Annotated in this window: 49 protein-coding genes and 2 pseudogenes; 25 read left to right on the top strand and 26 right to left on the bottom strand. The window is 66.0% G+C overall.

Annotated features, from left to right (window positions below; genetic code table 11):
- On the bottom strand, positions 1-800 hold an 800-nt coding region (locus GOOTI_RS25655; protein WP_138985185.1), incomplete at its 3' end, for a TnsA-like heteromeric transposase endonuclease subunit.
- A gap of 379 nt (positions 801-1,179) precedes the next feature.
- Here GOOTI_RS25655 and GOOTI_RS05770 point away from each other — a divergent pair.
- A complete protein-coding gene (locus GOOTI_RS05770; RefSeq protein WP_005180290.1) occupies positions 1,180-1,524 on the top strand; it encodes a hypothetical protein in 345 nt (114 codons plus the stop codon).
- A gap of 109 nt (positions 1,525-1,633) precedes the next feature.
- Here GOOTI_RS05770 and GOOTI_RS27365 read toward each other — a convergent pair whose 3' ends face one another.
- Complete coding sequence (locus tag GOOTI_RS27365; protein ID WP_083835854.1) at positions 1,634-2,755, bottom strand: TniQ family protein; 1,122 nt, start codon at positions 2,753-2,755, stop codon at positions 1,634-1,636.
- 64 nt (positions 2,756-2,819) lie between these two features.
- On the opposite strand from GOOTI_RS27365, the gene GOOTI_RS25005 reads away from it, so the two are divergent.
- The 3 genes from GOOTI_RS25005 to GOOTI_RS05755 all read left to right on the top strand — a co-directional run bounded on the left by GOOTI_RS25005 (position 2,820) and on the right by GOOTI_RS05755 (position 4,527).
- Entirely contained in the window at positions 2,820-3,098 is a 279-nt protein-coding gene (locus tag GOOTI_RS25005; RefSeq protein WP_267879806.1) for a helix-turn-helix domain-containing protein, read from the top strand.
- Positions 3,099-3,160: 62 nt separating this feature from the next.
- Positions 3,161-3,406 (top strand): recombinase family protein, encoded by a 246-nt coding sequence (locus GOOTI_RS26685; RefSeq protein ID WP_083835853.1) that lies wholly within the window; start codon positions 3,161-3,163, stop codon positions 3,404-3,406.
- Positions 3,295-4,527, top strand: a complete 1,233-nt coding sequence (locus GOOTI_RS05755; protein ID WP_169315791.1) for a recombinase family protein — start codon at positions 3,295-3,297, stop codon at positions 4,525-4,527. Before GOOTI_RS26685 ends, GOOTI_RS05755 begins: the two co-directional genes overlap by 112 nt.
- A 365-nt stretch (positions 4,528-4,892) precedes the next feature.
- Here GOOTI_RS05755 and GOOTI_RS05750 read toward each other — a convergent pair whose 3' ends face one another.
- The 5 genes from GOOTI_RS05750 to GOOTI_RS05735 form a co-directional block, all read right to left on the bottom strand.
- Complete coding sequence (locus tag GOOTI_RS05750; RefSeq protein WP_007237630.1) at positions 4,893-5,756, bottom strand: hypothetical protein; 864 nt, start codon at positions 5,754-5,756, stop codon at positions 4,893-4,895.
- Between the two features lie 219 nt (positions 5,757-5,975).
- On the bottom strand, positions 5,976-7,352 hold the full coding sequence (locus tag GOOTI_RS05745) for an IS1380-like element ISGbr1 family transposase (protein ID WP_007237629.1): 1,377 nt from the start codon (positions 7,350-7,352) through the stop codon (positions 5,976-5,978).
- Positions 7,353-7,546: 194 nt separating this feature from the next.
- On the bottom strand, positions 7,547-8,524 hold the full coding sequence (locus GOOTI_RS05740) for an MFS transporter (RefSeq protein ID WP_007237628.1): 978 nt from the start codon (positions 8,522-8,524) through the stop codon (positions 7,547-7,549).
- A complete protein-coding gene (locus tag GOOTI_RS26680) occupies positions 8,488-8,739 on the bottom strand; it encodes a hypothetical protein (RefSeq protein ID WP_007237627.1) in 252 nt (83 codons plus the stop codon). Before GOOTI_RS26680 ends, GOOTI_RS05740 begins: the two co-directional genes overlap by 37 nt.
- A complete protein-coding gene (locus GOOTI_RS05735) occupies positions 8,739-9,491 on the bottom strand; it encodes an SDR family oxidoreductase (protein WP_007237626.1) in 753 nt (250 codons plus the stop codon). The genes GOOTI_RS26680 and GOOTI_RS05735 overlap by 1 nt, the downstream gene beginning before the upstream one ends.
- Positions 9,492-9,568: 77 nt before the next feature.
- Here GOOTI_RS05735 and GOOTI_RS05730 point away from each other — a divergent pair, with 77 nt between their 5' ends.
- The 4 genes from GOOTI_RS05730 (at position 9,569) to GOOTI_RS05715 (ending at position 14,160) form a co-directional block, all read left to right on the top strand.
- Positions 9,569-10,162, top strand: coding sequence for a TetR/AcrR family transcriptional regulator (locus GOOTI_RS05730; protein WP_007237625.1), 594 nt, complete (start codon positions 9,569-9,571; stop codon positions 10,160-10,162).
- Between the two features lie 232 nt (positions 10,163-10,394).
- Positions 10,395-11,852, top strand: a complete 1,458-nt coding sequence (gene mobF / locus GOOTI_RS05725) for a MobF family relaxase (protein ID WP_007237624.1) — start codon at positions 10,395-10,397, stop codon at positions 11,850-11,852.
- A 132-nt stretch (positions 11,853-11,984) separates the two neighbouring features.
- The gene (locus tag GOOTI_RS05720; RefSeq protein WP_007237623.1) at positions 11,985-13,037 is read left to right on the top strand and encodes a helix-turn-helix domain-containing protein; all 1,053 of its coding nucleotides are present in this window, start codon (positions 11,985-11,987) and stop codon (positions 13,035-13,037) included.
- Positions 13,024-14,160 carry a hypothetical protein gene (locus tag GOOTI_RS05715; RefSeq protein ID WP_007237622.1) on the top strand — a complete coding sequence of 379 codons (1,137 nt, stop codon included), beginning with the start codon at positions 13,024-13,026 and terminating at the stop codon, positions 14,158-14,160. The genes GOOTI_RS05720 and GOOTI_RS05715 overlap by 14 nt, the downstream gene beginning before the upstream one ends.
- Before the next feature lie 6 nt (positions 14,161-14,166).
- Here GOOTI_RS05715 and GOOTI_RS05710 read toward each other — a convergent pair whose 3' ends face one another.
- The 4 genes from GOOTI_RS05710 to GOOTI_RS24685 all read right to left on the bottom strand — a co-directional run bounded on the left by GOOTI_RS05710 (position 14,167) and on the right by GOOTI_RS24685 (position 18,044).
- Positions 14,167-14,790 carry a hypothetical protein gene (locus tag GOOTI_RS05710; protein ID WP_007237621.1) on the bottom strand — a complete coding sequence of 208 codons (624 nt, stop codon included), beginning with the start codon at positions 14,788-14,790 and terminating at the stop codon, positions 14,167-14,169.
- Complete coding sequence (locus GOOTI_RS05705; protein ID WP_007237620.1) at positions 14,787-15,122, bottom strand: helix-turn-helix domain-containing protein; 336 nt, start codon at positions 15,120-15,122, stop codon at positions 14,787-14,789. The genes GOOTI_RS05710 and GOOTI_RS05705 overlap by 4 nt, the downstream gene beginning before the upstream one ends.
- Positions 15,122-16,447 (bottom strand): recombinase family protein, encoded by a 1,326-nt coding sequence (locus GOOTI_RS05700; RefSeq protein ID WP_267879807.1) that lies wholly within the window; start codon positions 16,445-16,447, stop codon positions 15,122-15,124. Before GOOTI_RS05700 ends, GOOTI_RS05705 begins: the two co-directional genes overlap by 1 nt.
- Before the next feature lie 97 nt (positions 16,448-16,544).
- Positions 16,545-18,044 (bottom strand): recombinase family protein, encoded by a 1,500-nt coding sequence (locus tag GOOTI_RS24685; protein ID WP_007237618.1) that lies wholly within the window; start codon positions 18,042-18,044, stop codon positions 16,545-16,547.
- A gap of 86 nt (positions 18,045-18,130) precedes the next feature.
- Between GOOTI_RS24685 and GOOTI_RS05690 the strand changes: the two genes are divergently transcribed.
- The 4 genes from GOOTI_RS05690 (at position 18,131) to GOOTI_RS05675 (ending at position 22,331) form a co-directional block, all read left to right on the top strand.
- Positions 18,131-18,718: a hypothetical protein gene (locus tag GOOTI_RS05690; RefSeq protein ID WP_007237617.1), complete on the top strand. Its 588-nt coding sequence runs from the start codon at positions 18,131-18,133 to the stop codon at positions 18,716-18,718.
- 77 nt (positions 18,719-18,795) lie between these two features.
- Positions 18,796-20,166: a hypothetical protein gene (locus GOOTI_RS05685; protein ID WP_138985183.1), complete on the top strand. Its 1,371-nt coding sequence runs from the start codon at positions 18,796-18,798 to the stop codon at positions 20,164-20,166.
- Positions 20,132-21,124 carry a PIN domain-containing protein gene (locus tag GOOTI_RS05680; RefSeq protein ID WP_233425430.1) on the top strand — a complete coding sequence of 331 codons (993 nt, stop codon included), beginning with the start codon at positions 20,132-20,134 and terminating at the stop codon, positions 21,122-21,124. The genes GOOTI_RS05685 and GOOTI_RS05680 overlap by 35 nt, the downstream gene beginning before the upstream one ends.
- Positions 21,125-21,326: 202 nt before the next feature.
- The gene (locus GOOTI_RS05675) at positions 21,327-22,331 is read left to right on the top strand and encodes a hypothetical protein (RefSeq protein ID WP_039993544.1); all 1,005 of its coding nucleotides are present in this window, start codon (positions 21,327-21,329) and stop codon (positions 22,329-22,331) included.
- Between the two features lie 179 nt (positions 22,332-22,510).
- Here the strand turns inward: GOOTI_RS05675 and GOOTI_RS05670 are convergent, their stop codons facing one another.
- Both GOOTI_RS05670 and GOOTI_RS05665 read right to left on the bottom strand, forming a co-directional pair.
- Positions 22,511-23,572 carry a hypothetical protein gene (locus GOOTI_RS05670; RefSeq protein ID WP_007237613.1) on the bottom strand — a complete coding sequence of 354 codons (1,062 nt, stop codon included), beginning with the start codon at positions 23,570-23,572 and terminating at the stop codon, positions 22,511-22,513.
- Positions 23,573-23,702: 130 nt separating this feature from the next.
- Positions 23,703-26,285, bottom strand: coding sequence for a DEAD/DEAH box helicase (locus tag GOOTI_RS05665; RefSeq protein WP_007237612.1), 2,583 nt, complete (start codon positions 26,283-26,285; stop codon positions 23,703-23,705).
- A gap of 604 nt (positions 26,286-26,889) precedes the next feature.
- Here GOOTI_RS05665 and GOOTI_RS26075 point away from each other — a divergent pair.
- Together GOOTI_RS26075 and GOOTI_RS05655 are read left to right on the top strand one after the other, a co-directional pair.
- Positions 26,890-27,069, top strand: a pseudogene (locus GOOTI_RS26075) (IS5/IS1182 family transposase); the annotation flags it as partial.
- A gap of 63 nt (positions 27,070-27,132) precedes the next feature.
- Complete coding sequence (locus GOOTI_RS05655) at positions 27,133-27,807, top strand: hypothetical protein (protein WP_007237610.1); 675 nt, start codon at positions 27,133-27,135, stop codon at positions 27,805-27,807.
- A gap of 63 nt (positions 27,808-27,870) precedes the next feature.
- On the opposite strand, the gene GOOTI_RS05650 is transcribed toward GOOTI_RS05655, so the two are convergent.
- Positions 27,871-28,725 carry an RCC1 domain-containing protein gene (locus GOOTI_RS05650; RefSeq protein WP_039993543.1) on the bottom strand — a complete coding sequence of 285 codons (855 nt, stop codon included), beginning with the start codon at positions 28,723-28,725 and terminating at the stop codon, positions 27,871-27,873.
- A gap of 399 nt (positions 28,726-29,124) precedes the next feature.
- On the opposite strand from GOOTI_RS05650, the pseudogene mca reads away from it, so the two are divergent.
- Positions 29,125-29,961, top strand: a pseudogene (gene mca, locus GOOTI_RS26675) (mycothiol conjugate amidase Mca); the annotation flags it as partial.
- A gap of 21 nt (positions 29,962-29,982) precedes the next feature.
- Here mca and GOOTI_RS26670 read toward each other — a convergent pair.
- Entirely contained in the window at positions 29,983-30,291 is a 309-nt protein-coding gene (locus tag GOOTI_RS26670) for a hypothetical protein (protein WP_039993538.1), read from the bottom strand.
- Here GOOTI_RS26670 and GOOTI_RS27025 point away from each other — a divergent pair.
- A complete protein-coding gene (locus tag GOOTI_RS27025) occupies positions 30,290-30,412 on the top strand; it encodes a hypothetical protein (RefSeq protein ID WP_267879808.1) in 123 nt (40 codons plus the stop codon). The two genes, GOOTI_RS26670 and GOOTI_RS27025, sit on opposite strands and share 2 nt — an antisense overlap.
- Positions 30,413-30,538: 126 nt before the next feature.
- Here GOOTI_RS27025 and GOOTI_RS05630 read toward each other — a convergent pair whose 3' ends face one another.
- On the bottom strand, positions 30,539-30,826 hold the full coding sequence (locus GOOTI_RS05630) for a hypothetical protein (protein ID WP_039993536.1): 288 nt from the start codon (positions 30,824-30,826) through the stop codon (positions 30,539-30,541).
- A 389-nt stretch (positions 30,827-31,215) separates the two neighbouring features.
- Here GOOTI_RS05630 and GOOTI_RS26070 point away from each other — a divergent pair, with 389 nt between their 5' ends.
- Complete coding sequence (locus tag GOOTI_RS26070) at positions 31,216-31,365, top strand: hypothetical protein (protein ID WP_169315789.1); 150 nt, start codon at positions 31,216-31,218, stop codon at positions 31,363-31,365.
- A 17-nt stretch (positions 31,366-31,382) separates the two neighbouring features.
- Here the strand turns inward: GOOTI_RS26070 and GOOTI_RS24680 are convergent, their stop codons facing one another.
- Positions 31,383-32,942 carry a recombinase family protein gene (locus tag GOOTI_RS24680; protein ID WP_007237606.1) on the bottom strand — a complete coding sequence of 520 codons (1,560 nt, stop codon included), beginning with the start codon at positions 32,940-32,942 and terminating at the stop codon, positions 31,383-31,385.
- 32 nt (positions 32,943-32,974) lie between these two features.
- Here GOOTI_RS24680 and GOOTI_RS05620 point away from each other — a divergent pair, with 32 nt between their 5' ends.
- Positions 32,975-34,360, top strand: coding sequence for an ATP-dependent DNA helicase (locus GOOTI_RS05620; RefSeq protein WP_007237605.1), 1,386 nt, complete (start codon positions 32,975-32,977; stop codon positions 34,358-34,360).
- A 3-nt stretch (positions 34,361-34,363) separates the two neighbouring features.
- Positions 34,364-35,032: a hypothetical protein gene (locus tag GOOTI_RS26480; RefSeq protein WP_007237604.1), complete on the top strand. Its 669-nt coding sequence runs from the start codon at positions 34,364-34,366 to the stop codon at positions 35,030-35,032.
- A 100-nt stretch (positions 35,033-35,132) separates the two neighbouring features.
- Here the strand turns inward: GOOTI_RS26480 and GOOTI_RS05615 are convergent, their stop codons facing one another.
- Positions 35,133-36,035: an NADP-dependent oxidoreductase gene (locus tag GOOTI_RS05615; RefSeq protein WP_007237603.1), complete on the bottom strand. Its 903-nt coding sequence runs from the start codon at positions 36,033-36,035 to the stop codon at positions 35,133-35,135.
- A complete protein-coding gene (locus GOOTI_RS05610) occupies positions 36,032-37,261 on the bottom strand; it encodes an MFS transporter (protein ID WP_007237602.1) in 1,230 nt (409 codons plus the stop codon). The genes GOOTI_RS05615 and GOOTI_RS05610 overlap by 4 nt, the downstream gene beginning before the upstream one ends.
- Before the next feature lie 62 nt (positions 37,262-37,323).
- On the opposite strand from GOOTI_RS05610, the gene GOOTI_RS05605 reads away from it, so the two are divergent.
- On the top strand, positions 37,324-37,686 hold the full coding sequence (locus tag GOOTI_RS05605) for a MerR family transcriptional regulator (RefSeq protein WP_007237601.1): 363 nt from the start codon (positions 37,324-37,326) through the stop codon (positions 37,684-37,686).
- A gap of 60 nt (positions 37,687-37,746) precedes the next feature.
- On the opposite strand, the gene GOOTI_RS26475 is transcribed toward GOOTI_RS05605, so the two are convergent.
- Both GOOTI_RS26475 and mobF (GOOTI_RS26470) read right to left on the bottom strand, forming a co-directional pair.
- A complete protein-coding gene (locus tag GOOTI_RS26475; protein WP_007237600.1) occupies positions 37,747-38,445 on the bottom strand; it encodes a hypothetical protein in 699 nt (232 codons plus the stop codon).
- Between the two features lie 6 nt (positions 38,446-38,451).
- Positions 38,452-39,447: a MobF family relaxase gene (gene mobF / locus GOOTI_RS26470; protein ID WP_217997283.1), complete on the bottom strand. Its 996-nt coding sequence runs from the start codon at positions 39,445-39,447 to the stop codon at positions 38,452-38,454.
- Positions 39,448-39,759: 312 nt separating this feature from the next.
- Between mobF (GOOTI_RS26470) and GOOTI_RS05595 the strand changes: the two genes are divergently transcribed.
- From GOOTI_RS05595 to GOOTI_RS05585, 3 genes are all read left to right on the top strand, one after another.
- The gene (locus GOOTI_RS05595) at positions 39,760-40,878 is read left to right on the top strand and encodes a DNA cytosine methyltransferase (RefSeq protein WP_007237598.1); all 1,119 of its coding nucleotides are present in this window, start codon (positions 39,760-39,762) and stop codon (positions 40,876-40,878) included.
- Between the two features lie 165 nt (positions 40,879-41,043).
- Positions 41,044-41,646 (top strand): TetR/AcrR family transcriptional regulator, encoded by a 603-nt coding sequence (locus GOOTI_RS05590; protein WP_007237597.1) that lies wholly within the window; start codon positions 41,044-41,046, stop codon positions 41,644-41,646.
- A 71-nt stretch (positions 41,647-41,717) separates the two neighbouring features.
- Positions 41,718-42,920, top strand: a complete 1,203-nt coding sequence (locus tag GOOTI_RS05585) for an MFS transporter (RefSeq protein WP_007237596.1) — start codon at positions 41,718-41,720, stop codon at positions 42,918-42,920.
- A 68-nt stretch (positions 42,921-42,988) separates the two neighbouring features.
- Here GOOTI_RS05585 and GOOTI_RS05580 read toward each other — a convergent pair whose 3' ends face one another.
- From GOOTI_RS05580 to GOOTI_RS05570, 3 genes are read right to left on the bottom strand one after another with little or no spacing between them, the layout of a single operon-like run.
- Positions 42,989-43,669, bottom strand: coding sequence for an MBL fold metallo-hydrolase (locus GOOTI_RS05580; RefSeq protein ID WP_007237595.1), 681 nt, complete (start codon positions 43,667-43,669; stop codon positions 42,989-42,991).
- A 47-nt stretch (positions 43,670-43,716) separates the two neighbouring features.
- Positions 43,717-44,649, bottom strand: coding sequence for an NADP-dependent oxidoreductase (locus GOOTI_RS05575; RefSeq protein WP_007237594.1), 933 nt, complete (start codon positions 44,647-44,649; stop codon positions 43,717-43,719).
- Positions 44,650-44,697: 48 nt separating this feature from the next.
- Positions 44,698-45,063: a MerR family transcriptional regulator gene (locus GOOTI_RS05570; protein ID WP_007237593.1), complete on the bottom strand. Its 366-nt coding sequence runs from the start codon at positions 45,061-45,063 to the stop codon at positions 44,698-44,700.
- A gap of 56 nt (positions 45,064-45,119) precedes the next feature.
- Here GOOTI_RS05570 and GOOTI_RS05565 point away from each other — a divergent pair, with 56 nt between their 5' ends.
- A complete protein-coding gene (locus tag GOOTI_RS05565; protein ID WP_217997282.1) occupies positions 45,120-46,322 on the top strand; it encodes an MFS transporter in 1,203 nt (400 codons plus the stop codon).
- 136 nt (positions 46,323-46,458) lie between these two features.
- Here the strand turns inward: GOOTI_RS05565 and GOOTI_RS05560 are convergent, their stop codons facing one another.
- On the bottom strand, positions 46,459-46,812 hold the full coding sequence (locus tag GOOTI_RS05560) for a VOC family protein (RefSeq protein ID WP_007237591.1): 354 nt from the start codon (positions 46,810-46,812) through the stop codon (positions 46,459-46,461).
- A 186-nt stretch (positions 46,813-46,998) separates the two neighbouring features.
- On the opposite strand from GOOTI_RS05560, the gene GOOTI_RS05555 reads away from it, so the two are divergent.
- Positions 46,999-47,511: a MarR family winged helix-turn-helix transcriptional regulator gene (locus GOOTI_RS05555; RefSeq protein ID WP_233425429.1), complete on the top strand. Its 513-nt coding sequence runs from the start codon at positions 46,999-47,001 to the stop codon at positions 47,509-47,511.
- Between the two features lie 24 nt (positions 47,512-47,535).
- On the opposite strand, the gene GOOTI_RS05550 is transcribed toward GOOTI_RS05555, so the two are convergent.
- Positions 47,536-47,777, bottom strand: a 242-nt coding sequence (locus GOOTI_RS05550; RefSeq protein ID WP_007237589.1) for an isochorismatase family protein, incomplete at its 5' end; no start/stop codon positions are given.

The following is a 47,777-nucleotide window of genomic DNA, read 5'->3' as shown; positions in this document are numbered from 1 at the left end:
CGCACAGCGGGGGTGACTGGCCATTGTGGAAACTGTTCTTGAAGTTTCTCGACCAGCTCGTCGACGGTCAATGTGCCTGCTCGAACCGCCTCAAGGGCGGCAGTTGTGACATCGGAGTTGGTGAGTTCCGGGTCGCGAAACCCGTCGAGGTAACCCATGTTGAGTGACACCATCTCATCGGGTTCGGTCACGTGGACCTCGGTGTTCCAGCCCAGTGCTTGGATCCGTGGCATCGCCCACTGCAGGCACGAAGCTACTTTGGGATCGTTGAGTCCTGGAGCTGTTTTGACTTCCACTATGGTGACCTCTCCCGACCGCGAAACCGTGGCGTAGTCGGGTGTGTAGCGGCGGAGGCGGCGCTCGGCCCGTTCGACGAGCCGAAACGGCTGCGAATGGATCTCGATGATCTCCGGATCGGCATCTGCGAGCTGGAGTCGTCGTAGCTCTCGCAATGACTCGTATTGCACGTGAGCGCCCATCGTGAAGCAGTAGTGTTTACCCGAGTAGTACCACTGCCCCGAGAAATGACGAACAAGCCGTATGGGAAGTGTGTTCTTGAGCGCTTCGCGGCTTTGGACGCCGTCACAGGGGACAGTCGTCACGGTGTCATCAAGACCTCGTATCCTTATTACAGGACCCCCGGCGCTTGCTTTGATGTCTTCCTGTAAGCCATGTTTTTCCGGCACGGCACTATCCTCTCGGAGGGTCTGTGCATGGGACTTCGACATGATCTGACCGCACAACTGCGTGCTTGCACACATTGTTTCGACATCAATCACCGTCCTGGAAACAGGCATCATGCTCGGCCGACCTGGCGGACGAACTCGCTGAGTAATTGCTTCCAAGGGCGAGGTGTGCTCATCGCTCAAGCGATTCGGCAGGAAAGAGTGATCAGAGATCCGCGATCAGAGTATGAGCCAGTTCATTGGCATCACTTCGATTCAGAGTTAACGAGAGTGTCTGCTCGGCGGTCCTGATGCCGTTTCACCTCTGAGAGCCAATGGTAGCGCGAACTGGCGGACCAATCCATAGCCGTGAGCCCCTTTTATCAGACCACGAAAACTCTGCGCGTATCGTCGTCCCCATACATCGAAGCCACAACTAACTCTGGCGGACTGACTACACCGCGTGCGATCGAGTACGTGATAGTTCGGGTTGCCAGTTTGGGAGAGGGACCCTATGTCCATCTATGCGCTCGGCACGGCTCACACCGTAGAGCAACTACTCGAAAGCGGCCGCGACTATCCCTCCGAGTCGGTGTGCCTCAACCCGTTCTGCACCAAGCCTGTCTCGTACGCCGTCCACCACGCGGGTCGGCGGCAGCTGTTCTGCAGTCCGAGGTGCCGTCTTCAGTACCGCGACTATCGCAATCATCTCACCGCCGAGCGAACACAACTCGTCAGTCATATCAACTCGTGTGAGGTACCCCGTCGCACGAAAGTGATTCTCGGGCGCCAACTTAACCAGCTGGACTGGTCACTCGTGCTCTTCCCTCCCACCGACTGGGTTAAGCAGTTCGACTAGCCCCACCGATCCTGCCTTGGTGGAGGACACTGTTGCCACACTTGGTGCACATGACCCTCGTGCAGGAGGCGCCTCCGGCTGCGACAGCTCCGAGCAGACAGCGGATCAATCAGTTGCTCCTGCGGATCAGACGCTTGCTCGAGTCTGGCACGAATTCGGCGGTGCGCAGCCGGTTCCAAATCAGTTCAACTTGAACACTTCGACGCGCCCACGCATTCATCTCCAGGTGCAGATTTGTACAGTGTAGATGCTCTGCTGGTAGCGGAAGCAGCTCGTGCAAGCGCCGGGCAGCCTCATCGATGCCCGCACAGTCGAGCACTCCGAGAGCCAGCGCTATCGTTGGTGCGAGAACAAAGCTCGATACAAAGTTGCGCGTGCTGTTGCGCGCCATGTCACCGGTCTCCCGCAGTTCCAAGATCGCCGCGCCACTTCCCCTTACAAGACAGTCGATCTGCGTGATATCACCAGCCAGAATGATCTGGCGCGCCAGGTACGCCACATCATGCAGCAGTGGACTCGGCGCCCAGGTTGAAGGCGACGGATCACGTTCGGTGCGCAGAAGCGTGTCGATGCGTGCCTGTGCGCACAAGATGGGCGAATCGGCATCGAGAGCAGTCGCCTGAACTCCGCCGAGGACGAACTGGCAAACACCGCCGTAGCGACCATTCGCGCCATCACACGAACCTCCGCGAAGCCGCAGTTGCGTGATGCGACGACGTCGTGGGTGCGATCCGCACTGGGGGCATGTATCCACGAGCAAGCAGTGGTGGCGGCGACACGCGAAAGCCCACCGAGACCGCCAGCCCAACTGCCATCGGCCACCATCTTCGGTTAGGCACTGCGGGCAGAACCGTGAGCTCCTTGTCACGAGCCAGAAGCCCGCACGCGGACGTGGATAAACCTGGTAGTCCGTAGCAACCGGCGTCACGGTGTACCCATCAGTCTCTGGGAACATTGCCGACACAGTCATCGACTCGATCTGCGCCGAGCGCATTCCGCCGGCGAGCGCTAACCGCTCGATCTCGGATCGCGATACGCCGGTAACGAGGTCGCGCCTGCCTGCCCCCGGCATAGACATGTGTCGATAGAACTCGCCCAGCGTGAGCCGATGCCGCCGACAGCACGCTTCTACCCACGAATCGAGCGCTTCTCCGTCGATTGCCGGAACACGCAGCGCCAATGTACGCAAAGCAGTTCGAGCTTGCGAGTCGGACTTGGTTTGCGAGAGCATGTCTTAGTATCGCGTGCGATACAATGGGCGTGGGGCGAACCGCGCCCCTCCCCGACCGGTCACAATGAACGACGTGCCGGTCCCTGAAGCGTCCCTGACGCCAGCTCAAAGGCGGGTCCGGAAGATGCGGCGAGATGCAGTTGGAGACGCGATTCGCCGAGCACGAGTCGGGGCCGGACTAACTCAGCAGCAACTCGCCGACGCCAGCGGCGTCAGCCGACCAGCCATCGCCCGCATCGAAACCGGTGAAGCCTCGACTCAAGTAGACCGGCTGTGGGATCTGGCCGAAGCACTGGGCACGACGCCGAGCGCGATACTCGCGGATGCAGAGTCAAATCTCTAGTCATCAAGGGGTGGCAGGCTGTGCAGGGCTCAAAAGAGCGGCAGCGCCTGGACTGCCTAGAGATGTGTGCCCGCCTGGGGATCACCGATCCGGCGGTGTTCGTGGACAACGACATCTCCGCCTACTCGGGCAAGAAGCGCCCCGGTTACCTCGACCTGCTGGAGCGGGTGAAGCTCGGGCCGTCGCGGATCGTGGCGTGGCATGTGGATCGCCTCTACCGCCGCCCCGCGAGTTGGAAGACCTCATCGACCTCGTGGAAACGCACCCGATCAAGATCGAGACCGTCAAGGGCGGCGCGTTCGACCTGAACACCCACGAAGGCAGGCTGATGGCGCGTCAGCTCGTCGCGATCGCCTCCTACGAGTCCGGGCACAAGGCTGACCGCATCAGACGGGCGAACCAGCAGAAAGCCGAGCGTGGTGACTGGCACGGCGGCGCGAAGTACGGGTACGGCATCGGCGGTGTCCTCATCCCCGAAGAAGCAGCCGTGATCCGGGAGATGGCCGACCGATTCCTCGCCGGGCAGTCGGTGCGGCAGATCACGAGGTGGCTCAACCGCGACGACGGGCCCGAGCCACCCAGCAAGGGCAAGAGCCGGTTGAACGTGTGGCACGAGAGCACGGTCAGCTCGATCCTCTGCTCAGCCAGGATTTCCGGGCAACGCGCCTACGAACCCGCATCGAAGACGACAGCGACGTGGGAACGACGCGACCGGGCGATCCTCGGGCCGGGGAACTGGGAAGCGAACATCACCCCCGAAGAGACGATGCGCATCCGGGCGGTGTTCAACCATCCCGACCGGCGCGTAGGCCGCTCCTCCAAGAGCCTGCTGGCCGGGTTGATCACCTGCGCCAAGTGCGGCAACACGCTGGTCTCCTCGGGGCTGCACCGGGGCGAGACCTCGATCGGGAAGCGACGCTTCTACCGCTGCCTCCCGCTCCCCGGTCGCCCGGAGCGTGGCGGGCTCGTCGTGTCCGCGCACGGCATCGAAACCCTCGTGGGCGAGGCGATGATCACCCGTCTGGCAGCGACCACCCTGCCCACGGCTGCGCCGGGTGAGGATGCAGGGGTCACTGCGGCGATGGAGCAGATCACCGCCGCACGGCAGCGTATGGAGGACATGGCCCGCGACTACGGAGCAGGGCTGCTCTCCCGCACCGAGCTCCACGCCGCGAAGACCGCTGCCGCCGCGACGATCAGCAGCGCCGAACTCGTCCTGGGGCGTAACGCGAAGTCGTCCGCGTTGAAAGGCATCCCGATCGGCGACGAACAGGCGCTACGAGCAGCGTGGGATGAGGGGTGGTCGATCCCGCAGAAACGCGCGATCATCGCCGCCTTGATCGATACCCTCGTCGTCAAGCCCGCAGAACCCGGCAAGACCGGGGCGAGGTTCCGGCCCGAGCGCGTGGAACTCACCTTCAAAGCCTGACCCACCACCGATGCACGAGCGTCGCTGTCCCAACGAAGGACGGCGGCGCTCGTGTGCTCGGGTCAGTTCTCGGGGCGGGTCAGGACACGGAGCTTGGCCAGCGCCACCGGATCGCTCACCCCGACCGGCACCCCGGAACGCTCGCACACCTCCCTCGTCCATGCGCCCACGTCAAAGTCCGGCGGCAGACCACTGCGTGCCTGGCCCCGCCGCTCACGAGCCACTGGGGTTACCGACGTTCTGGGTGCGCTGGGTGCTGCTGTGTTCGCCTTCATACCCGACAGGTACGCACCCGAGACCACAATATGTAGTAGTCGCATCCACTAAACGACACTACATGTAGTTTCTCTTCTTAGGTTCACCGTTCAGGTGTCGGTTCGGGGCTTGGCTGCCCAGATCGCAGCCAACAGGCCGGAGTCGCAACGCAGAGAGTCGAGAGGTTCACCGCCGGGTAGACGCAGCAGCACGCCGTCGCCCGTCGGGGTGCCGGCGTGCTTCCGATCCGGGTGCCCCAGCACGATCCGCAGCAACGCGGCCCATGACCTCGGCGGTATTCCCAGCAGTGCCGAGATCGTGCGGTCGCGGCGTAGCACTTCCACTGCGTTCGGTCGGGAGGTCAGATCACCGGCCCGGTAAACGACGTGCTCGATGCAGTCGGTCACGAGCACGGCATCCCAGCCCGCCGAAGCAAACAGTCCGACGATCTCCGACAGGACGGCAGCGACCCGATCACGGCCGCCGGGGTCTTCCTCATCATCGGTGGTGGGGTTGACGGCGAACGCAGGATCATAGTCAGCCAGGTTCTCTCGGTCAGCGAAGCGGATGGCGTCGTGGAACCCGACGATCCTGGCCGTGTGGCGCACTTGGCCCGGCGAGACGAGCATTCCCGCCGCCCGCACTTCGACGCCGCAGGTGATCTTCATAGCGCGAGTGACGACCGCCCACGGGTTATCGGCGTTCCTGGTCGAGGGGGCGAGCATGACCTCGAACGCGGCCGAAGCGATCTCCCACTCATCCAGCCCGTACTTGCGGGCCAGGCGTCGATACCTCTCTGCGGTGTATCGCATGAGTTCCGCTGCTTCGCGGTCACTGCGCCAGGCTCCAGGCCCGGCCTCGTGCAAACGGATCAGCAGGACACGCAAGCCCTCTGGTGTCTCGAACCCCTGGCTGGCCGAGCCAGTCGGGGCCGCAGGATCGCCTGCGTCGGGTGTAGAAGTGTGTTCGTCCACGGTGACGCCTCCCAGAAGGGAGGTGCGCCACCAGCACCCACACCGAGACGCGCAGGAGCACGCCCCTAATCCTCGATCCACCGATCGGCTTTTTGATGTCTCGTGAAATGTGTTGTGTATGTTCGGGGTGGCGGTGGGCGTGGGTGAGTCGCCGATCTCTGGTGTCGGCGTGTTTCACTGGGTTTCGTGTCGGGGCCGGTTCTGGCCGATGGTTAGGGGTCAGGCTGAGTGTTGTCGTTTGATCGTGTTGTTGAACAACAGGTTCCACTCGCGTTCCCACGGCCATCGGGCGGGTAGATGCATCGTGATGCGCCGCGCTGAGGACGCGATTCGAGCGGGTATGCAGATCAGGGTGCGTCGGATGGTGGAGGTAGTCGCCTTCGCCAGACGCTGTCCATCGAGACAGGCTGCGGCGCGGGTCAGGTTGAACGCGATGACCGCACACACCAGCCATGCGGCGTTCGCGCAGAACTTTCCCGAGGGCAGATGCGCCAATGCGGAGGCTTTGAGGTCGGCGTGGACTTGCTCGATGATCGCATGACCGCGGTGAGTCTTGTCGGCGGTCACGGTGTCCAGGTCGCTGGTGGTGAAGAACGCATGAAACCGCCACACGTCGAACAAGCCGTCTCCCTCGGCTGCGAAGTCAGGGATACGGCGCACCACCAGCCGTCCGGATACCTGCAGGCGCTTGGCTTTGGAGGTGAACGCGGTGAACGGTACTTCGGCGACCTCGGCCCGCGAGACCCACTGGCCGCTGTCTTCGTCGAAGACGGCGTCGGTGTACTCGATCGGCGTCCATGCATCTGCCGGTACCTCGCTGATCGCTGCTCGGACGTGGGAATCCTGACGCACGGTGACCGACACCTGCGCACCGGCCCGGAGCGCGGTGGTGATCGCGCGATGGCCGTAGAACGCTGAATCCGCTCGCAGCAGTATCGGTCCCGACGCATCGGACGACCGTAGCCGCCGCACGGTGGCCAGGGTGTCGGCGATCAACCGATGCGCCCCGCGCGCGGAGTTACACGCCCCTTTGCGCAGGCGTTGAGCGGCGATCACCGGCGCACCGTCACCACAGGTGAGGGTGGTGATCGCCGAGTTCAGCCCACGCACTCGGGTGTAGCCGAATCCGACGCCCTGCTTGGCCGGGCCGTGGACCTCGATGATCGAGTCGTCGATATCGATCATCACCGGCCCGTCGATCCCCGCCAGCACCGGAGTATGGCGAGCCAGTCCCGCCAACAGCCGGGTGGCGATCGCATCGGCTTGGCGGACATGCCCGAACCGGAACTCGCGAAGAAACGATCCCAACGTCGACGGGGCGTAAGGATGGTCGAACACCTTGCCCATCGCGCCGTGTCGCAACACGGCCATGTCGTCGATGCTGTCGGCGCCCGCCACCATCCCCGCCACCAGGGAAAACATTTTCCGATCCGGATGGGCGCCCTTGTCGGTGGGCACGCTCAGATGCTCGCGGGCCAACTCCGACAGGCTGGCGCGTTCGGCCAGCGCCATCACCGGCACCACCCCCGCAGCGGCGAGGAGATTCGGATCGTCACAGGATGCAGACCGGACCGGGTGAGTGTGAGACAATCGCATCTACGACATGCCCTCCTGTGTGTGTGGATGGAACCCTAGAGAAGTCCCATTCTGTCACTCAGACAGGGCATTTCGTTTATCCCTCACCGACCGATCACAAGCAAATCGGTGGATCGAGGCTAAACCCGCCGCCCGTCAACGGCAGCGCTGCTTGCCCCACACAGCGCATGGCCGGTTAGCGCGGGTAAGTCTTGTTAGATCGGGAGCCTTGTCGTCAGGCGCTCAGAGTTGAGCCGGTGCCTCTGTAGCGCGAGATCCCAGCCCCAGAGCAGGAGCGCGATGCCCGCGATGGCCGCACCTACGGCGGGGATGGCGGGATAGTCATATCCGGCATCCAGCGCGAGGCCGCCGAGCCAGGGGCCGAGGGTGATGCCGACATTGAACGCGGAGATATTGCCGGAGACGGCGAGCGTCGGAGCCTTCGGTGCGATGGTCATGAAGCGGGAGTTCAGAGCCGGGTTGGTGCTAAATCCCAGCAACCCGAGCAGGAAGATCAGCGCGACCACCATCTCCGCCCGATGTGCGGTGAGGGCGAGCAGGAGCGACGTGATGAGCAGGCCTGCGAAGCCGATGCCAAGGATCGCTCGTGGAATGCGGTCAGCAGCCCTGCCTCCCGCAGCGATTCCGATAAGCGCGCCGAGACCGTAGCCGAAGAGCACAGCCGGCACCCAGGCGGGGTCGAGGCCGGTGGTCTCAAGGAGCATCGCCGACAGGTAGGAGAACGTTCCGAGCAGAGCTGTCGTGGCGGTGGCGGTCATCGCATACGACAGCCAGAGCCGAGGCGGGGCCATGCCGCGCAGTTCGTCTCGCACGCGAGGCGGGTTCTCCGGTCGCAACCTGGGAACTACGGCTAGGACCGCGATAGCTGCGATTGCGGAGAGGATTGCGACTGCCCAAAACGCGCCGCGCCAGCCGAAGTGCTGGCCGATCCAGGTGCCGGCGGGCAGGCCGAGCACGGTGGCGACGGTGAGTCCGCCGGCGACGATGCTCATCGCCTGACCGCGGCGTTTCGGGCCGGCCATCGCCATCGCCGTGCTGCCGCCGACTGCCCAGAACCCGGCGTAGGCGAACGCGCCGACGAACCGCATGGCGAACAGCAGCCCATAGCTGTCGGTGAGTGCGCTGACGACGTGGGTCAGGACGAACACCGCCAGGAACAGCAGCAGCGACAAGCGGCGGGGCCAGCGCAGGGTGAGCGCAGGGTGAGCGCTGCGAGCACGGGTGCGCCGACGAGCATGCCGAGCGCGAACGAGCTGATGAGCCCGCCAGCCTGCGGAATCGTCACATCGAGGTCCGCAGCCATCTCGGGCAAAAGACCGGCGAGCATGAGCTCGCTGGTGCCCTGCGCGAATATCCCGAGCCCGATGACCCAGATCGCCAGGGGCATCAGAGCAGCGCCCCGCCAGTGGCGTCGATCCACTGGCCTGTGACCCAGCCCGCGTCGCCGGAGGCGAGGAACGCGACGATACCGGCGATGTCCTCAGGCTCGGCGACCCGGCCCAACGGGGAGCGTGAGGCGATGGCCTCGCGGCCCTCCGGCGTCGCGAGCCGGGCAGCGTTCATGTCGGTAGCGGTCGCGCCAGGGCCGACGGCGTTGACGGTGATCCCGCGTTGGCCGAGGTGCTTGGCGAGTGCGCCCGTGAACGCGTCAATCGCGGCTTTGGACATCGAGTACGCCATGAGGTCGGGGTTTCGCGAGCCGTGGGTGAACGAGGTCGAGAGGTTGATGATCCGCCCCGCGTCGCGGAGCCGGGTTAGCCCCTGCTGGACGATGAAGAACGGAGCCTTGGCGTTGACCGCCAACACCTCGTCGTACTCCGACTCGGACACCTCCGGAAAGGGCACCCTGCTGCCGAGCGTTCCCGCATTGTTGACGATCACGTCCACTCCGTCCGCGTGCTCGTCGAACGCAGTCCAGAGTGCTGCTGCGTCGCCGGAAGCGCCGAGGCTTGTCTGGATCGCGAAGGCCGAGCCGCCCTGCGCCTGAATCATCTCGACCACCTGGTGGGCGGCATCGGCGCTGGAACCGTAATGCACCGCCACCCGTGCGCCGTCGGCAGCCAGACGCACGGCGACTGCACGTCCGATCCCTCGTGCCGCACCTGTGACCAGGGCAGTCTTCCCATCGAGCTTCGTCATCTCAGACTCCTTTGTGTAGCGCTTGCTAGTAAATAGAAGCGTAGCAGATTGTGTAGCGGATGCCCTAAAATGAGGTCATGGCTAACACAACGACGCGCGGGAGGCCCCGCGGCTTCGACCGAGACGCAGCTCTGGATCAGGCGATCCGCCTGTTCTGGCGCAAGGGGTACGAGGCGACTTCGGTGCGCGACCTTAGCGAGGAACTCGGGATCGGACAGCCCAGCCTCTACAACTCCTTCGGCGGCAAGCGGGCACTCTTCGATGAGGCTGTCGCGGTCTACGACCGCGAGTACGGCGGTTTCATCGACGCCGCTCTTGAAGAGGAGCCCACCGCTACCCAAGCGATGCGGCGTATCCTCACCGAAGCCCCGGCCCGGTACACCAGACGCGGTCTGCCGCGAGGTTGCCTAGTTACCAGCGGCGACGCGGGCACCGACGATGGTGAGGTGCGAGCCTCCCTGTCAGGGATGCGCAAGGAGAAGGTGAAGCAGCTCAGACGCAAAATCGAAGCCGATATCGCTGCGGGCCGACTCCCGGAGGACACCGACGCCGCGGGCTTGGCTGGCTATGTACTGGCAGTGCTCGCTGGCCTCGTACAACGCTCGCGCGACGGGGCCACTCGCAGCGAACTAGAAAGCACTGCCAGTATCGCCACCGCCCCACTGCCGTAACCGACGTCGCTTCTCGCCATATTGCCGCTCTCTGATCGTTCGCGCACCCGTCGCTGCTGAGCCCGCCCCGACACTCCGCCAGCCGCGCCCTACTGCGAACGCGAGTACCGCGACTGACTGCCCCTCGACGACCTCAGGCAGTAGCCCGAGCGCTTCTGCTCTCACCCCCAGTAACTGGATGCACGGATGCCACGGCGGGGCCGTGGTGCGCACCTCTCTCATGAGACGACTCATGAGAGAGGTGGTGGCGGGCGTGAAAGGTGGCGTGATCCCGTTCCACGGCAACGGTGCTGCCGCCCGTCGGTACGTCGAGGCCGACCGCTCCGGGGCGGACGAGTACTACCTCGGCGCAGACAACGCCATCGCCGAGTACATCGCACTCGACGCCAAGGGCGAGGTCACCGCCGCCCGGTCGCTGTCACCGGATGAGTACGAGGGGTGGGTGGACTGGCGTGATCCGATCACGGGCGAGTCGATGGGCACCCCGCGCAAGCCCGCCGAGGGCACCAAGGGCTCGCCGTTGTTCTGTGAGATGACGATCAACAGCCCCAAGAGCCTGTCGGTCGCCGCCGCCCTCCACCCCGAAGTCTCGGCAGCGCTGGACGCCGCCCAGCAGGACGCGCTGACTGAGATACGCCGCTGGCTCGGCCAGCACTCCGTCACTCGCGTCGGCCCGAGGGATGCGCGGGAGATTGTGCCCATCGAGCAGATGCAGGTGGTCGGCATCAGCCATAAGACCTCCCGTGCGGGTGATCCCCACCGGCACATCCATATGCAAATCGGCACCCGCATCTTCGCCGCCGGGAAGTGGCGAGCACTCGATACCGCCGCATTGTTCAAGCAGCAGGGCGCGATCCGCGCGATGGGCACGGCGGTAATCGCCGCACACCCCGAACTTGCCGAGACACTGAGCCGCCACGGTCTGACTCTCGACCCCGTCTCAGGCGAGGTCTCGGAGTTGGAGCCGTTCAACGCCGTGATGTCGAAGCGGTCGGCGCAGATCAATCGGAACCTTGACCGGCTTGAAGCCGAATGGCAGGCCGAGCATCCGGGCGAGATGCCTGGCCCGGTCGTGACGGCGCGGATGCAGGGCACTGCCTGGGCGCACCAGCGGCCCGGCAAGAAGCCTGCCGACTTGAAGAACGAGCAGTGGTGGCAGCAAGAACTCACCGATGCCGGATACGACCCCGACAACCTCGCACGAGGCACACTACAGCCCTCGGTTTCGCTGGATGCTCTGCCGGTGCAGGAGGTCGCCTCTCGTGCGCTGGATCGGTGCGCCGCCGCATCGTCGGCGTGGACGCCGCACACGGTGACCGAGCAGGTGACGAGGATCGTCACCGAGGCGGGCGTGCAAGCGGCACCAGCACAGTTGCGGGAGTTCATCAGCGAAGCGTCCGAGGTTGCGGTCTCGGATTGCTTCTCGATCCTGCCCCCAGGAGCGGCGACGCCGGAGCACGTCGCGCATCTGACCAGCCTCGGCGTGATCGCCGCCGAGACCGCACTACGCGACCAACTCACCACCAGCACCCCAGAGCAGGAGCCGCAGCACCCCGAGGTCACCGAGGCGGCACAAGCCGCCGGACTCGACGCCGGGCAGAGGACAGCAGCGGCAGCAGTCGCCTCGACCGATCCGCTCGTGATCGTCGAGGGAGCAGCAGGCAGCGGGAATACCACATGGAGTGAATGACCCCCCTGGACTTGGCCTCGGAGGGTGGCCGACTGGACCGCACCGGTGAGAGTCGTCCCGTGCTCAATCCGCAGAAATATTTTGGCAGATTGAATCTGGAACTTGTCGGCGGTAGCGAGTAGAGTTACAGCCATGTCATTGCTCTCCGCGGTCGAGGAGCCGGGCCGCATCATGCTCGGCACGATCCGCGTTGCCCGGGGGATGACGCAGAGCGAGTTGTCCAAGAGGACCGGCATCTCGCAGGGCGTGCTGTCGAAGGCGGAGAGCGGAGTGCTCCTGCTCGATGACGAGCGCCTGACGACTCTGGCTGATGCTCTGAGCGTCCCGGTGAAGCTGATCGTCGTTCCCGTGTCCGAGATCGGTTCGTCTCCGTATGTGTTCCACCGGAAGCGGTCGACGCTTCCGGTGTCGAAGGCGAATCAGCTGCGGGCAGAGCTGGACCTCACCCACCTGCAGGTCGCGGGGATTCTTGGGGAGCGTGCTCCGGAGTTGCGTCTGCCGCGGTTGCCGCTGCCGGAGGACGGGTTCGACAGTCCCGAAGACATCGCGCGGAACGTGCGCGCCGTTCTGGGCCTGCCCGAAGGCCCTGCTCTACCTCTTGTGCCCGCGCTCGAACGTGCCGGGGTCGTCGTGGTGGCGCGCCCGCTGGGCTCGACGCGGATCGACGCGATCGTGAGCTGGCCGGAGGGCCGGCGTCCGCTGGTTCTCCTGGGCGACCACGCTCCTGCTGATCGCCAGCGGTTCACTCTGGCACACGAGCTCGCTCACGCTGTGATGCATCAGGTTCCGACTGAGGATCAGGAGAGCGAGGCCGACCGCTTCGCGAGCGAGCTGCTCATGCCAGCCTCCGCCGTGCGCGCGCAGATGGACGGGCTGACTGTCCCGAAGCTTGCGAAGCTGAAGTCGGAGTGGGGTGTCTCGATGGCTGCTCTGTTGCGCCGGGGTCGTGATCTGGGCGGTATCGGCGACGCGCGGTACAGGGCTTTGAACATCGAGTTGTCTCGCGCGGGCTACAGGAAGAACGAGCCGGTGCGCGTCCTGCCTGAGGTTCCTACGTTGCTGCCGCGTGTGATCCAGGAGCGCTTGAGCGCTGGGGAGTCCGTCGCGGAGATCGCCCGGTCTGCGCAGATGACCGAGGACGAGTTCATCGAGATGTATTGGGGAGGGTCGCATGAGCACCGATGAGATGAGCCGCGTCGGCGGTGGATTGCGCGGCGGTATCGGCACGGTCCCGCGCCCTGCCGATACGGAGGCCGCGCGACGGCTCGGCACTCGGGTGCTGGTTCTGGCCAGCGGCGAAGCCGAAGCAACGGCGCCGCACATCGATCCCACGATGAGCGGTCTCATCGTCACCGGCGCCAACGCTCACCGGACGTTGCGGACCCTGCGTCGGCAGTATCCGGATCTCATGATGTTGGTGGAGCCCACCTCGACGGCGGTGTGGGCGACGAAGGAGGCGCCGTTTGTGCGCGAGACCTCGGGCCTCTTCGAGGAGAAGCTCGGTGACGTGCTCGACGCTCAGCTTCAGGTCGGGGCGAGCGTCGCTGTCACGCCGACGGCGGTGTTCCAGGCCGGTGACTCAGAGGCGATGAAAGCCGCCCTCAAGCAGGTGAACGAGCTCGACCGAGACGACTTCGTGTTCCTGCTGCCGATCCACTACCGGTGGCTGGATGAGCGCAACATCAAGCAGCTCATCGCCATCGTCACGCGCAGCAGCCACCCGGTGGCGATCGCGTTGGCCGACAGCTCCTCGAACCCGCTGGCGCACAAGGGCGCGATCCCGAGCTACCGGCGCCTGTTCGAGGCTGCTCCGTGGGCGATGCCCTGGCGCGCGGATCTTGCCGCGTTCGACGCGCTCGCCCACGGCGCCCGCGCGGCGGCGATCGGTCAGCTCCCGAGCCTGCGACGACTCGCGTTCCCGGATAAGGGCGGCTTCTCCTCTGACAAGAGCGACATGTCCCCGCACGTGCTGCTGGCGAATCTGCTGCGCTACCGCCGCAGCAGCAAGATGCAGCAGGAGTGGTACGCCAGCGCCCCCGCCGACACTTGCTCGTGCCAGCACTGCGGTGGCCGCGACATCGACCGGTTCAACGGCTCTGACGAGCAGCGTCTGCAGGCGCACCTGCACAACCTGCACGAGACCACCACGATGCGCCGGGAGATCGACGGCTTCACGACCGAGCAGATCGCCGCCTGGTGGAAGCGCCGCCTGCTGGATGTCGAGTACGAGCGCCAGGCACTCAAGGGCCGTATCGGCGTGGATGTGAAGACCACCCCGGACGTCGAGGAGTGGCTTCGCGAGTCCTGACCGGGCTCAGCCTTCGAGCATGACGGCGTGCTCGGCGAGTAAGCGCTCGGCGAACAGCCATGACGCTCCGGTGTATCGAGCCGGCCGGAAGCGTGCGGGCTCGATCACCCGGCGGACCCGCTGATCGGGATCGTCGCCTCGCACACAGATCCCGACCCCGAGGTAGTCGGCCTCCAAGCGGAGCTCCAGATCGTCTGCCGGCAGACCGTCGAGGACCAGATCGCGTGAGCAGTAGGGCGCGAACCGCGACGCCGCGCTCAGCCCGGTGCGCCAGTGACGGGCTCTGACCGTGGCGTGCCGGACCGTCAGCGGCGGAACCGCGCGCCTCGTCGCGCGCGGACCCGCGTGCCCGCCGGTGATGTCGACGGCGCCGATGCGACTACCGGCCTTCAGCCTGCGCCAGTCGTAGTCGGAGAAGCCCTCCGCGGGCACCGCTGAGGAAACCGGCATCGTCAACAACAGGTTGAGCAGGTCCAGGCTCAGGATCGGCTTCGTGTCCCAGTGAGCGCGACGACGCAGTTCGTCGGCCTGGAGGTCCACGTCGAGAAGAACCTCGGCTTGACCTTGTCTTAGGGCCATCTGCGCCGTAGGGGGTACTGCCGCGGTGTTGTCGACGATGAGGCGAGTCATCCAACGCTCCTTTCCTGAACCTGAGGTGCGTTGGCGGCATCGCGGGCGCGCTCTTGCAGCTGCGACATCGACTTCCAGAAAGGTTGACGCTCCCGGCGGTAGCGCTGAGTTCGTTCACCCGCGCGACGGGGAACGCGCGAGAGCAGACCAACCGAGCACAACACACCCAGCAGGCGGTGCACGCTGCTGGGGCTCAACCCTGTCGCCTGCTCGAGCTGCGGAGCGGTGAACTCATCACCACCCTGCGCGATCGAACTCGCGACGTGGAGCATGTGCTGGTTGCCGAACAGCGTCTTGGACCAAGAGTGCTCGACCGCGACACTGTCGTTCATCACCTTATATTATCCCAGATTCCGGAATCTGGGATAGATGCTTTGAGGGTGTGTCGGCCGGACGTGTGCGATCCGGTGAGGAATGCGCAAACCACTGCTCGGCGAAACGACAAGGTGGCCCAGCGTCGGCTGAGCTCCGCCGGGTGAAGTACGAGGATTCGTGCTCGGTTGTGAGCGGTGAGGTCACGACCGACCTGGTCGAGATCGTCTGCCAGAGGGCGGCGCCGCGAGAGGAACTCGCCATGGTCGGGGTCGCCGCTGCCGAAGCTGGTGGCCAGGACGTCGAGTCGCAGGCGGGCGGCGCGGGCACGTTCGAGCATGTCGCGCGGACGCGGCGGCCTCGGGTAGTCGGTGTCCGCGAACCGGGTCAGTGCGGCTGCCTCGGTTTCGGCGTCGAGGTCGTCGGCGGGTAGGTAGGGACTGGGGCATCGCCCGGTGGCTGTCTTGCAGAGGTAGACGCGTTTGCCGTGGCGGGTGGTGCCGGAGACCATGCGTTTGCCGCACCGCCGGCAGCGGAGTATCCCACCGAGGAGGGTGGTGGAGGAGCGGGCAGCGTCTCGACGCGGCACGAGCAGACTCACCTGGACGAGCGCAGACTCGTCTTCCGTGAGGAGGCGTTCCCAGGCCCCGGCAACGGGTCGGGCGGTGGCATGGTCTCGCCTTCGTTGGTGGAGCCGGTCGCTGTCGAGCATGGTCCGGACGGTTGTCGCGTGCCATCCGTCCGCCCTGGGCGCGGGGACGTCATCGGCGGTGAGCGCTCGGGCGATGACAGTCGGGGACAAGCCGAGGAGGTTGTCCTCGACCATCCGGCGGACGACGGAGGACTCGACCGGATGCAAGGAGCCGTCGTCGCGGTACCCGTAGTGGCTTCCTCCGTGCAGGAGCCCGGTGCGGGCGCGGTGTTGTTGGGCGCGGGCGACGCGGGCACCCTTGTGGGCGGATTCGTAGTTCGCGAACGCCACGAGCTGCCGAGCGAACAAACGTCCCTCATGACGATTGAGGTCGAAGCGCCCGCCCTGCACCGACTCCACCCGGATCGGGCGCATGTCGAGCAGGTCGAGGAGCTGTTCGAGCTCGCGGGGTTTGCGGTAGAGGCGGTCCAGGTGCCACACGATCACGGTTCCCGCCTCGGGGCGTTCGAGTTGTCGGAGGAGCTGTTGGTAGGCGGGGCGTGCGCGGTCTTGGTAGGCGGAGACGGCTTCGTCGACGAACTCGATCGTGCGGGCGTAGCCGAGCTGGGCGGCGAGGGCGGTGCAATCGGCTCGTTGTTGCTCGATGGAGGTGTGTTCGCTGGTGCGGTTCGCGGAGATTCTGAGGTAGAGCAGTGCGGTCGTCGTTGCGATGAGGCACTCCGGTGCGGCACAGCCGGCACGTCAGCCTCGCAGACGTGCAATGGCCGTGCCGGGCCGCGGACGGTGATGATCAGGGGGGGTAAGAGATGCGGACCCGGCCCGAGTCGAAGCGTCGCCCAGGCCGGCCAGGAGCGATCCGGAGGCGGGCGATCAGCGTCGTGACCACCGCGCGCCGGTCGGTGACATCGAGAGCATCCCACCAGGCCTCCAGCGCTTGCCGGTTCCCGATCGGCGCCGCGTACAGCGCGATCGCGCCGTTGGCGGCGACCAGGCGCCGCTCGGTGTCGTGGAGCGCTCCGGTGGCGGCCTCGACCCCGGTGCGGTGCTCGCGGCGGGTGATGAGGCGGTCCTGGTAGTCCTGATCGAGCTGGCCGATCCGGGCGTCGATCTCCACGATCTGCCGTAGCAGCCCGATCGTCGAAGCGCTGTCCGCGCCCGCCCGCGGGTGGGTGAGGCGGTGCAGGATGCGTTCGGTGACGTAGGCGTCGAGGTGGGCCGCGTTGATGCTCAACCCGCCGCGCTCCGGACGGGAGGGATCCTTCTGGCAGGCGTACCGCTGCGAGTTACCGGTCGCGGAGAGCTTCCCCGTGATGGTGAGCCCGGCACCGCACTTCCCGCAGCGCGCGATCCCGCCCAACAAGGTCGGCCGGGCTGGTGTGGTGCGGCGGCGGGTGGGATCGGCGAGGATCGCCCGGATTCGCGCGGTCTCCTCGGGGGCGATGATCGGTTCCCAATCACCCGGGCCGAGAATCTCCCTCCCACCGGCGGGGTCCGCACGTGTGTCGGGGGCATAGGCGCGTTGCCCGGAGATGCGGGCCGAGGACAGCACGCTGCGCACCGTGTACGGGTGCCACAGCCCAGACGTCCCGGTACCGGCCCGCAGGGGCGGGATGCCGGAACGGTTGAGCCAGGCGGTGATGGAGCGGAGGGACTCGCCGGCGAGAAACCGGTCGGCCATCTGCCGGATCACCGCAGCCTGCTCCGGGATGAGCACTCCGCCGGGCCCGTACCCGTACCGTGCGGGGCCGTGCCAGGCGCCTTGCTCCGCGAGATGCTTGTTGGCGCGTTTGACCCGATCGGACTTGTGCCCGGACTCGTACGCGGCGATCGCGACGAGCTGCCTCGCCATGAGCCGACCCTCGGTGGTGTTCAGATTGAACCCGCCGCCACGGACGGCCTCGATCCGCACCGGGTGCTGGTCGACCAGATCGATCAGGTCCTCCAGCTCGCGCGGCTGCCGGTAGAGGCGATCGACGTGCCAGACGATGACGTGCGTCACCCCGGCCCGCACCTGCGCGACGAGCGCGTCGTACCCGTTCCGCCGGCCACCATCGAACGCGGAGACATCGTTGTCGATGAACACCTGCGGATCGGTGAAACCGAGCTTCACGGCGTGAGCGGCGCAGTCTTCTTGCTGGCGCCGGATGCCGGCTTGCAGGCCGGTGCGGTCCTGCGAGATCCGCAGATACACCGCCGCACCGGACATCCGTTCGCCTCCCTGCTCATCCAGGCTACGGGCGACGCCACCCTCCGGGCCGCCGATTGAGTCGCATGGCTCCACGACGAGCATCACTCAACACCTTCGCGATCTCCTGCCGGATGTGCGCGCCTTCGGTGCGTCTCCTGGCTAGAGTCAGGTGGCAGGAGGCGCATCGCGTGGCAAAAGAAACGGCCCACCGTATCGGGCTCGAGGGGTTGCACGAGATCAAGGAGTGGCTGGAAGCCACGACGAGGTTCGCGTTCTCCTACACGGTCTGGGATAGCGAGCCCATGTGCACACGCGAGTGCCCGGACGGAACTAAGAAGGCGCTCGACCTCGAGGGAAACACCGTCGGGATGCCCGACGAGCGGCCCCGTCCGGTGAGCGTTGAATGCAAGAAGTACAGCACTGTGGGTGGGCAAGCGCAGGGCTATCGCGAGTTCCTGGCTGTCGCGTACGCCAACACGGTGCACACGATCAACTCGATGGGAGTCGACGCCGAGCGAGATTTCCTGTGGGTGACTTACCACCCGTTCTCCCAGAAAAAGTGGAGCGAGCTGGTGACCGTGACTCACTTGCGAGGGTGCGTCGAGGAGTACAGCGGTCTCCTCCAGGGAGCAGCGATCGATGATGACTTGCTATCGAAGGTCGCGCAACGGATCGGCGTCTTGGTGGTTCACCAGCGGCAGGTGGACCTCCGCCTGACGAAGGACGAGGCGGGGTTGGCGTTGTACCACCTGCGGAAAGAAGGGTACCGGGCATGAGCACTTTTTCGGAGCAGGTCTCGGCCGCACTGGACACTTCGGATGCTCAGGAGGCAGGGCACCGGGTGCATCAGGTCGTGGCGCAGGAGCTGCGCAATCTTGACCCGACGGCGACCACCGAGATCACTGGCTACTTCAACCACTCCTACGTGCCCGACCTTGTCATGCAGTGGGGCAAGGGACGTGATGCGTTCGAGCGCCCTGTGTTCTTGCGCCACTCGTTGCGTTCGAGCCGCGCATCCGGTGCCCTGACAGACTTCGACCGCAAGGACCGCGCGGCGTTCTACCTTTCGCTCGCGCTGGACGAGCCGGAGGCAGAGACCGCACGCGTTAGGAATCATGCGAGAGAGCACCGCGATAGTCGGGTACTCGTCACTACCGTGCCGGCACTTGATGACCTTTCCCCGGCGACGACAACCCCCGACCCGGTGCTTGGGTTGGTGAGATCCAGCATCGTGCGGAGCGCAAAGGGCGCGATACTCGGTTCCGATGCTGACAACCTCGTTCTCCCACGTGACCGGCAGATCGAGCAACAAGAATTGGACGCCTTCTCCGAGACCGTCTCGTCTGTCTTTACGGAGGATGCGGTACTCCGCATCAACCGCGTCTTCGGTATCGTCGAACAGGCGCTAGCTGACGAGCCGAGCGTTGAAGAGCTCTTGCTATCAGGCCGGCTGACCGAGTCCGAGATTCGTGAACTGGTGCCCTACCTCCTCAGCCTCGAAGGCGTAACACGTGATCGTGACTTCTGGGTCGCGTTGGCGCAACTGATCGATCTCACCGCGATCGAGCGCATGTGGAGTCAGTTCGCCGGTCTCGACCTCACCCCGCTAGCCTCCGCGGCAAGTGGGCTATGGCGAGCGAAGCGTGTGCTGCTGAGCATACGAGCCGAGGCGATCGGCGATGACTCCTTTGATCGCACCCCGCGATGGCTCGTGGCCGGCAACCTGCTCTCAGCGGAGGTTGGCAACTGGCGGCTGACGTTCGCGAACAAAGCTCAGAAGATGAAAACTTCCAACCGCGGGCTCACTGCTGCGCGCTGGGAGGATCTCCTGCCGAGTCTGCAGACCTACACGGTGACAGCAGTAGACCTCCGAGGCGTCACCACCCGAAGCCAGTACGGTGCGCAGGAATCGACGCAAGATATGAAGCAGCGCGTCGCCGCATTCATTGAAAATGCGGATGATTCGTTCCACCTGCCGTCAGTGACGGTCGCGACGGGCGTCGGCGACGAGCGGTCCGAGATCACCGCGGATTTCACGGAGATGATGCTCGACGCGAAGCCCGACGCCGACCTGGCGGTGCTTACACGCGCCGCGCTGGAGATCCTTGGGTACCGCTATCCGACGGACGGAGAGGAAATAGACGCACTGTTCGCGGGCGGTCCGCTGCCGAACGACGACGTGTCACCGGGTGAAGGCGAGTCTGAGCAAGACGCGACCGACTGAATCCGGTCATCACGAAGGCGCTACGGGGTTAGCGCCCTGGTTTAGCAATGACTGGAAAGGTAAAGATATGGCACGCGCGGCTGAATCGGAGACGTACAAGGAGCGCCTCCTGGTTGAGTTGCGCGCGATCGAGGAGCAGTTCGTATCGATCATCGACGCATCGACCATCAACTACACGAACCCCAACCGCGCCGGATCAGGCATTGTCTTCATCGGCGCGGCCGACTACGGCTGGGGTCCCAGCGACGATGCGCTCACCAGCAAACGCATGGCTCTTCTAGCCCGACTACGAGACTGGGCGCCACGCTATCGCCTTCTGTTCCCGCATCCGACTCCACAGGTCGCTAAGACACTGGACGGGCGCATCAAGCACCTGGAGTCGTGGCTGACGCGGAAGAAGACCTCGGAGCACTCGATCCCGCAGACCACAACCGCCGCGATCGAGGTGATGCGGACAGACGTCAAGAAGCTCGCGGGGCTCGCCGCCCTTCTCGATGGAGACAGGTGGGCTACACGAATCGTCGTGGATACGAACGTCCTCATCGACAATCCAGACGTCACCGCCTTCATGGCGACTTTGCCCACCGGCTATCTGGTCCATCTTCTTCCGGTCGTCCTACGCGAACTCGACGACCTCAAACGATCCGGAAGGACGCCGGAACTACGCGAAGCTGCGCAACGCGCCAATCGACGGCTCAAAGGAATCCGCAGCAACGGCGGAACGGGCGAGATCAAAGTCCAAGGAACCGTGTTCCTGACATTCGAGCACATCGAACCCCGTTCGGAGGCTTTGCCAAACTGGCTGGATCTCACGGTTCCCGACGACCGCTTCGTAGCATCGACGCTGCTGATCCAATCGCTTCACCCGGGCTCGGCGGTGCACGCGGCCACATCAGATATCAATCTACAGACCAAGCTCGCGGCGGTAGGACTGCCGTTTATTGACCCTGACGTCTGAATGCGGTCGCGGGTGCTGGGGTGCGCCGCACCTGGGCCAAATGCGCTGGATGGGTGCGGAGCAGGTCGCGGATGAGTCTGCGGTCGGTCTTCCCCGTGCCCCCAAGGGACAGGGCGGGTGCCGCGCGGAGGCGAACTGCAGGCGCGACGGACAGGCTGAAGACGTCGGAAAGCCTGTCGACGAAGCCCCAGCGGACGTCAGTATGAGTGTTGTGCTGCGCGTCTACCTCGACCAGAACAAGTGGATAGACCTCGCGCGCGCCGCGACTGGTCGCCCCGAGGGGGCAAGGTTCGTCGAGGCGCTGGCCGCTGCTCGGGTAGCCGTAGCCGCAGGCACCGCGGTGTTCCCTCTCGACCTATACCGCTACTGGGAGACGAGCAAGCGTCGCCACGATCGATCTCGGAACGACGTGGTTGATGTGATGCGCGAACTCTCTCAGCAGCAGACCATGGCGCTCCCCCTGGGGATCCTGGACATGGAACTGGATGCCGCCCTCCGGCGCCGCTTCGGGCGCCCTGAGCGTGTGCGCCGGCAGACGATCTTTGGAGCCGGGCTACAGCACATCACCGGTGACCGCATGAACTGGCCCAAGCCCGACTACAGCGCCCTGGCGGACGGTGGCGCGTCGGTGCCCGATGACCGACGGGCGCAGCTGGAGGTCGCGCTTATCGAAGTGATCGAAGAGCACCTGCACCGCGCTGGACCGGACACATTCCGCGCTGCAGGGTTCGACCTTGCGGCCGCCGATCACGGCAAGCGCTTCGTCGAGTTCGAGAAGAAGGTTGCCGCCTCCATCGCGGAACATAGGCTGACCGGAGGAGCCGTCGACCAAGCCGTACGCGGCGCCGACCTGGGAGACATCCGACCCGCTGTGACAAACGCGCTCGAGCGCATCGGCCGCACCTGGGACGAGTTCATCGATCACGCCACCGTTGCCGACCTGATGAGATTCATCGACGACCTGCCCACCAGGTACGTCACCAACGTCATGCGCTCCGCGAAACACCGACAGACCGAACAGAAGTGGGAGCCGAACGACTTCTTCGACGTCGTCGCTCTTCCTGTCGCATCCGTCTACTGCGACGTCGTCGTCACCGAGAAACAGTGGGTACACCGGCTGAGCCAAGGCAAGGTCGACCAGCGCTACGACACCATGCTGCTCAGTAACACCGCGAACCTCGTCAACGTCCTCGCAACGAAGCACTGACCTCCGCTAGCTGCCGCCTGGCATCGGCTGGCCACAACCCTCTCGACCGCGCGTTCTCCGCGCGGTAGGAGGCCGAGCCCAGCACCAGACAGGAGGTTGGTGCTGGGTTGTGAGGTCGGTCAAGTGCTCTTCGAGCTTGTTCGAACAATCTCGCTGCGTGGTTGCTGGTCCGGGCGTGGCTAGCGCGGCGGCACCTGCGCATATAGCCGGAACGCCCGACGTTGCTCGTACGCGACGAAGTCCGGGAAGCGGTCCGGATGCTCGACAGAGACGGCTTGCCGCCAGTTGTTTGGGTCGAAGCCGATCATCCAGTCGGCTTCGTACCGGGTCTGGGTGAGCGGGGTGGCCCAGGTGGTCGCCTCCTTTGGGCTGTAGAGGACGGCACCGTCTGGGGGCATAGGGAACTTGTGGGTGACATTTTCGACGTTGGCGGATACGTCGCCCTGGAGGTAGGTGAACCCTGCGGCGATGTCGCGGTCGACCTGTTCGGGCGTCTCGACGAACGGGGAGAAGGAGAGCTGGTCAGCGAAGGTGAATCCGACGAGGTAGGGCGCCTCCTCCATGGAGAACTGACCGACGACGACTCGCAGGTCACCGTTCGGGCGGCGCCTGTTGAGCCAGACGTTTGCGGCGACGATGTCGCCGACCGGCTCCTCGGGGTGTAGAGGGTCACCGACCGCCGGTTGGCTCTTGAGCGGGAAGCCGGTCCACTCGCCGCGATGATCTCGGTGCACGATCTGCGGGGCGATGTCGGCGAAGAACCGGAGCACAGCGAGCATCGTGCTCGTCAGTTCCTTGCCCTCCAGGTTCGCCTGATAAGCGGGTTGCAGGCGCTGTGTCCGCTTCTCCAACTCGGCATGTGTTGCGGCAGGGATGGGGCGCCAGCAGCCGTAAGTCCGCATGCCGTGAGCGCCACCTATGAACACGTCCTCGCTCGGCGAGACCTCGAACATCAGGTGTTGGTCCACGTTGCGGGCGTATTTGACCGCGTTGATGAGCTCGGCGCCGGTCGTGGGCGTCGGTGTGAACAGTGCCAGGTATGTGGCCTTGTCGTGGAGCTGCTTTGTGAGCAGGTCGTTGAGGTTCTGCACCCGACCGAGCCAGGTGCGGGCGTGCACGCCGAGGTCACCGCCTCCGGCGGTCGCGGCGTAGTACGCGGCGACGTCGTTCTGGATGTCCTTCATGACCTGGCGCAGGCGCGGTTCTTCAGCCGACGTGATGGTCAGGAGCGAGGTGCTCATCGTTCGTGTCCTCGGATCTTGGGTGGGCTCGTTAGTGCTTCTAACGTCAACGTCTGGCGGCGCTGGTTTCCGCGGAGCCTCCAGCCCAAGCCGGAGACCGGAAGCGACGGTGCACTTCCGCAGTCTTTGATCAGTCGGGTTTCGCGGCGACGGGGTCGCGTGTGAGGCGTTCGTGGATCTGTGAGGGCAGGGTTCCGCGGGCGTTGAAGGTGTCCGCGACGAGTTGCCGCAGCTGGAGCAGCGTGCGGTGTGCGCTCTTTGTCAGCAGGTCGTCCCACGCAGACGCGATGTCGTACGCGAGCTCGGTCATGGTCGAGGGCGAGGCGAAGTGCACGTGCTGTTCAGCGCCGGTGACTCCGTCGTGATGGATTCCTGGTTTGGGCGAGATCACGACAGTGGCGCTGTCGGGCGGAGCGGCGTCGATACCGCGGTCTGAAGCGAGCAGTCTGAGTTGGTCGTTCGCTTGTCGGATGTCTTTGTGGGGTACAACGCCGGTGGGTTCGTGATCGCTCTTCGCTTCTAGCGCGAGCCAGAGTTCATTGCCCCAGCACCAGGTTGAGTCGCAGCGGCCAGTTCCGGGCGGCTTGGACGCGTCAGCGCCGACGAGCTTTCCCATCTCGGTCAGCGCCGGTTCGTACTTGCCTGGATCGCGCTCGGCGAGACCTGCGTGAATCTCGCCGATGCGACGTCGGACCTTACCCTGGTTGACGCCGGCGTCGAGCACGGCGGCCACCGTGTTGACCGCGTTCGCATCGACGGCGCTCAGTCCAGAGCGTTGCATCGCGGGGAACGGTGCCATCTGACGGATCCAGGATCCCAGTCCCATGATCTGCTCTGATTGCCGCACGAGACCTTGTGCGGCAGTTCGGCCGGCAGAGTCGCCGTTCTCCTCGGCTGCTTGATCGGCCCAAGTTGCCTCGAGGTAGGTCCAGAATGCTCGGTAGCCCTTGGTGGAGAAGCCGCCGGTGCCGGCGATGCGCGCGACCTCGTGAGCATGCGTGGATGCGTCTGCCCACGCACCGATCGTGGCTGACGCCCAGGCTTGGATCTCGTGCTCGACGCAGGCCGACAGCGCCGCGGTCCCGTCGGGTGCCTGCTGAGTCATTTCGCGCCGGTAGTCGGTCAGAGCCGGCTCTGCCTGGGTGCGCCAGCTCTCGTCGCTGTCCTGATGGAGGAACGCGTGCACGTTGGTGAGCATGTCGCTGGCTGTGCCGGCTTGGGCGTTCTCGCGGCCGAATCGGATCTCGGCTTGAAGCTCGGAGTCGAGAGCCGCGATGACCTCTGGGCGAGTGAGGTAGCGCGATAGCTCGGAGCCGAGGACGAGCACGACCGCGGTGTCTTCAGGGCCTCGTGTGCAACGGCCGGCGCCTTGGACGACGCGGGTACGGACACGAGCCGCGAGCGCGGCTCCCGCGCGGGCGCGGGACTGCAGGAAGCGCTCTTGCAGATTGTCCTGGTCTGGAACCCCGTCGAGCGCTACGAGGCGGCACGCGTCGCCCGGTAGGTCGAGTCCGTCATATCGAGCGGCGAGTCCACACACGCCGTGGTCGAGCTCAGCGAAAGGGGCCATGCTCTCGGCCACCTGATCGATGCCCCACACGGGCCATCCTGGTTGCGCGAGCGTCGCGGCGTCGTTCATGGCTGTGTCCGTGCGCGGAGCGAGGACGAGTGCCTTGCCTGCAGCTGCCACGATCGAGCGATCGAGCGCCGCGGTGTCGGCTGCCTCCACGAACTCGGGGAACACGAAGAATCGTCGTCCGTAACGTGGTGCCGTGCTGTCGTCTGGTTGCTCGAGACGAAGAATCCCCGAGCGTCCGAACGCTCGCTCCAGCTCGCCGCCTTCACCCAACGTGGCTGACAGGTAGACGCGCTGTCGCGCGTGGGAGAGCAGGTGATTCTGATGGGTGGGCGGGAGGTAGGGGCGAACGAGGATCCCCGAGTACGCCACGTACACGAGGCAGGAAGCAAGGCCGGCGCGAATCATCGAGTAGCGATAGCTGTGTGGCGCGGCGAAGGACCCCAGAACGCGGTCGATCTCCGCGATCATGCCGGGCTGACGAAGCGGCACGACCATCCGGACATCGCTACCGATTCCCGGGTCCGGCTGAGGAGCGCGCAGACGCTCAAGGAACACCCCATCAAGAGCAGGCGCCACCGCTTCCAGTGCTGCCATGTACTCCTCGGGAGACTTCCAGCGGCTTAGGTCAACGCTGTAGGCCTCGCCGACATACTGCTCACCCGCGTGCGCATCGTCGAACAAGATCAGATCCGCCTCCGCCAGGTGAGGATTGCTGTTGAAGATGCTGCTGTACGTCGTGACGGCGATCGCACTGGCCGCCTCATAGGCCGCGTGGTCCGCCACAGGCCAGTCGGCATGCCGACCCACGAGCAGGGCAGTGTCAATTCCTTCCCGGTAGGCGGCGGCAGCAACCTGACGCGCCAATTGCTGAGTCGGGCAGGCATAGATCACTCGCGCCCGCCGCTTGCGTCGCGTCCACTCCGCGACAAGCAGGCCGGTCAGCGTCTTGCCTGTACCCGTAGGAAGCTCCAGCGCCACGTCCGGTTCGTCGGCCTTCGACGTGAACGTCTTCAGCATCTCCGACTGGTGCGCCCAGAGGCCGGGAACCGCACCAGGACGCCGAGGAAGATCTCGGTACAACTCGCCAGGAGAGGCGTAGTCCGCGCCGCCTGTTGCCGTCCGGACGAACGCCATGCCGTCTCCTCACGCCCACTGGATGAGCGCTCCAGTGTCGCTCACTCCCACCAAGTGTCTCGCGGTCCCCATCAGCGAGTCCACTGAGCCGCCCGTCAGTGATGCCGCCAGACTCACAAGATCGCTGGCCAACGGCTACTTCGCGGATTCAAAATGTAGGGGGTATTGCAGCGAATACCACATGGAGTGAATGACACCACTGTTAGTGGGAGGAAGTCGGGAGCATCTCCGGACATCGGTCGGTGACGATCAGCGCAGGTCGCGGGCTGAAGCTCGGCGGAGCGGTGTCGACTGGACGATTCGTCTGGTCGAGACGAAGCTGTCACAAGCGAGGCCGTGTCAGTCTCCCGTAGCCGCGTCGCCTCGTGTGGCACGCGACATGACGCGGTGTTGGTGGGTTCACTTGCGCTTTCCAGGAGTGCAGGAACCTGTCCGGCGATCAATGCCGCAAACGGTTCCGGTCCCGCCAGCGATCGACGCTGCTGTCCGTCTTCGGAGGGGGATAGCGTCAACGCGCCGTCGTTGATTGGGAGGAAGTTCAGCTGCCCCTCCCACAGCGTCACGACCTGGTTCGCCTCGGTGTGCATACCCGGGAGCGCAGGTCCGCACACACTCCTGGATGAACGGCTACGGCAAGCTCCGCCGCTGCACCGAGAAGAACCACCTCGTCGTGGACTTCTACCTCGACCTCGCTGCCGCGCTCACCATCATCAGAGCCCTCATCCGCGAGGCCAGGACCCGCTACCGCTGGCCAACACGACCGACCACCCGACGCCTGCCATAAGCCTCTATCGCCGGGACCCGCGACGGTGGGCTCCAAGTACTGGCGCTGCCGCCCGGTTCCGAGATGGGCCAGGCCATCGACGTCACCGATGACGGCCTCGTCCTCGTGACAGGGGCCGTCCCGAGTTCCGGCGGTCTACCCCGGGGGCTGCCTGTGGGCACCTTCGTCTACGACCTCGCCACGGCGACTTATACCCCGCTGCCGGCGGCAGACGGCGACGACAACCTAATCGCCCTTGGGCACACCATTGACGCGCTCGGCCGGGTGGCAGGCGGCTTCGTCACGCTTGAGGGTGAGTTCGACTGGCGGCACGCGCCGGCGGTATGGGAGCCGCGGACGCTCCAGCCTGTCCGGCTCCAGGGTGACGACGCCTTCGTCAACGCGTGCAGCACCGACGGGCTCGCCGTGGGGTGGCGCATGGCTGAGCGGGGTAAACCGCCGATCGCGGTGTTCTGGCGCGATCCGTTTTCGGCACCGGAGCCGTTGCCCGGGCAGGCGGCCCTCCGGGTGAACGATGCGGGTCTCGTCGTCGGGATCGAGTTTCTCCCCGGCTCGCCAGGGTTCCCCTTCTCGGCGGCACTCTGGGATCTTGAGGGCGGGTCGACGACACTTGAGCATCTAGGGGCCGGGTCCTACGCTTACGGCGTCAACGGTCGGGGGGACGTCGTGGGGTACGTCGTCGACACGCGCTCGGGCGACGCCCCTGCCGCAAGGGCCGCGACCTGGACCGCAGCCTGACCTCCGAGGATCGTCCCGCGCGGGACGATCGTCTTTCCAGGGCACTTGGTTGGAGTGAGTGCGTCAGTTGAGGTGCCAGGCCGCAGTCTGCAGTTGACCGTAACTGTCGTCACCGGTGGCGACGACGGACCCGTCCGCACGCAGCCCCACTGTGTGCGCGCCACCGGCTGCCACGGCCACGATGTCTTGCCACCCGGAGACGGCGCATTGTCCCAGTTCGGAGCTTCCCACTGCAACGACGGTACCCTCGGCGGTGAGGCCGACGCTGTGGTAGCTGCCTGCGGCCACAGACGTGATGTCCGTCCACCGCTCGCAGCCCCTCCAGAACGCCGGGTGGCCGGCGGCGCGGACAGTGCCATCCTGTGTAAGGCCGAGGGTGTGCAGGTATCCGGCGGCCAGCCTCGTCAGCCCGGTCCAGCCATGGACATCGGACTGGCCCCACGTGTTGCTGCCCGCAGCGCAGGCGGTCCCGTCGGGCCGGCGGGCTACGACGTGCCAGTCCCCGCACGCTATCTCACACACGTCGCGCCATTCATGGAGTGCCGTGTGCGCAAAGCGCTCGGTGGCGACGACGGTCCCATCGCCCCGTAGCCCCACGCTGAAGCGCCACCCTGCGGCCACCGCGACGAGGTCCTGCCAGCCCTGCACATCGCACTGGCCGCTGTTGTTCCAGCCGCAGGCGTGAACGGTCCCGTCGGCACCGAGGCCAAGCGTGTGAGATTTGCCGGTATTGCGGGCCACGTGCACGCTGCCGGCGGCCACGGCGACGACATCGCGCCACGTCGAGGTTCTGCACTCCCCGGCGGAATTCGCACCGATAGCAACGACGGTCCCGTCAGCCTGCAGGCCGACGGTGTGTCGACGACCGGCGGCGATCGGATATCGAACGACTTCGGGAAACTGATTCACACTCGCCATCCCAGCAGTCTCGAGAGACGCCTTCAAAACGGGACCCCTTCGCCGCGCGCCGATCCGGGATGACAGCGCCAAGCTGGCACAAGGTGCTGCACGCTAGCGGTCATCCTCAGCGTAGACGCCGCTCGGGTCGCTGTCGACGTTTAGCGGATTGATGCTCTGACGTTCCCTCGGCTGTTCTCCAGCACACTCCATGCTACCGTCAGATTCTATCAGCGTTGCCGCTTCTGCGCAGGGGTCGTGCACCCGAGCAGTTCGACGCGCGTTTGCGGACGGTCCGCTCGATAGTGTGTTCCTCCTCGAACACCGGCCCGGGCATCGGGAAGCCGAACTCACCCGCGACGACTTGGCTCATCGGCGTAGGCCGGGGCCCTTGCAGGTGACCTCGGCGGTGCCTTCTTGATGGCGCCGTCGATTCGCAACGTCACCGCCAGCCGACTTGCTCTTCGGGGCTTCGCGAAACCAGACGGCCCATACCGCCGGGGCGATGGACACTGCGCCCATCGCGGCCGTGATCGCGATCAGCGCGACTCGCAACTGCGGGGCCTTCCGGCCGTACTGGTCCTCAAGGGCAGATTGGTCGGCGCCGCTTGGCTGAGCCGGTGTCCTCGTCTCGCCATGGTTCTAGCCGCCACATTCCTTAGAATCTGCGGGATGTCCTCCCTGCCGCGCACCGGACTTCGGCTGATGCACGTGCATGCTCACCCCGACGACGAGTCGAGCAAGGGCGCGGCCTCCACGGCGAAGTACGTCTCTGAGGGGGTGAATGTGCACGTGGTCACCTGCACCGGCGGAGAGCGCGGCTCGATCCTTAACCCAAACATGGAACGGCCCGGCATACTGGCCAACATTGCCGAGATCCGCCGCCGGGAGATGCAGGCGGCCTGCGAGAGCCTCGGTGTCACCCAGGACTGGCTGGGTTTCGTGGATTCCGGCTGGTTCGGCAGTGAACCGCCGCCGCTGCCCGAAGGCTGTTTCGCGGCGATGGACGTCGCGGACGCGGCAGAGCCGGTGGTCCGGCTCATTAGGAGCTTTAGGCCGCATGTGGTCACGACTTACGACGAGCGCGGCGGCTACCCTCACCCCGACCACATCATGTGCCACAAGGTGGCGGTGGCGGCGTTCGGGGCGGCGTCCGACCCAAGTCGTTATCCTAACGCCGGCGAGCCGTGGCAACCTCTGAAGCTTTACTATCACCACACGTTCAGCCGGGCGCGCTCTCAGGCGCTCAGCGACGCCATGGACGCCCAAGGCCTCGAGTCACCGTTGGTTGAAAGCCTCGACGCCTGGACGCCCGACCCCGAATGGAACGGTACGTATGCCGCAGAGCTGCTCGCGGCGGGTGAACCGCTGGCTGCGGCGTGGCGGTTCGGCATCCTGCAGACCGTGGACGACTACACCTCCGTCCTGCGCCGCAGCGACCCCACTCGTGCCGCCAGCGTATTCGACGAGCCGCCTGCCCCGACCGGGGCGGTGGAACTCGACGCCGCGTTCGCCGCCCTGGCCGATCACCTCGCAGAACGCGACGGCTGGGACACCCCCCGCATGGGCGCTCGACCCGACCCGCATGGCAGAGGGCTGGTACCCAGGCGTGCCCGGCATCTTCCGTGCCGAAGCCGAACGCGACAGTCCCCGAGCGTTTCGTCAGCGCGGGATCTTCATCACCAAGCGATCACTCAACCGGGCCTGAACCCACCACGGAGCCCTGGCGCCGCCGCTTCCCGGGCGGGCACGCGCTCCCCGCAGCTGGTTGAAGCCCCGGGTGAGGCTGGAGGTGCTGCGCGCAGGTGCCCCCGGGCGTGGTCCTCCTCGCTCGTCACGCTTCGCGTAGGCCGCGGTCCTCGTCGTCCCAGGCTTCGTTCTGAGCGATCAGCCCGGCGCGGTCGGCCGGGTCCAACGCCTCGACATTCCGGATGACCAGCCGCTCGCGGGCCGCCCAATGCTCGCGCTCGGCCTCATCGGCGGCCTCACGCTGACGGTTCAAGAAGAGCGAGAGCAACAGGGATGCGGTGTGACGGGCGATGTCGTAGAGCATCACGTCCGAGACGTGCGTGAAGTCCGGACGCCCCCGTACAGGACTGGCGGTGCGAATCGGGTCAGTCATCACTCACCTCTTCTCGTCCTGAACTCTCACTTTACAAACCCTGCGCCTTCTCACCGCCGGGCACGCTCGACTGTGCCCTCGGGCCGGTATCCACCCTCCGCACGGCCGGGTTCAGCTTCCCGTCATCGCCCCGGGGCGAGAACTGCGCCCACCAGGAGAGCTGTCGACGCCGGGTGAGGTCCGGAGCAGACGTGGTTCGTTGACGCGATCCCTCGTGAACCGCCTCGCCCGGTGGCCGGGCCGCGTGCTCCGGTCCCCGCCCCACCGCTCCGGCACGGGCAGGCTCGTCGCACCTACAAGGCATGATGCCTCCGCAGACGCACGACACATCAGTCTCCTCGGCCATTGCAGCGCGCACGGTCAGGAGAGAAGGCGGTGGGTCGTCGCGGGTGGCCAGTCGGCATCGGTCGGCACTGCCGCCGGGATTCGATGTCGAGGCGTGGACTCGTGAGGTGTGTCGCCGGTCGGGGGTGGCCTTGGGGGTGACCGATCCGGTCGCGTTGGCGAAGCTGCGGGTGCTCACCCGCCGCGACCCGTGAGCACCCGCAAGCTGGGTTCATGCCTTCATCGTGAGGTCCACCCGCTGGGGCCGGAACCGTGACCCGCAGTTCGGGTCGGGGTTGACCACGATCGAATCGACCATCGCGGTGATGATCGCCCGCTTCTGCGCAATCGTCCACTCGCTCTCCCACGCCTTCCACAGGGCGTCCACATCGCCGACGGGCAGACCCTTGAGCGCGGAGGTGCGGTTGACCTTGCCGAGCGCGATCTCGGCGTCGTGCACGGCGTTCTGCGCGGCGGTGCGTCCGGCGTGGAACTGCGAGCGAGTCAACAACCCGGCACCGTAGTCACGGGCGAGGTCTTCCAACCGCTGCCGGGCCGCGACGATGCGGGTCATCGCCGCCCCCACACCGTCACCAGCGGTGGTCTCCGGTGGCATCGTGGTGTCGGCCAGCCGGGTGATGACCGCGTTGGCGACCAACTGATCCAGACCCTCACGAGACACCGACAGTCCGCCCCGCTCGGGACGGCCCGGCACGGCTGCGCACCGGTAGAACAGCTTGGGCGTCTTCTGCCCCCTCTTGGTATAGCGGCTGCTGACCCCGGAGACCAGACCCGCCCCGCACCTGCCGCAGGTCGCGATCGCCGAAAGCAGCGTCTGCGAAGTCGCCCCCACCCGACGGTCGGGGCTGGCGAAGATCGCCCGGATACGCTCGGTCTCTTCCGGGGTGATGATCGCCTCCCAGTTCCCCGGACCCAGGATCTCCCGCCCGGTCGGGCCATCGTCGCGTACACCGGGATCGTAGGCGCGCTGCCCGGAGATCCGCGCCGACACGAGGATCGACTTCACCGTCGTCGGGCTCCACACTCCCAATGTCCGGCCCGTGTGCGCCCGCGGGGCTGGCACCCCTGACTCCTCGTTGAGCCATTGGGTGATGGAACGCAGCGAGTGACCGGCCAGGAAGCGGTCGGCCATCTCGCGGACGACTGCGGCTTCTTCCGGTATCAGAACCCCGCCGGTGCCGTAACCGAACTTCGCCGCGCCGTGCCAGTCGCCGCGCTCGGCCTTGGCCTGGTTCGCCCGTCTGATCCGGTCGGCCTTGTGCCCGGACTCGTACGAGGCGATCGCGACGAGCTGACGGGCCATCAACCGTCCTTCGTGGGTGTTCAGGTCGAACGCGCCGCCCATGACCGCTTCGATCCGGATCGGATGGGTCTCGACGAGGTCGATGAGGTCTTCCAGTTCCCGCGGACGCCGGTAGAGACGGTCGACATGCCAAACCACGATCCGAGCCGGACCGAGCTTGACCTGTTCGATCAGCTGGTCGAAGCCTGGCCGCTTCTTCTTCAAGTACGCCGAGATGTCGTTGTCCATGAACACCTCGTCCCCGGTGACCTCGAACCCGAGACGACCGCACAAGGCCAGGCAGTCGGTGCGCTGCCGTTCGACACCGGCTTCTTCCCCGGTGCGGTCCTCGCTGATGCGCAGGTAGATCAGCACCTGCTCCGCGACGGCGACACCGGCCGGGTGCCCGCCACGGGCACGTGCCGCGTTCCCGCGATCCGTCCGAGCGCCAATATGGCTCCTGACCTGCGTGTCCTGTTCAATACTCACACCGCTCACCTCCACTGGATTAGGTGCGTCAGATGCACCAAGTGGAGAAGACCACCATGCTTCACACCGCTATCGAGATTGCCGCCGAGCACGGCAGAAGTACGCGGGTGGTTGCACCGACAAAGCGGGCCGCTCAGGTCGCGCACGATGAACTCGGCGTACCCGCAACCTCAGTCGCTGCTCTCGTCTATGCGCATGGGTGGCGATGGAACGAGGACGGCGTATGGACGCGCCTCAAGCAGGGCGACACCGACCCCGACACCGGACGCACCTACACCGGCCCGCCCGAGGATGCGCGGCTGTCGCGGGGTGAACGGGTGGTTGTGGACGAGGCCGGGATGCTCGACCAAGACACCGCCCACGCCCTGCTGACCATCACCGCCGAGGCCGGTGCGACGGTCGCGCTCGTCGGCGACCGCGCCCAGTTGCCCGCCGTGGGCAGGGGCGGGGTGCTCGACATGGCCGCCCAGATCAGAGGCCGCACCTACGACATGAGCGAACTCCACCGCTTCACTGACGCCGAGTACGCCGCCCTGACGCTGACGATGCGCGACCGGGAGAACCCCGGCGAGGTGTTCGACCGGCTCGCCACCATGCACCTGGTCTCACTGCACGCCGACGACGATGCGGCCCGCGAGCACATCACCGAGAACGCCTGCGACGGTGAGGCGATCACGGTGGCGACCAACGACGAGGCCACCGCGCTGAACGAGCGCATCCGCGCCGGGGGAGTCGAGGCGGGCGAAGTCAACGACACCATCACGGCGACCGGCAGCGACGGCCTGAGCATCGGGGCCGGTGACCTCATCCAAACCCGCCGCAACGACAGCGACGTGGGAGTGGCGAACCGGCAACAATGGCGAGTCCAGCACGTCGAAGACGATGGCACCGTGTATGCCCGTGAGGTGGGCAGCGGGCGCAAGAACCCCCTCACCGTCGCCCTACCTGCCGAGTATGTGGGTGAGCACGCGCACCTGTCCTACGCCGCGACTGCATACGGCGTCCAAGGCGCAACCGTCAATGGGGCGCACACTGTTTTGTCGGAGGCGACGAGTGCGGCGGGCGTCTATGTCGGCATGACGAGAGGCCGCGAGACCAACCGGCTTCACGTCGTCGCCGAGGACATGGCCGACGCCAGGGCGCAGTTCATTGACGCGATGGAACGTGACCCGGCAGACCGGGGCCTCGACCACGCCACCCGGCAAGCCGCCGAAGCCGTGCGCGGACTCGTCACAGACGGCCCGGCGCGGCGCGTGACCGACGAACTCGCCCGCCTCGACCACGAGACCGAGCGTGCAGAACGGGCGGCGGAACGGTGGGAGCAGACCGCCGCGAGGTTCGACGCCCAACGCGCTACCCACCGGGCCGAGGACGACGAGAGCGCCGCTGTGCTCCGCAAGGCCGAGGAAGTCGCCTAGCAGGTGCGTGCCGAGGTCACCGGGCCGCTGACGGTGCGGGCCGAGACTGATGGTGCCGCCTACCTCGATGCCGTCGCAGACGAGGCCACCGCCCGTGGCCGCCTTGCTACGGTCGGCAGGTTCGGCAAGCGCAAGGCCCGTACCGAGCAGCGCACAGCGACCGAACGCACCCGGACGTTGCGCGGGCAGGTCAGCCAGGAGTGGGCCACGACACCGGCGAACCCTGATCGTCTCCCCGAGTGGGCGGGCCAGGTCGCCAGTAGACGCGCCGGGAGTGACCCCCGCGTAACCGAGGCCGCCCAGACCGTCGACGCGGCCACCGCCGACCGCGACATGATGCGGAAGCGGCACCAGCAGGAGCACACGGCGTTGCTCGTCAGCGAGTACGGGATCGAGCACGCCCAGGCCGCCCAGTACGGGATGCGTCGCACTACCAACCCCCGCCGTCAAGCGCACGATGCCAAGAACCGGGCCGCGCTGCTGCGCTCAGAGGCCGATGAACTCCGCGCCCTCCCCATCAACGACGCCGCCCACCTGATCGAAGCGAAACAGGCCGAGCGGGAGAACCAGAACCGGCAGACAGCAGAACGAGCGCGGCAACTCCATGACCCGTTCGAGCATGACCCCCACCGCAGAGACCCGAGCCGCGAGGGGCCGACACGACGCCTCTAGACCGCAAAAGGCACGCCGTGGGCCCGCAAAAGTACGAGCATCTTGATCGGTGTGATTCTGCGTTTCTGAGCCTACTCGCCTGGAATTGGTACGCGTCCGTCTACATTGTGATGACGACCTTGCCGAGCAAGCCTCCGGCTTCGGCTGTTCTGTGCGCCTGCTCGATCCGTGCGAGTGGGCACTGTTCAGCGACGCGCAGTACGAGTCTGCCCTCGTCTACCAGAGCAGCGAGCTCGCGGAAGCGGTATGGGTCTTGTTGGACATAGTTGTGCATCGCGCTTGCGGCACGCTGCTCCAGCGTCGCGGGGATGGTTTCGTCGCTGACCGTGACGAGCCTGCCATCCTTGCTCAGCAGGCTCGGATAATCGAAGACTCCGGCAGTGTCGAAGATAGCGTCGAACTCGCCCGCCGAGACCGGGTTCGAGTACACGGAGGTAGCTCCGAGATCGAGTACCGCTGATTCGTGTTCCGGGCGTGAGACCAGCCCGGCAGCGCTGATCCCGGCGAGTGCGGCGAGCTGCACGGCCATCCCGCCGACACTGCCGACAGCCCCGGTGATGAGTAGCCGGTCGTCGCGACTCAGGTTGAGGCTTGTGAGTGCTTGGTCAGCGGTGAGCGCCGCGAGCGGCAGGGTCGCAGCGGTCACCAGGTCGACCGTCTCCGGTGCCGGGGCGAGGAGCGCGGTAGGGATCGCTGCGTACTGCTGCCAGCTGCCCGACCCATCCGACTGGGGTGGGTGCATCGCGATCACCCGATCGCCCGGCGACCAGCCGGAAACTGTGGGGGCAGTGATGACGATGCCCGCGACATCCCAGCCCAGCACGGCAGGGAATCGCCCGACCTGTTGCGAGGTGCCGGGCGTGCGTGTCTTCACATCGACGGGATTGATCGTGGACGCGACGACCGCGACCACCGCCTCATCCGGGCCAGCCACGGGAAGCGGCGCATCCCGGATGGTGAGGACACCGGGGCCGCCGTAAGCAGTAATGGTCGCGATCTTCATCGGCTCATCTCTTTCCTATCGGAATCGGTATCGGTGGTGGAGGTTTCAGTTCTCGGGGTGGCCCGAAGCGCGAGGGCGGTGAGGAGGAGGCCGAGGATCGCGAAGACCGCACCCCCGAATCCGCCCCACTGCAGCAGTCCGGCAGCGACGCCGAGACCACCGAGCGCGGAGCCGATTGCGTTGGCGAGATTGAACGCGCCCACGTTGACCGCCAACGACAGCGTGGGTGCTGCTCCCGCATGGCGGAGCACGAGCGATTGCAGCGGGGCGATGGTCGCGGTCGAGAGCAACCCCAGGATCAGCACGAGCCCGATCATCGGGATCGGGAACTCCGCCACGAGCGGGAACGCTGCCAGGGTGACGATGAGGGCGAGGAACACACCGACGAGGGTCTTGCCGAGCGACAGGTCAGCCAGACGGCCCGCGATCAGGTTCCCGGCGAACCCGCCGACCCCGTAGGCCAGCAGCAAGGCGGGGATGATCCCGGCGGCCATGCCGGTCACGTCCGAGAGTAGTGGCACCAGGTAGGTGAAGACCACACTGACCCCGGCGAACCCGATCACCGTAGTCGCCACGGCCAGCAGTACGGGGCCGCGCAGCAGGGTGCGGATCTCATCACTCACCCCGGTGGTCGGAGCCGGAGTGCGGGGCATCGCGGCAGTCAGCAGGACGACGCCGAGGGTGGCAGCGGCAGCGACGATGACGAACGGTATCCGCCAGCTCGTGTTCCCACCCAACAGGGCACCGAGGGGTACGCCGAGCACGGTCGCGACGGTGAGACCGGAACTGACGATCGCGATCGCCTGCCCCTGACGCGCAGGCCCCATCAACCCGGTCGCGGTGGTCAGCCCGATCGCGAACAACGTGGCCTGACTACACGCCGAGACCACCCGGCCAACGATCACCCATCCATAGGATGGCGCGAGCACGGTGAGCACTGTGCCCGCGATAAACACCACACCCAAGGCGAGAGCGAGCCCCTTACGCGGAAGCCGGGCCGTCAACACCGTGACGATTGGGCCGCCGATCGCGACCCCGAGCGCGTAGGCGGTCACGGTCTGCCCGGCGGTCGCGATGCTGACCGAAAGGTCGTCGGCGAGCTGCGGGAGGACACCGGCGACGAGGTATTCGGCGGTGCCGGTGCAGAACACCAGCAGCACGAACCCGGCCAGGACCAGCACGGGGCGGGCGAGCGTAGAAGCGGGAGAGGACTGTTCGAGGTTCACCCTGCTAGGCTCAACCTTGACATCAGTGTGAGGGCAAATTGGAGGTAGGAGGTATCGCTCAGATGCGCATCTCGGACGTTACCGACCGCACCGGCATCCCGGCCCGGCTGCTGCGCTACTACGAACAGCAAGAACTCCTCGTGCCCGCACGTAACGCCTCCGGGTACCGCGACTACAGCGATCAGGATGTTGAGGTTGCCCGCCGAATCCGGCAGCTCCTCGATGCCGGACTCGGCACCGCGACGATTCGTACCGTGCTGCCCTGCCTGACCGAACGAGCGGGCCGCCTCACCCCAGTCTGCACCGACACCATCGACGACCTCAAACGCGAGCAAGCACGTATCGAAGCCTCCATCGAAGCACTCACCGTCTCGCGAGACGCGATCCGCAACGTGGTCGACGCCGGAAGCACCGTCAACGCCTGACGCCGCTACACCGAGCACTGCACCCCGCTCAGCCGGTGATGGCTGAGGTTCGTACTGGCGTCAAACTCGACATGTGGTATTGCCCGCACCAGCCGGCCCGACCAGGACATCCACGACCCGGCCGGAGACCGCGATCCGTGTGAGCGCCTCGGCCTGATCCGGCCCGAGCCGGCGCCCCTCCGCGTCGGGCTTGCCGGTGATCTTCTCCACGGTCGCAAGCTCGATCGTCGGCCCGGTCATGGCGTGGGAGCGGTCGAGGAGGCGGTCTTCGGCGGCCAGCAGCTCCTCGGTCGAATACAGGATCGCTCCCGTGTGGCGGAAGCGGCTCGACCCGTCCGGGCGGCGGAACAACAACGGGCTCGACGCCAGCTCCGGCGGCGTCAGCCGCAGCGACGCTTGTTCGGCGGCATCGGTGACCATCCCCGTGATCGCCTCGCGGTCCTCTGCAGTCGCGAGCCTGATGCCCATGAGCTGACGGCTCGCCTCGGCGTGCAGGTTCCAGCGCCGCCACGTCGACCGCTTCTCACCCACCACCGCGACCACGGCGCGGCCGAGGTCGGCGATCGTGTCCAACGGCACGTCATCGGCCCGCAACAGCGCCGACTGGTCCCCATTGGTGGTGAGGGTGCGTGCCCAGCCGGTCGCGTCCTCGCCCAGCAGCCCGGTGGCGCGGGCACGCCAGTCAGCGGTGAGGTCCGCGAGCGAATGCACCTGCTTCGCCGGCCGGGTCGCGAGCGTCGCCTGCGCACGGAGCTTCAAGACCGTCTACGAGGACGGCTGGCGACCGTGCCTGTGCACGTAGGCGTCGATCAGGCGGGCCTTCTCCTCCTCGATCTGTCGGGTACGAGAGGAGAACTCCGTCACCAGTGCCTCCGGCACCGGCGCGAGCTCCCACGCCGGGTTCCGATCCCGGCCCCGCTCCCGCGCTTCCCACTCGATGCCGAACGTGCCCGTGATCCGATCGGCCAACGTCGCGTTGTACAACTCAGACAGGGCAACGATCGAGGCGTGCACAGGCCGCCCGGCAAGGGTGCGCCACTTCTGATCCTGCACGGTCAGGACCTTGTTGCTCACCACGACGTGCGTATGCAACTGGGGGTCGGAACTGCGGGAGTCGTAGTGGTCGAACGCGGTCGCCAAGACGCCGCCGACATCGGCGTGCGCGACCGCTCCCTCGGGACCGGCCGCGCCGACCCGGGTGACCGCGACCTCGCGTTCGAGGAACGCGATCACCTCGGCAACCGCCTGATGATGCGCGTCCGCGATCAGCGATTGCGTGCCCGCGTCCGCAACCCCCCACAGCGCGGACAGCGACTTCGGTACCGAGAATGTCAGGTCGTAGCCGGCGACCGCACGGCGTGTGCCGCGCTCGGCCTCCTCCGCCTCGATCGCCGCGACCTGCTCGGCACGAGAAACCGGGCCGAGCTCCGGATCGAGATCCGCGACGCGCTTGTCGACGCGCTCCTGCACGCTCGCGTACCTCCGGTATGCCTCTCCCAACGCCTCGCCCGTGATCGGGTCGCGGCCCATCCCGACCAAGAGCTGGAGCTGCGCCTCGGAGACCTGCCCGCCTGCGGCGAGCTCCCCGCCGCCGAGGAACGGCAGACCCGACCCCATCCAGAAACCGGGAGGTGTTCCCTCCTCCGTGTAATACCTCGTCAACGGAGTCGAGAGATCACGGTCGCCATCGCCCGCGGCGACAGTGCGCAGGAGGTACTGGTAGCCGTCGCCGGCCGACATCACGCGCATTGAGACCGTCATAGCGACGAGGTGAGCCGTCGACATCTCGCATCGCGACGCGATCGAATCCCGCACTGTCAACTTAGATTGACGCGGCGGGCCTCTCTTGAAAGACGTGTGGCGGCTCATGGAGCGTCGAGAGCGACGGATCGATGGGGCAGTCGGCTGGGCCGGTGGCACGGGGTCTGGGAGGCGTGGCCGGGAGCGAATCTGAGCTAGCTCGGTCGGGGCGGTCCGGTCAGTTGCCGGTGCACCTGGCAGGTGTTCAGCCCGGCAGGTCGGCGTCCGTCAGTCGCGTCGAGGTCCGGGGATCACGAAGCCTGCGGAGCTCTCATGCGCAACGATCACTCCTACCGCGGCCGCCCTGTCCGGGTTGGGTCGCTGTTCTCCGGCTACGGCGGGCTCGACCTCGCCGTCGAGTACGCCACCGGCGGGGAGACGATCTGGTTCTCCGAGATCAATGCTCCCTCCACCCGCGTCTTCGCTCACCATTGGCCGGGCATCCCGAACTTAGGAGACATCTCCACCGTGGACTGGACGACAGTGCCACCGGTCGATGTGCTGATCGGCGGGTTCCCCTGCCAGGACCTCTCGACCGTCGGCAAAGGCGCCGGCCTCGCACCCGGCACTCGCTCCGGGCTCTGGTCGCACATGGCGGCCGCGATCGACGCCCTGCAACCCGATCTCGTCGTCATCGAGAACGTCCGCGGACTGCTCTCCGCACCCGCAATCCGACCCGACTTGGAAGGAGCAACTCCTGATGCACACAACCGAGACGATGCAACCTGCGACCCCGCAACCACCCTTCGAAACCTGGAACCCGACCCGTGGCTGCTGGGAGACGAGCCAACGCGACCTCTTCGGGCGCACGGCGCCGTACTCGGGGACCTGGCCGACCTCCGGCGAACTGCGAGATGGGTCGGCCTACCGGCGTCACTGGCCGGCGCACCGCATCACCGGTTCCGCATCTTCATCACCGCCCATCGCCAGGGCGCTGTTCCGGACACCTCTGGCCTCCGACTCCTCACGAGGAGGCGAGACCCTGGATCAAGTACGAGGTCGGCGGGGCACGATCGCGTTGAGCCACCAAGTGATCGACCTTGCCCTCAACGGACCGAATGGCTCGCCCGCCAGTTGGAACGAGTCGGAGACACTGTTCGCCCTGCTCGAAGACATCTTCACCGCTGGGGGCGATACGCCCCCGCCATCGCCCGATGGGAGCACATCACCGGACGAGCAGCCCCCGCCCCCGCGATCCTGAACGAAGAGAAAGGCCCGCGACCGGCATCTGAGTTCGTGGAATGGCTCATGGGCCTCCCCGCGGGCTGGGTCACCGACCCCGAACACGGACTGACCGCGAACCAGCAGAACACCGCCCTGGGCAACGGCGTCCTACCCCTCCAAGCAGTCGTCGCGCTCGACGCACTACGGACGGGCACTGCGTCACGATGAAGACGGGGTGCCTACCTCGGCGTGGCTGCGCGTGGGTCGGCCTCGGAGTGGTGTCACGGTATGCAAGGGCCTGCGACTTCGCCAGCGCCAAAGGCGGGGCCGGGATGGATGGCGACAGGTAAGCATTTTTGATCCTGGAATCAAGAACGTGTTAGGGTCATCAGCATGGCTAGACCACGGACCTTCGACGAGACAGCGGTCCTCCATGCTGTAGCGGCCGAGTTCCGCGTGCACGGCTTCGCCGGAACCTCGACCGAGCGACTATGCGAGGCGGCCGGGATGCTGCGCGGCAGTCTCTACAACGCCTTCGACTCCAAAGACGAGCTATACATCCGCGCGTTGGAACGCTACGCAACCCGGTTCCGCGACCTGCAGGCAGAGATCCTGGCGAACAGCGACCGCCCCGGTGCCGAACGCCTGCGAGCCGTGATGGACCTGATCCTCGAAGAGGAGCGCGATGCCCGCGAGCACGGGCACGGGGCCGGGTGCATGATCGTGCACGCGATGATGACACCCGGCCTGCGCGAGCGCGACGAGCGGATCAGCCGCATCCTCGACCACGACCTGCGAGAGCGTCTTGCCCTCATTGAGGGAGCGATCCAAGCCGGCCAGCTCGACGGCAGCATCCCTGGCGGCGTCGACCCCTGCGTGGGTGCACTGCTGTTCGTAACGGTGACCAACGGCATTCGCACGATGGGGCAGGCCGGTGTCGAGCCGGAGAGTCTGCGCCGCATAGCCCTAGCCGGCATCGCCGACCTGCTGGCCTGAGCGCCCATGCCCGGCATGAGGCGCATTCTTCTGCCCATATTTTTGATATTAGAGTCAAGAAAGGTTGTTCTGTGACACAACGCGCCTCGATCCCCAAGCCCGTCTACTTGATGACGCTCGGCATCTTCGTGATGGTGTGCAGCGAGCTGCTCGTCAGCGGACTGATGCCGCAAATGTCTCGCGACCTCGGCGCGACCATCCCACAGATCGGGTACCTCGTGACCGCATTCGCGCTCGCGATGGCGCTCGGCGGGCCGCCTCTGACACTGAGCGTGCAGCGCCTGCGCACCAATCACGCCCTATTGGTGCTGTTCGTCATCTTCTTCATCGGCAACGCCCTCGCCGCCGCCTCGACCTCCTACGGCACGATGCTCGCCGGCCGGCTCATCACGGGTGCCGCCTCGGGCGCGTTCTTCGGCGTCGCCATGTCCGCCACGGCGCAGATCAGCGCTCCCGAGATCAGGGGTAGAGCGACAAGCCTCGCCCTGCAGGGGCTCATGCTCGGCACCGCGCTCGGGCTGCCGCTGTCCACACTCATCGGCGACCGGTTCGGATGGCGGGCCGCGTTCATCGCGATCGCCGTACTCACCGTGGTCATTGCAATCGCGACCATGATCGCTCTGCCACGTCTCACTCCGGACAGCAACGGTGGCCTGCGCGCCGAGCTGCGGGTGTTCCAGAGGCCGAAGTTGTGGCTCATCATGGCAACCTCAACGCTCATCATCGGTGCGACGTTCGCGGCGTTCTCCTACTTCGCACCGATCCTCATCGAGGTCACTGGCTTTTCCGAGGCCATCGTGCCGCTGCTGTTGCTCGGCTACGGGGCAGCGACCGTGATCGGGAACATCATCGTCGGCCGGCTCGCCCAGTCGCACACGATCAGCGTGATCGTCGCCGGGTTGACCCTCAACACGGTCTTCCTGACCGGGTTCGCGCTCCTGGCCGGCATCCCCGCAGCAGCGATCATCGCGATGGCCGGGATCGGGTTGGTCGGGATCACGATGAACCCGGCCATGATTACCCGTGTGCAGCGGGTCGGGAACACAGGCTCGCTAGTACAGACCGTTCACTCGTCCTTCATCACCCTCGGTGTCGTCATCGGATCGTGGATCGGAGGCCTGGGCATCAACGCCTACGGACTCCGTGCACCGCTCTGGGTGGGCGCGGGCCTGGCCGTGCTCGCGCTCCTGGCGATGATTCCCGCAATGGTGGCAGCTTCGCGCACGTCACCGGCGGCATCCGAGGTACCCGCCGCCGAACTCGAACCGAGATAATGAGCTATACGCACCTACTCTTGCGACCGCACGGCGTGTCACTTCTGGCGTAGTTGGGTGTCTCGGAGTCAGTCTTGAAACACATCGATGGTTTCGCCGTCGCTCGGTACGGACGAGTAGTTAGCCCCTTCGCTCAGGAGAGAGCGGGCAACGTGACGGGCGACGGAAACTCCGTATTCGTTGAGGAGACCCTCGTGGATGCCAATGACCTGGTTCGGCCTGATCGAGTTCACGTAGCGTATGAGGTCGACTGCCCTGAGCCAGGGCGCGTCGATCGGAGTCACGAGCGTGTCGAAGTGGCCGGGCGGAGCAGGGTGATCATCTCCGGTGACGAAGACGGAGTCGGCGATCAAGTAGGCATTGTTCAAGCAGCCGAGAATCTGCGGATGGACAGCGGCATGACGACCTCCCGCCACAGTGACAGTGAGTTCTCCGATGGTGAAGGAATCACCCGCTACGGCCTCATGCGTGAGTTCTCGTGCGCCAAAGTCATGCAGGACATCGGTCGGCAGCCAGACCGGGATCGAACGGCCAAGCGCCTGTTCAATGAGTTCCGCGTTGAAGTGGTCATAGTGTCCGTGAGTGACGAGCACAGCATCCACACCGTCGAGGGATGGTCGCGGGCCGAGCTGTCCGGGATCGATCAATAACCTCGTTGTGTCCGTCTCGACAGATACGCAGGCGTGGTGATGTTTCGTGATCCGGATACTCGACAGAGTCTCCCTGCCTCGGGCTTCAATCTCTTCCATGTAGGAATCCTCTTCTTCCCGGTTTGTCGGCCTTCTTGCAGACACCATCAGGGCGCAAGCAGGATCTTTCCTGCCGAATGGGGCGTCCGACTACGCAAGAGGGCGTCGGCTGCCTGGGCCAGAGGGAACGTCTCTCCGATCCTCACCGTGAGCACGCCACGCATAGCGAGCGCGACGGCCTGCTCCAGCTCGTCATCGGGGTGCCGCACCCACGGGATACCTGCCGCGTGAGAGTGATCGTCACCCCATGCGGTGACAGCACGTCCGCGCGGATCGAGAGCGCCACGAGTTGCGCTGACCGATTCGCGGCCCCCGACCGCGTCTGCGCTTGCGGTGATCGCGCCGAGGTCACGGAGCGCGGTTTCGAGACCGTCACCGTAGGCGACCGGGGTCGCGCCGAGCGAGCGCAGGTAGTCGTGGTTCCGGGGCGAGGCGGTGCCGATGACTTTCGCGCCTCGGTCAATGGCGATCTGCACGGTCGCCGATCCGACACTTCCGGCGGCTCCGTGCACGAGCAAGATATCCTCACTGGTGATGCCGAGGTTCTGGATCATGGAATACCCGGCGACTGCGGAGGAGGGCAGCGACGCGGCCTGCTCGATGCTCACGCCCTCTGGCCGTGGAACGATGCGGGTTGTGTCGACGGTAACGTGTTCGGCGAATGTTCCGCCTCGGCTGCCCGAGGTGACCGGGAGGCGTGCTCGGCTATCGAGAATGACCGCCTGCCCTATGGCGTAGTCGGTCACGCCGTCGCCGAGTGCTTCGATGATGCCGGTGGCGGCCCATCCGGGAGTGCCGGGGAACGGCGCGGGGTCGACGCGGGCGAATGCTCCCGCGACGAGTTTCCAATCGATGGGGTTCACGCCGATCATCTCCGTGCGCACCAGCACTCGCCCCGGCCCTGGTACGGGCAGCGGGCCATCCTCGAATCGCAGGACATCAGCGGTGCCGTACTCGGAGTAGACGATGCGTTTGCTCATGCACCCGACGCTAAAGCCTCACGTCGGTGTGAGGGTCAAGCCGGAGCGTCACACGGTGAGAGGTCTGGGGCTCGCCGAGATGACGGTCTCCAATGCCTCGACCGAGGTGCGGAGTGTATCGATTCGGCCGAGCAGTTCGTCGCGTTCGGCGACGAGCTCGGCGTAGAGATCGGAACAGGCCAGAGCGACACCATCCTCGTGCTGGGCGAGGCAGGGCAGGATGTGCTCGATCTTGCGCGTGCTCAGCCCCGCGCCCAGGAGCGCTTGGATACGTTGCACCCGGCTCACATCGGCGTCCTCATAGACGCGGTAGCCGCTGGGCAACCGGGCCGGGTGCAGCAGGCGCTGTTCCTCGTAGTAGCGCAATGACCGGATGCTCACACCGGAACGCTTCGACAGTTCACCGATCCGCATTTGGGTTCCCTTCCGACTTGACTCTCACATCCATGTCAGAGTTTAGCGTCGATGACATGCCTGCTTCTACTCCCACCCCAGCAGCGACTGGGGTGCCGCGTCTGCTCTCGTCCGCGTTCATCCTCGGAGCGTTCGCGCTCGGCACCTCGGAGAACGTCATCGCCGGCATCCTGCCCCGACTGGCCGAAGCGTTCACCGTGCCCACCTCCGACATCGGGCTGCTGGTCACGGCCTACGCGGGTACCGCGGTGATCGCCGGCCCGCTTCTGGCATTACTGACCGCGCGGATGCCGCTGCGCACGCTCACACTGTCGGCGCTGATCCTCTACGGGGCCGCAACCGCGCTGGCCGTGTTCACCCCCTCGTACTCCGTGCTGCTGGTGGCGCGGGTCATCACGGGTGCGCTTCACACCCCGGTGCTGGTCGCGTTCATGCTCACCGCGCTGCGGCTGGCACGCGAGGGCGAGCGAGGCCGCACCGTCGGCCGCATCACCCTCGGCCTCGGCGTCGCCACCGTCATCGGCGTGCCGATCGGCAACACGCTCTCCGAGACGCTGGGCTGGCAGTGGGCGTTCGCCCTCATCGCCACACTCATCGCGGTCACGCTCCTGATCGCGTTCGCCGTGTTCCCCGATGATCGCTCCCCGCGGGGCGAGGTCGGCTGGCGATCACTCCGTGTCCTCACCCGTGGATCAGTGCTCGGCGGGGTGGTGATGACCGCAATGGCAGGCCTCGGGGCGATGACCCTGCTCGCCTTCGCCGTGCCGTTCCTCACGAACACCGGCATCAGTGAAGGTGCGGTGGCCCCGCTGCTCCTCATCTACGGGGCCGCCTGTCTCGCAGGGAACATCCTCGGCGGCAGACTCGCCGACCGCGGACTGAACAGAGCACTCACCGTCACACTCACAGCAACCGGGATCGCCCTCCTCATCGCGGGTCTCATCGGCGGCCACAGCGTCGGGTCCGTCGCGGGCCTCGCTCTGGTCGGCATCGCGTACTTCTCAACATTCCCACCTCTCAACACCTGGATCGCGACGAGTGCCGACGGACTCGCCCCCGATCTCGCCCTCGCGGTCAACAGCTCCGCGTTCAACATCGGCATCGCCGCCGCCGGCTCGCTCGGCGGAATGACCCTGACCGCGGGTCTCGACCCGGCACGCCTGCCCTACCTCGGCGTCGGTGCGTTAGCGCTCGCAGCGATCGTTTCGATCGTGCTCCAGGTTCAAACTGCCTCTACTCACCGAGCTGAGCCCGCCTAGAATGGTCGGGATATTGCCATCCAAGACGCTCGTACTTTTATGGGCCTACGGGGTGCTTCCTTCGGTGTAGAGATGGACTAGCAGCACGAGGAGTGCTCTCCATCCATTCGACACACAGTGCCAGTGGATTGAGGTCCTAGCCGAGTTGGATGTACTCGATGATGCCGCCATCGGGGTGGCAGGCGACGAGGCGTGGCCCGTTGGGGCCTGGCGCTGGCCCGTCGAGCAGTTCGCCGCCTGCGCCTTGGATGGTCTGGGCTGTGAGATCGATGTCGCGCACGACGACGGTTGCAGCGTGTGAACGCACTTCGTCGTCGGCGCCCTCAACGAGGAGGAACGACCCGACCTTCGCTAGGTGCATGGCCCGAAACTCGAAGCAGTGAACGTCATCCACGCCGGCGAGCGCTCGGTAGAGCGGGATGGCGGCGTCCAGGTTGTCGACGTAGATCCGCGCGAGAGCGGCGAGGATGTTGGGCGCTGGTGAGTGCATTGGTGGTGCAACCTTTCGTGTAGTCGTGGTGGTCCGCGTGCTTCGATGGATTCGAGAGACGATGAGGTGCCCGCGCCTGACCGTCTGTGTCCGCGCGCTCGGTGTGTCAGAGCCGGGCGACGGATCAGATGAGGCCGATGCGCAGAGGTACCCGCGGAATGGTGTCAGGTGCTTTATTCTAGTGAGGTGGCTGATATCGGTGCATCGTCGTTCTGCTTGCCGACTCCTCGCCGTGGCGAGGAGGAGTTCTTGAAGGACTCGTCGGCGCGTCTCGGGTCGCATATCAAGGCAGCGGAGCAGGCGATGATCCAGGCGAAGACGGAGGCGCTGCGTCCGTTCGGGCTGACCGTGGCTCAGTATGCAGCGCTGATGTCGCTGCACTACGTGCCCGAACAGTCCTCGGCACAGCTCGCGCGGGTCGCGGCGGTGACGGCGCAGACGATGGGTCAGACGCTCGACAAGCTGGAGGCGAAGGGGCTGGTGACCCGCAAGCCGTCAAAGGTGCATCGCAAGGTGCTGGTCGTGTCCTTGACTCCGGCGGGCGAGGCGCTGGTGCTGCGCGCTGACGAGGCGCCGCGGGCGATCGAGCAGCGTCTGGGACAGGCATTCACTGACGCAGAACGCGCCCAGTTGCGTGATCTGTTGCAGCGGGCCACCGCGTCGCTGCGGGGCGATGCCCCAGAATCCCTCGGCTCCTGACTGCGGATCGCGCCGGGCAGCCCCTCATGGGCGGTTCCCCGTGACGAGGTCGTGCGTGGTGGTCACGGTGGCGAACTCGCCGTGGAGGTTTGTTGCGGTGATCGCGGACAAGTGCGTAGCTGGAATCGTGTCGCCGTCGAGCGCCACGCGGTCGAAGGTGTGCGTGGCGTCGATGACGAAGTAGGTGTCGTAGCCAAGGTCGCCTGCGACTCGGGCGGTCGTCTCGCAGCAGTGGTTGGTCGTGATGCCGCAGATGACTACCTGAT

The sequence above is a fragment of the Gordonia otitidis NBRC 100426 genome (genome assembly GCF_000248075.1).
Classification (GTDB): Bacteria; Actinomycetota; Actinomycetes; order Mycobacteriales; family Mycobacteriaceae; genus Gordonia; species Gordonia otitidis.
The sequence above is the reverse complement of the archived record's forward strand: the minus strand, read 5'-3'. Positions and strand labels throughout refer to the sequence as shown.

What these genes read in the sequence shown, in the direction of transcription:
- GOOTI_RS05705 (WP_007237620.1), bottom strand. Translation starts at nt 15,122, where the DNA reads ATGAACGACAGTGTCGCGGTCGAGCACTCTTGGTCCAAGACGCTGTTC.
- GOOTI_RS05715 (WP_007237622.1), top strand. Translation starts at nt 13,024, where the DNA reads ATGAGCACCGATGAGATGAGCCGCGTCGGCGGTGGATTGCGCGGCGGT.
- GOOTI_RS05770 (WP_005180290.1), top strand. Translation starts at nt 1,180, where the DNA reads ATGTCCATCTATGCGCTCGGCACGGCTCACACCGTAGAGCAACTACTC.
- GOOTI_RS05590 (WP_007237597.1), top strand. Translation starts at nt 41,044, where the DNA reads ATGGCTAGACCACGGACCTTCGACGAGACAGCGGTCCTCCATGCTGTA.
- mobF (WP_217997283.1), bottom strand. Translation starts at nt 39,447, where the DNA reads ATGACGGTCTCAATGCGCGTGATGTCGGCCGGCGACGGCTACCAGTAC.
- GOOTI_RS05745 (WP_007237629.1), bottom strand. Translation starts at nt 7,352, where the DNA reads ATGCGATTGTCTCACACTCACCCGGTCCGGTCTGCATCCTGTGACGAT.
- GOOTI_RS05655 (WP_007237610.1), top strand. Translation starts at nt 27,133, where the DNA reads ATGGGCCAGGCCATCGACGTCACCGATGACGGCCTCGTCCTCGTGACA.
- GOOTI_RS27365 (WP_083835854.1), bottom strand. Translation starts at nt 2,755, where the DNA reads ATGCTCTCGCAAACCAAGTCCGACTCGCAAGCTCGAACTGCTTTGCGT.
- GOOTI_RS26685 (WP_083835853.1), top strand. Translation starts at nt 3,161, where the DNA reads ATGTGTGCCCGCCTGGGGATCACCGATCCGGCGGTGTTCGTGGACAAC.
- GOOTI_RS05720 (WP_007237623.1), top strand. Translation starts at nt 11,985, where the DNA reads ATGTCATTGCTCTCCGCGGTCGAGGAGCCGGGCCGCATCATGCTCGGC.
- GOOTI_RS05665 (WP_007237612.1), bottom strand. Translation starts at nt 26,285, where the DNA reads ATGGCGTTCGTCCGGACGGCAACAGGCGGCGCGGACTACGCCTCTCCT.
- GOOTI_RS05575 (WP_007237594.1), bottom strand. Translation starts at nt 44,649, where the DNA reads ATGAGCAAACGCATCGTCTACTCCGAGTACGGCACCGCTGATGTCCTG.
- GOOTI_RS05675 (WP_039993544.1), top strand. Translation starts at nt 21,327, where the DNA reads ATGAGTGTTGTGCTGCGCGTCTACCTCGACCAGAACAAGTGGATAGAC.
- GOOTI_RS26670 (WP_039993538.1), bottom strand. Translation starts at nt 30,291, where the DNA reads ATGCGGGTCGGGTCGAGCGCCCATGCGGGGGGTGTCCCAGCCGTCGCG.
- GOOTI_RS05615 (WP_007237603.1), bottom strand. Translation starts at nt 36,035, where the DNA reads ATGAAGATCGCGACCATTACTGCTTACGGCGGCCCCGGTGTCCTCACC.
- GOOTI_RS05670 (WP_007237613.1), bottom strand. Translation starts at nt 23,572, where the DNA reads ATGAGCACCTCGCTCCTGACCATCACGTCGGCTGAAGAACCGCGCCTG.
- GOOTI_RS27025 (WP_267879808.1), top strand. Translation starts at nt 30,290, where the DNA reads ATGGCAGAGGGCTGGTACCCAGGCGTGCCCGGCATCTTCCGTGCCGAA.
- GOOTI_RS25005 (WP_267879806.1), top strand. Translation starts at nt 2,820, where the DNA reads ATGAACGACGTGCCGGTCCCTGAAGCGTCCCTGACGCCAGCTCAAAGG.
- GOOTI_RS05560 (WP_007237591.1), bottom strand. Translation starts at nt 46,812, where the DNA reads ATGCACTCACCAGCGCCCAACATCCTCGCCGCTCTCGCGCGGATCTAC.
- GOOTI_RS05630 (WP_039993536.1), bottom strand. Translation starts at nt 30,826, where the DNA reads ATGACTGACCCGATTCGCACCGCCAGTCCTGTACGGGGGCGTCCGGAC.
- GOOTI_RS05595 (WP_007237598.1), top strand. Translation starts at nt 39,760, where the DNA reads ATGCGCAACGATCACTCCTACCGCGGCCGCCCTGTCCGGGTTGGGTCG.
- GOOTI_RS05735 (WP_007237626.1), bottom strand. Translation starts at nt 9,491, where the DNA reads ATGACGAAGCTCGATGGGAAGACTGCCCTGGTCACAGGTGCGGCACGA.
- GOOTI_RS05730 (WP_007237625.1), top strand. Translation starts at nt 9,569, where the DNA reads ATGGCTAACACAACGACGCGCGGGAGGCCCCGCGGCTTCGACCGAGAC.
- GOOTI_RS26680 (WP_007237627.1), bottom strand. Translation starts at nt 8,739, where the DNA reads ATGCCCCTGGCGATCTGGGTCATCGGGCTCGGGATATTCGCGCAGGGC.
- GOOTI_RS24685 (WP_007237618.1), bottom strand. Translation starts at nt 18,044, where the DNA reads ATGCTCGTCGTGGAGCCATGCGACTCAATCGGCGGCCCGGAGGGTGGC.
- GOOTI_RS05605 (WP_007237601.1), top strand. Translation starts at nt 37,324, where the DNA reads ATGCGCATCTCGGACGTTACCGACCGCACCGGCATCCCGGCCCGGCTG.
- GOOTI_RS05620 (WP_007237605.1), top strand. Translation starts at nt 32,975, where the DNA reads ATGCACCAAGTGGAGAAGACCACCATGCTTCACACCGCTATCGAGATT.
- GOOTI_RS05570 (WP_007237593.1), bottom strand. Translation starts at nt 45,063, where the DNA reads ATGCGGATCGGTGAACTGTCGAAGCGTTCCGGTGTGAGCATCCGGTCA.
- GOOTI_RS05710 (WP_007237621.1), bottom strand. Translation starts at nt 14,790, where the DNA reads ATGACTCGCCTCATCGTCGACAACACCGCGGCAGTACCCCCTACGGCG.
- GOOTI_RS05650 (WP_039993543.1), bottom strand. Translation starts at nt 28,725, where the DNA reads ATGGCGAGTGTGAATCAGTTTCCCGAAGTCGTTCGATATCCGATCGCC.
- mobF (WP_007237624.1), top strand. Translation starts at nt 10,395, where the DNA reads ATGAGAGAGGTGGTGGCGGGCGTGAAAGGTGGCGTGATCCCGTTCCAC.
- GOOTI_RS05580 (WP_007237595.1), bottom strand. Translation starts at nt 43,669, where the DNA reads ATGGAAGAGATTGAAGCCCGAGGCAGGGAGACTCTGTCGAGTATCCGG.
- GOOTI_RS05565 (WP_217997282.1), top strand. Translation starts at nt 45,120, where the DNA reads ATGCCTGCTTCTACTCCCACCCCAGCAGCGACTGGGGTGCCGCGTCTG.